The sequence below is a fragment of the Pseudomonas sp. WMBT8 genome (genome assembly GCF_050916005.1).
Classification (GTDB): Bacteria; Pseudomonadota; Gammaproteobacteria; order Pseudomonadales; family Pseudomonadaceae; genus Aquipseudomonas.
The window spans coordinates 1,036,883-1,092,576 of record NZ_CP188096.1 but is presented as its reverse complement, the minus strand read 5'-3'; the positions used below and the strand labels follow the sequence as shown (position 1 = coordinate 1,092,576).

Sequence of the window (55,694 nt, the reverse complement as noted above, 5' to 3'; positions counted from 1 at the left end):
CAGCTCGTGGGTCGACTTATAGGTGATGTAACCCAGGGCGATGATGATAAGTACAGGTACCAGCCACACCGCGATTTCAATCTTGGTGGAGTGCGACCACTTCGGCGCGTAGGTGGCCTTGGTGTTGGACGCGCGGTATTTCCAGGCGAACGCGAAGGTCATCACGATCACCGGCACCACGACCAACAGCATCAGCAAAGTGGCCGTGATGATCAGGTTACGTTGCTCCACGCCGACCTGACCCACAGGGTCGAGCAGCGTCCAGTTGCAGCCTCCCAGCAATAACATGCCGAAAAGCGGCACTATGCCTAGTAATCGGGTGTACCTGTTTTTACTCATCTCACGACCTCTAAAGCAGCTTGCGCAATGCAGTTGGGTTTTGATCGCCAACACTTCACCCTGCCAAGGGTTGGCATTTCTCTTCGATTGAATAAGGGCCTGCCCGGCGCTTCATGCGCTGATCGACACGTCCAGGTCTGGCGGTGAATTCTTATTCGATTTCGTTGGTCAAAGGCCTTGTTACAGACCAATTCCATTTGGTGCGGATAGTTGAAAGGCTGCCGGCACCTGGGGTCGCATGAAGCAATGTTTTCGCCTCTCGACCGCCCTATTTGCTTAGGGTTGAGCAGCACCGGACACTCAGTGCGGGCGATTGTAGTTAGCTAGCGATGTATAAACCATGACTTATAAAGAAATAATTTTTATCGATTCCAGCAATAATCCTGCGCCATTGTTGCAAAGGTTCGGGATCCTATCGCGTTTGATTCTCAACAAAAACCACAAAAAATGCTGTGTTATTGCCTAATGTGTCGCACCTCAAGGCCCCTTTCAGGGTCGCCAAACCCCAGGCAAGCCCGCTAAAAGCAAGGCATTCGCCGATCACCGGAAGTTCTCGAGAGCACGCCGTGCGCGGGGTCGGCCGGGGTGGAAAGTGACAGGCAGCAGCCCCCGACCAATGGTCGATTAAGCGCCCTGGCGCGGGGTGGGAAACGTCCTGCGACGCCCTCAGTGTGACAACGTGTCGCACGTTGCGCGCCGCCAATCTTGTCCAGCGTCACGGTCCTTTCACAAAATCCCCGCACACAAAAACGCCCCGGCCTGCATCAGCAGGACCGGGGCGTTTTGTAGGACGATTTAAGCGCTGTGCTTGCGATTGCGGTAAATGCCCAGGGGCACCAGGATCACCGTCAACACGAACGCCACCAGCGCCCACTGCGCCAGGGACAAGCCCAGCACCGGCGGGTATGGCGTGCTGCAGAAACCATCGACCTGGAAGCCCAGGGGGAAGATCTTCGCCAGGGGCAGGTCATCGACAATCGGCTGCAGCACATCGACGCCGCAACTGATGGCCGGGTAGAACTGGGTGTACACATGATGCCCGGCGGCAGCGACACCGCCGAGGGCGCTGAGCACGACCAGCACTTCAAAGACCGTGACACTGCGTTGGGTACGCATGGCCGCGCCGATAAAGGCAAAGAGCGCAATCAGCAGCAAGGCATAGCGCTGCAGGATGCACAGCGGGCATGGCGCTTCGCCCAGCACTATCTGCATATAGAGTGCGCCACCGATCAGCGCCAGGCAGATGATCCCCAGCAACACCAGGAAGCGCCGCTCCCGCCCCAACCGCATTTCGTCAATCATCCCCGTTTCCCTTTGCCTAATGATGGGTGTGCCAATGGCCGCAAGTTTACACACAGGAGGTGAAAATTTAGCAGTAGGCGTCGGCATCTTAGGCGCAGGCGGGTTAACGACACATTAATGTGGTGGTCTTTCGGGCCTCATCGCGAGCAAGCCCGCTCCCACATTTGAATGTATTCACACATCAAATTGTGGGAGCGGGCTTGCTCGCGAAGACGCCAATACGGTGCTGAAGAGCGGCCGCTTATTCCAGCGCCGCCGCCGGCCCGAAGAACTCATACCGGCTCTGCTTCTCAGGCACACCGAGCTCCTTGAGGTGACGCTTGATCGCACTCATGAAGCCCTTCGGCCCCAGGAAGTAGGCATCCACATCACGCTCCTCAGGTAACCACGCCGCCAGTTGCTCCTGGGTCAGCATGCCGAGCTTGTCCGCCGCCGGGCTGATGCCGTCGTCTTCGGCATAGCAGTAAAAGCGCTGCAATTGCGGATGACGTGCAGCCAGGGCATCGACCCAATCACGAAACGCATGCACGCCGCCATTACGCGCGCAGTGGATAAAGTGCACCGGGCGCTCGGTGGCCAGCGCTGCTTCCAGCATCGGCAGGGTGGGAGTGATGCCCACCCCGCCGCTGATCAGCACCAGGGGCTTGTCGCTGGGCACCAGGGTGAATTCCCCCGATGGCGGGAACAGGTCGATGGTCGCGCCCACATGCATCTGGTCATGCAGGTAGTTGGACACGCGCCCGCCCGCTTCGCGCTTGACACTGATGCGGTACAGGCCCGCGTCGGTGCGCGCCGACAATGAATAGTTGCGGCGCACTTCTTCGCCATCGAGGATCAGCTTCAGGCCGATGTACTGGCCGGGCTCGGCAGCGAGGATCGGGCCGTTGTCCACCGGGGCAAAGTACAGGGAGATGATTTCACTGCTCTCCTCCACACGCTTGACCAGCAAAAACGGGCGCGCCCCACGCCAGCCGCCAACGGCCTGGGCTTTTTCGTCGTAGATCGCGCTTTCTGCGCCGATCAGGATGTCGGCCAACTGACCATAGGCCGCGCCCCACGCGCGCATCACTTCTGGGGTCGCGATTTCGTCACCCAGCACCTCGGAAATCGCCCGCAGCAGGCAATTGCCGACAATCGGGTAGTGCTCCGGGAGGATTTGCAGCGCCACGTGCTTGTTGATGATCTTGGCCACCAGGTCGCCCAACTGGTCCAACTGGTCGATATGCCGCGCGTACATCAACACGCCGTTGGCCAGGGCACGGGGCTGGTCGCCGCTGGCCTGGTGGGCCTGGTTGAACAGCGGGCGCACTTCGGGGTATTCGGACAGCATCATGCGGTAGAAGTGGGTGATCAGGGCTTCGCCACCGCTTTCCAGCAGCGGCACAGTGGACTTGACGATGGCACGGTCTTGAACGCTAAGCATGGGGAGACTCCTGAGCCTTTGGGGCTTCTGAATGATTACCCTGTAGCACTCAGTATTCGTGCCAACTAATAAACCTATATTTATCAGTTAGTTAATTTAGAAGTAGTCAATATGACCTCCTACACTTTATAGTCATTAGGACTACAAGGAGTCATTATGACTGCACACTCCCTGCTCACCACCCTGCTGCCACTGGTGGCTGACCTGTCCCGCGAACTGCCGGAAGGCGAGCGCTACCGACGCCTGCTGCAAGCCATGCGCACCCTGCTGCCCTGCGACGCCGCCGCGCTGTTGCGCCTGGACGGCGAATGGCTGGTGCCGCTGGCCGTGGACGGCCTGAGCCCGGACACCCTGGGCCGACGCTTCAAGATCAGCGAACACCCGCGCTTTGCGGTGCTGCTGAGCAGCCCCGGCCCGACCCGTTTCGATAGCGACAGCGAACTGCCCGACCCCTACGACGGCCTGGTCGATGGCCTGCACGGGCACTTGGAGGTCCACGACTGCATGGGCTGCCCGCTGTTTGTCGATGATCATCCCTGGGGCCTGCTGACCCTGGACGCCCTGGACACCGAACGCTTCGAGCGCGTCGAACTGGACGCCTTGCAGGCCTTCGCCAGCCTCGCCGCCGCCACGGTCAATGTGGCCGAACGCATGGAACACCTGGCCCTGCGTGCCGAGGACGAACACCAGCGCGCGGAAATCTATCGCCAGGCCAGCGGCCAGCAGCACAAGGAAATGATCGGCCAGAGCAAGACCCACAAACGCCTGGTGGAAGAAATCAAACTGGTGGGCGGCAGCGACCTGACCGTGTTGATCACCGGCGAGACCGGGGTTGGCAAGGAACTGGTGGCCCAGGCCATCCACGCGGCCTCGCCCCGCGCCGAGAAACCGCTGATCAGCCTCAATTGCGCCGCCCTCCCGGAAACCCTGGTGGAAAGCGAGCTGTTCGGCCATGTGCGCGGCGCGTTTACCGGCGCGCTGAATGAGCGCCGGGGCAAGTTTGAATTGGCCAATGGCGGCACCCTGTTCCTCGATGAAGTGGGTGAGTTGTCGCTGACGGTCCAGGCCAAGCTGCTGCGGGTCCTGCAAAGCGGGCAGTTGCAGCGGCTCGGTTCGGATAAGGAGCATCAAGTGGACGTGCGCCTGATCGCCGCCACCAACCGCGATCTCGCCGAAGAAGTACGCAACGGCCGCTACCGCGCCGACTTCTATCACCGCTTGAGCGTGTACCCCCTGCAAGTGCCGGCCCTGCGTGAACGCGGGCGCGATGTGTTGCTGCTGGCAGGCTTTTTCCTTGAACAGAACCGCTCGCGCATGGGCCTGGGCAGCCTGCGCCTGACCAGCGATGCCCAGGCGGCGTTATTGGCCTATGGCTGGCCCGGGAATGTACGCGAGCTGGAACACTTGATTGGCCGCAGCGCGCTGAAGGCCCTGGGCAATTGCCGCGAGCGGCCGAAGATCCTCAGCCTCAGTGCCAAGGACCTCGACCTACCCAATGAGTCTGCGCCATTGATCGAAGCGCCCGTGGAACTCGCACCGGTGACCGGCGATCTGCGCCAGGCGACCGCGCACTACCAGAGGCAAGTGATCGGCGCTTGCCTGGAGCGCCACCAGCACAACTGGGCCAGCGCCGCCCGCGAACTGGGCCTGGACCGCGCCAACCTGGGGCGCATGGCCAAGCGCCTGGGCCTGAAGTAACGCGGATCACCCTGTGGGAGCTGGCTTGCCTGCGATAGCGGTGGGTCAGTCAGCATAGGCATTGCTGATTCACCGCTATCGCAGGCAAGCCAGCTCCCACATTAGATCTTCTTACACATTAGGTTTGCTTCGGTTGAAAAAGCGGCCTCACAGCTGCAACCGCCCTGGGCTTACGAAACACCAACACATTCCCCAGCATCACCAGCACCAACCCGGCCAGCGCCGGGGCGGTCCATTGGTAGCCTTCGACCAGCGCCGAGACGTTCAGCGCCACCACCGGGAACAACACTGTGCAATACGCCGCCCGCTCCGGGCCCATGCGGCCGACCAGGGTCAGGTAGGCGGTAAAGCCAATCACCGAACCGGGGATCACCAGGTACAGCAACGAGCCGATGTAGCGGGTGTTCCACTCCATCTCAAATGGAATGCCCTGCACTACGCAGTACAGCGCCAGCATCGACGCGCCATAGGCCATGCCCCAGGCGTTGGTGGTCAACGGCCTGAGCCCGGCTTTCTGTTGCAGGCTCGACAGCATGTTGCCCGCCGAGAAACACAGGGTCCCCAACAGCGCCAGGCCCAGCCCCAACAGCGTCTCGGGGCTGGCGGTGTGCCCGGCAAGTTCGGGCCAGAACAAAAACCCCAGGCCCAGCAAACCAAGGCCACCGCCCAGCAATACATTGCGCGCGATTTTCTGGCCGAAGAACACCCGGGCATTCAGCGCATTCCACAACGTCGCGGTAGAGAACACCACGGCCACCAGGCCGCTGGGGATCCACTGACTGGCCGTGAGGAAGCACATGAAGTTCACGCAAAACAGGCACAAGCCCTGGGCCAGGCAGATCAGGTGCCCACGGCGGTTCATCACCTGCAGTTTGCGGCTGAGCAGCAGCAACACAAACAGCACCAGCGCCGCCAGGCCGAAGCGATAGACGATGGAGACCGGAATCTGCACCACGCCCAACTGCCACTTGAGGGCGATCCAGGTCGTGCCCCAGATCAGCACGGTCAGTAAATACAAAGATAGGTTCATGGCGCACTCCGGTGGTTGAGCCACAGTTTCACCCCGCCTTGCTGCCAGGCACTTGCAGATTCTTGCGCTTTTGTCGGGCCGAGGGATCACAGCGCCGGCCGCCGGGAGTAGGATGCAAGGCGTCGGAGAGAACCCCATGCCTGCACTGGAAAACCTACAAGTCTTCAAAGCCCTGAACAGTTCGCCCAACGCTCGCCTTGAGCTGTGCGCCGAGCTCGGTGACGGCTTGTCTGCGGCTTTGTGGAGCAACCACCACGACTCCCAGGACTACGAAGCGCCCAGCCATCACACCCTGTCCTGCTACGTGGGCGGCGGCACCGAGACATTTCGCCGTGGCCAGCCCGGCACCAAGGGCGGCCCCGATAAATTGTGCATCCTGCCCGCCGAACATCAGTCGGCCTGGGTGATCAACGGCGAGATCCGCCTGGCCCACGTGTACTTCAGCCAAGAGCAATTTGCCCTGGGTTGCATCACCCTGCTGGACCGCGAACCCAGGGCGCTGCAACTGCGCGAAAGCACGTTTTTGGAAGACCCGCAGCAAGCCCGGCGCTTTCACCAACTCATCGGGCTGAACTGGCAGGAACCCGCCGAACGCCTGCTGACCAGTAGCCTGGCCCATGAAATGCTCAGCCACACCCTGCTCAGCCAGGTTGGCCTGCGCGAAGGCTTGCGGCTCAAGGGCGGATTGGCGGCGCATCAACGCCGCCAGTTAGTGGACTACATCGAGCAGCAACTGGCCGAGCCGATCAGCCTGGGGCAACTGGCGGGGCTGTGCGCCTTGTCGGAATACCACTTTGCGCGGATGTTTCGCACAAGCTTTGGCCTGCCGCCCCACCAATATGTGCTGACCCGCCGCCTCGCGCAGGCCCAGGCCCTGTTGCGCAGCGGGTCAATGCCGCTGGGGGAGATTGCCCTGGCATGCGGGTTCTCCAGCGCCAGCCACTTTACCAACCGGTTTCGCCAGGCGATGGGAGCGACACCGGGGGAATATCGGCAGGCGTTCCGACCCTAGTTGCCTTGACACAAAACTAATGTGGGCATGGGATTTTGTGGGAGCGGGCTTGCTCACACATTGTTCAATCGCGGCTTTGCGCCAGGACCACGGCCACTCGATCTTCCAACGCCTTGATCCGACTCCCCTCCACCACATAGTTGTTGGTCAGCATCGAAAACACCAACCGCCGCCCACCCGCATCGGTGATGTAGCCCGTCAACGAAGACACCCCACCCATCGACCCCGTCTTGGCCTGCAGGTTGTTTTGCGCCGCAGTCCCGCGCAGGCGGTAACGCAGGCTGCCGCCACCGAGGCGATCCGGGTTACCGGCGATGGGCAGCGCGTCGTACCAGGCGTTGAACCATGGCTGTTTGCCCATGGCCAGCAACAGGTCGGTGAAGTTCTGCGCCGACACCAGATTACGTCGCGACAAACCCGAGCCATCCACCTGGCTTAATGTTGCCGGGTCCAGGCCCTGGCGCTTGAGAAAGTCAGCCACCGCCGCAACACCGGCCGCCGCCGTGCCGGCATTCGCCTGTTGACGTCCCATGGCCTTGAGCAACGCTTCGGCCATGCTGTTGTTGGACAGTTTGAGCAAGGGCCTGATCAGTTCCTGCAACGGCGCCGACTGGTGCGTCGCCAACACCGTGGCGGTGGCCGGGCTGACACCACCGATCACGCGCCGACCCTGCACGCTGATCCCCTGCTGCGCCAAGGCCTGGGCAAACAGATTGGCCACCAGTTGCGTCGGCTCCCACACGCTGACCCATTGCCGGCTTTGCGTCCCCGGCGTCAGCGTGCCACTGAGGCGCAGCAGGTTGCTGCCATGCTGGCGATTGAGCCCATAGCTGTTGCCCGGACCGCTGAGCGCCAGGTTGCTCAGTTGCACATAATCAGTAGGCGGGCTGAGGGTGACGCCCAGCGGTTGGCCGACCGCCATGGGCGCCTTGGCCGTGACGATCAAGGTGCCCGCATCAAAATCAGCATTGGGCGACACGGTCAGTGCGGAAATCTGCGCGCCGTAATACTTGTCTTCGTCGTCGTGGGCCCAATCCACACCCAGGCGTTCGGCGTCGAACCAGCTGTCATCGAGCACCAGGTCGCCGTCGATCTGCCGGATGCCCTGCGCGGCCAGGTTCGCCGCCAGGGCCTGGTAATCCGCCCACTGGATCGTCGGGTCGCCCAGGCCTCGCAGGTACAGATTGCCCAGCAGGCGCGAGCCTTGTCGGCTACCGGTGCTCAGCAACTGCGTAGAAAACCGATACTGCGGGCCCAGTACATCCATGGCCGCCGCCGTGGTCAGCAGTTTCAGGCTGGAGGCCGGCACCAGCCGCGTGCGGGGGTTGTGCTGGTACAGCGTGCTGCCGCTGCGGGCGTCACGCACCATCAACGAAACGCTGGCCCCGGCCAGGGCCGGATCGGCCAGCAATTGCTCCAGCGCCTGCTCGCCGGTTTTCGAAGGGCTGGCACAGCCACCCAACAACAGGCTTACGCCCACCAGCATGGCGCTGGTGTGTATCCATCGTCCCAACTGCATCAAACCGTCCCGGCAATCCTCAAAAAGCGCAACGCTAGCAGCTCAGGCCGCCAGCGTCATCGCCGAAGGTCAGAACTCCAACGTGCTGGACAACGACACCTGGCGCGCATCGCCCATGGACACAAACAACCGGCTGACGGCCGAGGTGTAGTAGGTGCGGTCAAACAGGTTCTTCACATTGAGCTGGAACTTGACCTTCTGCCCGTCGACCTTGGTGTCATAGGTGGCAAACGCATCGGCCACGGTGTAGCCCGGCAGGTCGAAGCTATTGAGTGCATCGCCGGCCCGCTCGCCGACGTAACGCGCACCGGCACCGACGCGCAGCTGGTCGCCGCCGACGATAGTGCCGAAGTCGTACACGGCTGAAACAGAGCCGGAATTCTTCGCCACGTTTTGCAGGCCTTTGCCTTTGTAGGCCGGGTCCTCGGTGACTTCGGCATCGGTGTAGGCATAGCTGCCGATCAGGCTCCACTGGTCGGTCAACTGCCCGCTCAGGTCCATTTCCAGGCCACGGGAGCGCACCTTGCCGGCGACGCTGTAGATCGAGGTCGCGCCCTCGGTGATCGACACCAGTACGTTGCGTTTGTGGATATCAAACAAGGCCACGTTGGCGGTAATGCGCCCCGGCATATCGAACTTGGCCCCAAGCTCCCAGGACTTGGACTGTTCCGGGGCGATGCTGCCGTCGATCACCATCTTGTTGTCCAGCGGCGCAATGGTGGAGTTGGGTTTGAACGATTCGGTGTAGCTGCCATAAAACGACAGCTCATCGGTGTAGCGGTACACCAGGCCGGCGCGGGGCACCCACTTCTGGCCGTTGCTGTCGGTGTTGGCCGTGAACGGGCGGCCCTTGCCGGCGTACTGGTCGTACGTCTGGAAACGCGCCCCGCCGACCAGGATCCACTGGTCAGTCAGGTGGATGGCGTCCTGGAAAAACACCGAGTCGCTGCGCAGCAGGTCAGTCTGGTTGCTGTCCGGCGCGCTGACGGTGGTGCCCGCCACTTCGCGGCCGTACACCGGGTCGTTGTAGTTGAACACGCTGCGGCTGGCCTGGCGGATCAGGTCGGCGCGGTAGATTTTGCGGTATTCGTCATCCAGGCCAAACACCAGGTCATGGCGCATGCCGGCCACGTCCACCTTGCCTTCGAGGCTGACGGTAGTGAAGCGGTCGGTGGTCAGCGCGCCCTGGGTGCCGTCCATATTGCGCGTCAGCACGCCGTTGGCGTTGACCTTGCTCACGCGCACCTGGCTGGCGTCGTAGGTTTCGCGGTTCCAGCTGTAGCCGAAGTGGGCCTTCCAGTCGTCGTTCAGGTCATGGTCGACCTCAAGGCGATACAGGTCGGAGCGGCCTTCCATATTGTTGAACGGCTCATCCAGGCGGCGCGTGGCGGGGATATCCAGGGGGTGATTGGTCGTGGGGTCGATGGCCGTGCCACGGTCGAACGGCGAGAGAAACTCGCGGTGCTCGTAGGCCAGCAACACCTTGGTGGCGTCGCCGTACCAGGCCAGGGATGGCGCGATCAGGCTTTCGCGGTAAGTGCCGAAATTGCGCCAGTAATCCTCATCTTCGTGGTCGAGAATCAAACGATAAGCCAGGCCGCTGTCGCCAATCGGGCCGGTGGTGTCGAGGTTGCCGCCGCTGCCGTTCTTACCGCTGCCATAGGTCGAGCCGCGCACGGTCAGGGCGGTGGATGGGGTCAGCTCGGGTTTCTTGCTGACGATATTGATCACCCCGCCGGGGTCCTGGATGCCATACAGCAACGACGCCGGGCCCTTGAGCACTTCGACGCGCTCGGCGGTTTCGTTCAGCGCCCGGCCCTGCACCACAGGCATGCCGTCGCGCATGACCGAGCCATTGCGGTTGTCGCCAAAGCCCCGCAGCATCACCGCATCCTGGGTGCTGCCCAAGGTGTTGGCCTGGGTGATGCCGCTGACGTTGGCCAAGGCATCGTCGAGGTTGCGCGGCACTTGGTCGCGCATCACTTGGGCCGGCACCATGTTCACGGTTTGCGGGGTTTCCAGCAGCAGGCCCTGGGAGCGCATGACCGAGCTGGTGGGCGGTGGCTGGTAGCTGGTGGCTTGCTGCTGGTTGACGCCGCTGATGGTGGTGGCGCCAAGATTGACCGCGCCTTCGCTAGGCAGCGGTTCCAGGGCCAGGGTGCGGGCGTCGATCTGGCGGAAGGTCAAGCCGGAGTTACCCAACAGGCGCTGCATGGCCTGGGCGGCGCTCATCCGCCCACTGACGGCCGGGGCGTTGAGGTTGTAGGGAGCTTCGTCGGTGTAGACCACGCTGATGCCGGTCACCCGGCTGAAATCGCTCAGCGCCTGGGGCAACGGCTTGGCCGGCAGTGCAAAACTGAAGACTGCGCTCTGCTCCTGCGCCGCTTGCGCCAGGCTCAGGGGCTGTAATGCCAGGCCGGAAGCGGCCAGAAGGGAGGCTCCCAGCCACTGTTTAACCGAACTGCCTGCCGCCGACTTTGCCCTGGACTTCATACTTGAGAACCCGTGTAGAGAACGCTGTTAATGCGAATTGATCGCAGTTTCAAGCACTACACGAATGGCGCGGGGTTTTACCTCAGGTGAAATTGAAAATAATTTCACCTTCAGCCTTTGTTCTTGTTTTTCGCCCCGCCCTGCCGGGCCTTGAAGCGTGGGTTGGATTTGCAGATCACATAGATCCGCCCCCGGCGCTTGACGATCTGACAGTCGCGATGGCGGTTCTTGGCTTCTTTGAGTGAGGACAGGACTTTCATGGGGTGGCTCCTTGGTAGAGATGTAATAACATATCATAAATGCAAATAAGAATAGTTATCAACCTTTGTTCGGACCATCCCCTAAACCAGCTCCCACAGGAACGCAGCTTCGCGCTCTGGCTCTGCTGTTGCTGTTGCTGTGCTTTTGATCTGGCTTTTGATCTCAGGCGCCCCGTTAAACCACGCTGGCCGCAGGCAGGTATTGCGCAGTGGGCACCCCGGCATGGATGCCGGGGTAGCCGCGACACGGCCATGGATGGCCGATCGCGGCGGGCCCACGGAGCAATACCTGACTGCGGGCATGCCGAGCCTAGGCGAGGCACCGAGTGGTGGGGCGAGGACCTTTTGGTTACTTTTGGGTCCCAAAAGTGACCCGCCGTAAGGGCGGAACCCTAAGTGGCCGTGACCGCAGGAATGGATATGTACACAGAGCGAGTTATGTCGATGCTCATGCTGCGATGGCTCCTGAAGGGTTGCGCAGCTCTTCCAGACGCCATCGCGGGCAAGCCCGCTCCCACAGGGGGTGGCTGGTTTTCAGCGGACGACGATCAACCGCCCCAACACACTGTGCTGCTCAAAACCCAGCACCGCTTGCAATGCGTTGAGCACCGCCTCCGGGTCCTTGCTCGGGAAGCTGCCGCTGACCCGGCGGGCGCCGAGTTCGTCATCAAGCAGCAGGATGCGGCCAGGGTAGTAACGGCCAAGGTCCTTGAGCACATCGGCCAGCGGGGTCTTGTAGTAGTTGAGCCAGCCGTCGCGCCAGCCCAGGCGCGATTCACTGTCCACCGCGTGCCGCTCATCAGCCACACCCTCGGCGTAGGCCACTTGCTGGCCGGCCGTCAGAATCTGCTGAGTACCCTGGGCCGAGGGTGTAACCCCGACCCGCCCCGACAACACCGTCACCTGGGCGCCCGCCGGTTGCAGGCGCACTTCGAACTGCGTGCCCAACACCCGCACTTCGCCACTGCCTGCGTGCACTACAAAGGCTTGCCCGGTGTGGGTCACGCTGAAAAAACCGGCGCCACGTCGCAGTTGAATGTGCCGCTCGCCGTGGCTGAAATCCACGGCAATCGCGCTGTCGGCATCCAGGGTGACTTGGCTTTGATCGGCCAGGGTCACGGTTTTGACCTCACCCGGCGCACTGACGTAATCGGCGCCCAGGTCATCGACCCAGCGCTGTGGCTGCCAACCGGCGCCCATCGACACCATCAGCACCAGGCACGCCGCCATCGCCAGTGCCGCCGACCAGCGGCGCATACGGGAGCGTTTTGCGCCGTCCATGGCCTTGAGGTAACGCTGCAGGGCCAACGCGTCTTCGGCGGCCAGGGTGCGCGCCGGCACTTCGCTCAATTCCCACAGCACCTGGGCCTGGGCATATGCCTCGACGTGGGCCGGGTCGGCGCGCAACCAGTGGCTGAAGGTGGCCTGGTCGCCACTGCTGGGCGCATCGTGCAGCAGGCTGAGCCAGGCCAGGGCGGCCTGTTCCTGGGCGGGCGTCGGGGTGACGTTCACGGTGCTTTCCCTGGCGAGCGTGGCGGATGGGCTTGCCGAAGGCTGGCTTTGCAGGCTTCGAGGGCACGCATCATATGTTTTTCCACGGCACTTTGGGACAGGCCCATGGCCTTGGCGATTTCTGCGTATTTGCGCCCGTGGATGCGGTTGAGCAAAAAGATCTGCCGCGTACGCTCCGGCAAACTGCGCAGCGCCGCTTCGACATGGCGCAGATCGTTGCCCGCTTCCAACGCGGCCTGGGGCTCGGAGCCATGATGATCCTGCTGCTGCGGCAACCAGCCTTCATTGCCGCGCACCCGCGCGCTTTCGCTGCGCAAGTGGTCGATGGCGATATTGCCGGCGCAGCGCAGCAGGTAGGTGCTGAGTTCTTCGACCTGCACCAGGGGTCGGCGCCAGAAACGCAGGAACAAATCCTGCACCAGGTCCGCCGCCGTCGCACGGCAGCCTACGCGGCGGCTGACCAACGCCTCCATCTGTGAGCGCTGGGACAAAAACACCTGTAGGAAATGTGCGCGCCCGCCCGACGATTCAGCGTGAGGGTGATCCTGGGGCTCGGGCGGCGTGGTGATCATCAACGGTGCTCAGAGGGTCGCGAAGGCCGCAACGGGGCTGGCCAGCAGGCCAACGCCCGCGAGGATCAAGGCCAGCCTTGGCCGATACGGCAACAGCAACACCAGCAACAGCCCACTGAGCATCAGCACCGCACACCAGTCCACCAGGCCCCGGCTCCAGCCGGCCAGGTGCACCGCCGGCCAGATCGACAGCCCCAACAGCAGCCAGCCACCCACGCGCAACCCCAGGCGCCGCCGTGGCGAAGGTTTGCTGTGCAGCAACTCGCCATGGTGACGGTCCAGGGACAGGCACAGCGCAACAAAGCCTGCGTAGCACAGCAACAAGGCCAACAACATCAGTGCACCTCGCCTTTGAGGGTCAGTGGGCGGGCCCGCTCGGCACGGGGTTGGGCGGCGCTGCGGTGCTGCATCTTCCAGGCGGCCCAGGCCAGGAACAGGCCGCTGCCCAGGCAGGTCAGGTCAAAGCCGGCCATGGCCCAATCACCCTTGGCCAGCGACACGCCCAGGTGCTGGGAAGTGGTCAGCGCATTGAGCAGCGGCACCGCCATAAACAGTACGGCGCCCAGGCCCAGTTGCTCGACCCAGGCGCGGCGGCCACGGCGCAGCATGGCGTGCAGCAAGGTCAGGCCCCAGGCGATAAAGAAGCTCTGCACCTCCCAGTCCGAACGTTCGGCGAAGCTCGCCGGCAGCAGGCGGTTGGCCCAGAAAAACACAGCAATGGCGATGACCAGCCCGGACATGCTGGCAAGGTTCAACACCTCCACCAGGCGCAACTCAAACGGCATCACCCCGGTTTTGGCATGCTTGAGCTGACGCTTACCCAGCCAGATCACCAGGCCGGTGCCAATCATCGCCGTGCCCGCCAGGCCGCAGATAAAGTACAACCACCGCAGCACCGGGCCGGCGAAGTGACCCATGTGCAGGCCGTAGAAACTGCCGCTGATTGCCATCGGCAGCGACTGCTCGGCACTGACCCGCAGCAATTCGCCGGTGCTGCCATTAAAGGACACGGTGCTGCCGAAATCATGCACCACCCGGTCAGAGCCGGCGCGGGAGACGTTGACCGAGGCATTCACATCGCCAGGGTTGTTCACCGCCAGCCGCCCCACATGACCACCGCCCCACTGCGCCCGGGCCTGCTCCACCAGCGGCGCCAAAGGCAGCAGCTTGCCCGGCTGGCCGAGGGCCGGGGCGTTGTCGGTGGCCGGGAACAACTCATTGAAAAACCCACGGGTGTCGCCGTCATAAGACGCGAGGATGCTGGCAGGCATGACCATGGTCATGAAAATCACCAAGCTGCTGTAGGTGATCATCAGGTGGAACGGCAACACCAGCACGCCCACCGCGTTGTGCCCATCGAGCCAGGAGCGCTGGCCCTTGCGCGGTCGGAAGGTGAAGAAGTCCTTGAAGATTTTCTTGTGGGTGATGATCCCCGTGATCAGCGCGACGAACATCACCATCGCCGCGATGGTCGACAACCAGCGGCCCCACGGATGAGGCATCTGCAACTGGAAGTGGAACCGGTAGAAGAACTCGCCGCCCATGGTTTCCCGGGCCTGGAGTTGTTCGCCGGAGACCGGGTCGAGCATTTTCTCGATGAAATTGCCGCGCCGGCCAGGGTCGATCTTGTCTTGCCACATCACCGATAAACCAGGGTCGCGGCTGTTGGGCAAGCCGATAAACCAACGGGCCGCCGTGGGTGCGTGCTGCTCCAGGTAGCTTTGCGCCACGGCCACGCTGCGCGCATCGTCCACCGCATGGGCTGGCACTTCGGGCTGCATCCAGTGGGTGATTTCACCCTTGAAGTAAGACAGGGTGCCGGTGAGGAAAATCGCGAACAGCAACCAGCCGAAAATCAACCCGGCCCAGGTGTGCAACCAGGCCATGGCCTGACGGAAACCCTCTTTCATGGGCGTGCCATCCAATAGGCCAGGCCAGCCAGGGTGGCCAGTATCGCGCAGGGCACCAGCACGCCAAACCAGGCGCGGGCCGCACTGCGGCAGGCAAAGCACCAGATCACCGCCAGCAGGTAGAACACAAAGGAACTGAGCATGCCGCTGACCACCGCATCGGCGCGGGAGATTGGCAGCCAGAAGGTCAGGCACACGCTGGCCAGGGACGCCAGCACATAGCCGCCGACAACAGCCGCCAGCAGCCGCGACGTCACACCGAGCCGGTAGGAAAGAGGAAGTGATGCTTTGCTTTTCATGCCAGTGGCGCCTGGTTCGTCAGGGGCGAGAGTCTAATGATAAATATTCTCATAAGCAAAAGAGAACGGATGAAGCGGGCACCAAAAACAGAGGTGGGACTTGTGTGGGAGCTGGCTTGCCTGCGATGCAGCCACCTCGGTGTGTCTGGCAGAACAAAATGATGCTATCGCAGGCAAGCCAGCTCCCACACAAGCCAGCCCACAGGGTTCTGTGGCGATAAAAGCGGCTATCGGTCTTATGCTGATTGCCGAATGCCACCCGCCCAACCTACAATGCGAACAATTCTCGTTATCTAAAGCATGCTGATGCTGCCGGAGTGTTCGCGTTGCGGCCGTCCAATACCGTCGAAGTCCTGTATCACGACCATCACCACTGGCTGACCGGCTGGTTGCGACGCAAGCTCGGCTGCCCGCACAGCGCCGCCGACCTGGCCCAGGACACGTTTATCCGGGTGTTGACCGCCCGCGAAACCCCGACGCTGATCGAGCCCCGCGCCTTCCTCACCACCATCGCCAAGCGCGTGTTGTTCAACCATTACCGCCGCCAGGACCTGGAGCGCGCCTACCTCGACGCCTTGGCGCAAATGCCGGAACTTGCGGCACCATCGGAAGAAGAGCGGGCGATCATCCTGCAAACCCTGATGGAACTCGACCAGTTGCTCGACGGTTTGCCCGTGCCGGTCAAGCGCGCCTTCCTGCTGGCCCAGCTCGACGGCCTGACCTACGGGCAAATCGCTGCCGAACTTGGGATCTCCATCGCCACCGTCAAACGACATTTGAATAAAGCCGCCATGCGCTGCTATTTCGCCCTATGAACCGCGCCGCGAACTTCTCGACCCAGGTCGCCGAACAGGCGGTGCAGTGGCTGATGCAAATGCAGCAAGGCCCGCTCAACCCGCGCCAGCAGGCAAACTGGCAGCGCTGGCTGGATGCCCACAGCGAGCATCAACGGGCGTGGGAGCATATACAGCGGGTCAACCAGCGCTTGCGCGGAATGCCCTCGCCCCTGGCCCACGCGGCGCTGAACGCCCCGCAATCGAACAGTCGGCGCCAGGCGCTGAAGCTGTTGCTGATTCTCGGCGCCGGTTCGGCAGCGACCTGGGGCTTGCGCCAGCAGCACTTGATCGCGCCATTGACCGCCGACTACCGCAGCCCCTTCGGCCAGCGGCGCAAGGTCCAACTGGCCGACGGCAGCCACCTGCAACTCAACACCGCCAGTGCGGTGGATGTGCAATTCGATGGCCCACAGCGCCTGATCCGCCTGCTCGAAGGCGAGATACTGCTGCGCGCCAGCACCCCGTTGCAGATCATCACCGGCCAGGGCATCGTCACCGCCCGGGCAGCGCAGGTGAATGTGCGCCAGTTCAACGATCACACCCAGGTCGCCGTGCTGGATGGCCAGGTCGAGATTGCACCCAGGTCCTACAGCGGCTTACCGCTGACCCTGGAAAAATCCCACCAGGCCAACCTCACCCGCAAAGGCTGGGATACGCCGCGCCTCACTGATGCCAACACCGGGGCCTGGGCCGACGGCATGCTGGTGGCGTCGCACATGCGCCTGGCAGATTTCCTCGAGGAGCTGAGCCGTTATCGCCGGGGCCAATTGCAGTGTGATCCGCAAGTGGCCAACCTGCTGATTTCCGGCAGCTACCCGCTGGACGACAGCGAACGCATCCTCGACCTGCTGCAAATCAGCCTGCCGGTCAAAATTCGGCGTTTTACCCGCTATTGGGTCAGTGTCGAAGCCCGCGCCTGAATTATTTTCGCCACCCGTGAGCCGTTTTCCGTACCTCGCGTGACAGAGAGGGAAAGCCACCCTGATTCCCACCTCTGAGGAACGTTCTTCATGCCCCAGCAACCGACTCGCCTGACGCCACTTGCCCGTACGCTGCGCCACTTGCTGCTGGGCGCCAGCCTCAGTTTCAGCGCCCTGCCCTACGCCATGGCGGCCGAGGCCAAGCCTTATCACATCGCCCCGGCGTCCCTGGAGGCGGCGCTGAATCAGTTTGGCCGCGAGGCCGGCGTGCTGATTTCGTTTGGTTCCGAAGTGACCGCCGGCGCGCAAAGCCAGGGCCTGCAGGGCAACTACACCACCTTGCAAGGTTTGAACGCATTGCTCAAGGGCACCGGCCTGCAAGCCCGCGCCGAAGGTAACAATGCCTACAGCCTGCAACCACTGAACGCGCCGGCCACCCTGGAGCTGGGCACCTCCAATGTGGTGGGCGACTGGCTCGGCGACGCGGCGCAAACCAACGTCTTCGAACACCCCGGCGCCCGTGATGTGATCCGCCGCGAAGAATTCGAGCGCCAGGGCGCAACCCAGGCCCGTGACGTGCTCAATCGTATTCCCGGGGTCAACGCGCCGGAAAACAACGGCACCGGCAGCCACGACATGGCGCTGAACTTCGGTATTCGCGGGCTCAACCCACGCCTGGCGTCGCGCTCGACGGTATTGATGGACGGCATTCCGGTGCCTTTCGCGCCGTATGGCCAGCCGCAGTTGTCGTTCGCGCCGGTCAGCATGGGCAACATGGATGCAGTGGACGTGGTACGCGGCGGTGGCGCAGTGCGTTACGGGCCGCAGAACGTCGGCGGCGTGGTCAACTTCGTGACCCGGGCAATTCCTGATGCACCGACGGTCAAGGGCGGCCTGCAGACCGAGACCAGCCCGTCTTCCAGCCACGATGGCTTCAAGACCACCGGCAACCTGCTGGCCGGCGGCACCGCCGACAATGGCCTGGGCGGCGCGCTGCTGTATTCCGGCACCCGCGGCGGCGACTGGCGCGAACACAGCGACACACAAATCGACGACCTGATCCTCAAGGGCAATTACCAACTGGACGAAGCCAACAGCTTCAATGCCATGGCCCAGTACTACGAAGGTCAGGCCGATATGCCCGGTGGCTTGAGCACTGCGGCCTACAAGGCCGACCCGTATCAGTCCACCCGCCCCTACGACAAATTCTGGGGCCGCCGTACGATGTTTAACGTGGGCTATCGCTACCAGGAAGATCGCCGGGAATTCACCGTCAACAGCTTCTTTACCAAGACCCTGCGCAGCGGCTATCTGGACCAGGGCAGCTTCCTTTCGCTGTCACCGCGCGAGTATTGGGTACGCGGCCTGGAAACCCGCCTGGCCCAAGGCTTCGACCTCGGCCCGACCAGCCACGAGGTTGGCGTGGGTTACCGCTACATCAACGAGGCCGGGCACGAATTGCGCTACCGCACGCCGATCAGCGCCAACCAGCAACTGCCCAATACCGACAGCCGCAACGACCGCGACACCCGCGGCGGCACCGAAGCCAACGCATTCTTTATCGACGACCGCATCGATATCGGCAAGTGGACCGTAACCCCTGGCATCCGCTACGAGATGATCAAGTCCCAGCAAACCAACAACCTGACCGACGTCAAATACAAGGGTGACTACAACACCGCCCTGCCGGCGTTGAACGTGCTGTATCACCTGACCGACGACTGGAACCTGTACGCCAACACCGAAGGCTCCTTCGGCAGCGTGCAGTACAGCCAGATGCCCAACCGTGTGAGCAGCGGCGCGGTCAAGCCGGAAAAGGCCCGCACCTGGGAAGTCGGCACCCGCTACGACAATGGCGCGCTGCGCGCGGAAATCGGTGCGTTCCTGATCAACTTCGACAACCAGTATGAAAGCAACCAGACCAACGACTCGGTGATCGCCCGGGGTGAAACCCGGCACCAGGGCATCGAATCCAGCCTCAACTACGCCCTCGACGGCTTGAGCCCCGCGCTGGCCGGCTTTGATGTGTACGCAAGCTACGCCTATGTCGATGCAACCATCCGCGAAGACGGCCCGAACAAAGGCAACCGCGTGCCCTTCTCGTCCAAGCACAAAGGCACCCTGGGCGTGGGCTACACCGAGGGCCAATGGAAGTTGAACCTGGACAGCACCTACCAGAGCAGCCAGTTCGCCGACAACGCCAACACCCAGGCCGAAAGCGTGGATGGCAGCAATGGGCACATCCCCGGCTACATGCTGTTCAGCAGCCGCGCGGCGTACGACTTCGGCCCGCAGTTGTCGGATTTGAATGTGGCGGTGGGGGTAAAGAACATCTTCAACACCCAGTACTTCACCCGTTCGTTTGACGATAACAACAAGGGCAAATACGTGGGTGAGCCGCGCACGGTGTATGTGCAGACCTCGGTCGCGTTCTGACGAATAGCCTGAATACACTCTTGGCTTATGTGGGAGCTGGCTTGCCTGCAATGGCGGTGGGTCAGTTGCAACTTCAGTAAATGGCAGATCGCCATCGCAGGCAAGCCAGCTCCCACATTTGATATATATTCGCCACAAAAAAACGGGCCTGCATCTGCAGGCCCGTTTTGTATGGGGTTGAAAAACATTCAGCAATCAGCTGTTAAGCGCAGCCTGTTCGTTTTCCAGGAATTCCTCTTCAAGCCCGGCTTCATCGACTTGGTTGTTGGGCGTGCGTTTCTCTGCACGCGGCTTGCCTTGCAATCTGCCGAACAGATGCTCCAGCGCGTTATCCAGCTTGGTGGCCGCCCCGTCGATGGCTTGTTCCAGGGTGTCGGCTTTATGGATGACCGAAATCGGTTGATGACCCTTTGGCCGCGCTTCCAGGCGGCAACTTAAATCGTGTGGGCCCGGCTTGTCGCCGTTCTCATCCTTCAAAAAGACTTCGATGCGGGTCAAGTCTTCTTCATAAAGTTCGAGCGTGCTCTCAATGGTAGTACGTACCCACTCCTCCAGTCGGATGCTGCTTTCAATATGGTTATCGCTGTTGACTAGGATTTGCATAGTGTTTCCCTTATTTCAGCTAGCTCGCCAGAGGTCACAACTGCAACACCGATGCGGTGAAACCATGACCTCTTGATTACACAATTGAGCACCTGAGGGAACAATTCAACCCCTATTCAAAGATAAATCCTACATTACAAATTAAGTCTGACAATCGCCCAAAGCGCTGTTATGGTCGGGAGTTGGGTACACCCGCCCACCCGGGCAAATCCTCACAATTGCCCCTCTCCCAAGGGGTGCAATCCGCGAAAAATCCCCGCCTCTTCCACCAGCCAGTCATGCACCGCACGCACGCCGGGATGGTTCAGCGCGCCTGGCGCATACAACAGCACGTAGCGCTTGTGATTCGGCACCGCGAGCCCGAACGGCACGATCAGGGTGCCGCGCTCCAATTCGTCATTGAGCAGGGTGCGCCGGGCAATCGCCACGCCCATGCCGGCAATGGCGGCCTCGATGGTCAGGTGGTTGCGGTTGAAGGTATGCCCGCGCCGCACGTCGGCGTCGTGATAGCCGATAGCATTCAGGTAAAACTCCCACTCGGCGTACTCATAACTCCCACGCCAGGCTGTGATGTCGTGCAACAGCGGGAAGTGGGCCAGGTCGGCCGGGCCGTGCAACGGCGGCCGTCCGCGCAGCAGGCTCGGCGCGCACACCGGGAATATCTGCTCATCGAGCAAGGCTGTGGATAACAAACCCGGATAGCTGCCGTCGTTAAGGTCGATGGCCAGGTCGAAGTCGCCTTCGTGCAGGGCAATGCTGCTGTCTTCGGCCACCAGGCGCAGTTGGATATCCGGGAAACGCTGCTGTAAACGCGGCAGGCGCGGTGTCAGCCATTTACCGAGAAATGACGGAATCGAGCGCAGGCGCAAGGTGCCGCTGATCATCCCCGCATCCAGGCGCTGCAACTCGGCATCGATGCTGCCGTAGGCCTCACTCACCGTAATCGCCAACCGCTGCCCCTCGGCACTCAGCTCCACGCCACGCGCCCGGCGATGAAACAGGCGAAAGCCCAGGCGTTCTTCCAATTGGCGAATCTGCTGGCTGACCGCCCCCGGCGTGATGTGCAGTTCTTCGGCGCAACGCGTGAAGGACAAATGCCGTGCGGCGCAGGCAAATACGTGCAACCAGACATAGGTCTGGGCATGAAGAGGGCGAGCCATAGAGTTTAGTCCTGCTAAAGGGTGTCTTAGGATAATTCGTTGGTCAGTGCCGATCTAGAGGCTCAGTATCGCGCCACTTCCGCTTGTCCTACAAAACATGGCAGCGATTCCTACTCCATTGCTTGTAAGGCTTTAGCATGGCTATCAGCGTTTTTGATCTATTCAAGGTGGGCATTGGCCCGTCGAGCTCCCATACCGTCGGCCCCATGCGGGCAGCGGCAACCTTCGCCCAGGCCCTCACCGACCAACAGTTGCTGGAGCAAACCCAGCGCGTGGAAGTGCGCCTGTACGGTTCACTGTCGGCTACCGGCGTAGGCCATGCCACCGACCGTGCCTGCGTAATGGGGTTGATGGGAGAATGGCCCGATCGAGTGGCCCCTACCTCCATCGGGCCGCGCATCCAGCAGTTGCGCGAATCTGGCCGCTTGTTGCTTGCCGGCACCCAAGAAATCTCCTTCAACTGGCAGCACGATCTCCTGCTGCTGGAGGAAAGCCTGCCCTACCACCCCAACGCCATGTCCCTGCATGCCTACGGCGAAAGCGGCCTGCTGAGCGAACAGACCTACTACTCGGTGGGCGGTGGTTTCATTATCGAGGCTGCGGAAGCCGAGTCGGGTATTGCTCCCACCAGCGATGTAGAACTGCCCTACGACTTTTCCAGCGCCGTCGAACTGCTGGCCCTGTGCAACAAGCATGGCCTGCGTGTTTCTGAATTGATGATGGCCAACGAACGCGCGTGGCGCAGCGACGAAGAAATCCGTAGCGGCCTGCTGCATATCTGGTCGGTGATGCGCGAGTGCGTCGAGCAAGGCCTGCGCGATGAAGGCATCTTGCCCGGCGGTTTGGATGTGCCGCGCCGCGCCGCCAAGCTGCACCGCAGCCTGCTGGAAATCGGCAAACCGAATGTGATCACCTCGACCTTGTCGGCCATGGAATGGGTCAACCTGTTCGCCCTTGCGGTCAACGAAGAAAACGCCGCCGGTGGGCGCATGGTCACCGCACCGACCAACGGCGCGGCCGGGATCATCCCTGCAGTGCTGCACTACTACATGAAGTTCAATGCCGACGCGTCCGACGACGATGTAGTCAACTTCTTCCTGGCCGCAGCCGCCGTCGGCATCCTGTGTAAGAAAAACGCCTCGATCTCCGGTGCCGAAGTCGGCTGCCAGGGTGAAGTCGGCTCGGCCTGTGCCATGGCCGCCGCTGGCCTGGCGGATATCCTTGGCGCCACCCCCGAGCAACTGGAAAACGCCGCCGAAATCGGCCTGGAGCACAACCTTGGCCTGACCTGCGACCCCGTGGGCGGCCTGGTCCAGGTGCCCTGTATCGAGCGCAACGCCATTGCCGCCGTCAAAGCCATCAACGCCACGCAAATGGCCCTGCGCGGCGATGGCAAGCACTTCATTTCCCTCGACCGGGTGATCCGCACCATGCGCGATACCGGCGCCGATATGCATGACAAATACAAAGAAACTTCACGGGGCGGCCTGGCGGTCAGCTGGGTGGAGTGCTGAGGAGCACGCCTACCCGCCCCATACGTGAGCCCGCGCAAAAATAATAACGAGGCAATAACGATGACCGATGTACGTACACCTGCTGCCGAAAATCCCGCTTCTACCACACAAACCGTAACGAGCGGCTGGAGCAAACACGACACCACCTGGATGCTGGGCCTCTACGGCACCGCCATCGGTGCTGGCACCCTGTTCCTGCCGATCAACGCCGGGGTCGGCGGCTTCTGGCCGCTGATCGTGCTGGCGCTGCTGGCCTTCCCCATGACTTTCTTCGCCCACCGTGGGCTGACGCGCTTTGTGCTGTCAGGCAAATCCGGCGACATCACTGACGTAGTGGAAGAACATTTCGGCGTCGGTGCCGGCAAGCTGATCACCCTGCTGTACTTCTTCGCCATCTTCCCGATCCTGCTGGTGTACAGCGTCGCGCTGACCAACACCCTCGGCAGCTTCATGGAACACCAACTGCAAATGACCCCACCGCCACGGGCGATCCTGTCCCTGGTGCTGATCCTCGGTCTGATGGCCATTGTGCGGTGCGGCCAGGGCGTGATCGTCAAGGCCATGAGCGTGCTGGTCTACCCGTTCGTCGCCGCCTTGCTGCTGCTGGCGCTGAGCCTGATCCCCAACTGGAACGGCGCGTTCTTCGCCTCGGCCAGCGAGGGCATGCCCCTGCCGGTGTTCTTCAAGACACTGTGGCTGGCGATCCCGGTGATGGTGTTTTCGTTTAACCACTCGCCGATCATCTCGGCCTTCGCCGTGGACCAGAAACGCGTGTACGGCGCCCAAGCCGAACGCAAGAGCAGCGGCATCCTGGCCATGGCCCACGGCATGATGGTGCTGACGGTGATGTTCTTCTGCTTCAGTTGCGTGCTGGCACTGTCGCCCGCCGACCTCGCCGCCGCCAAGGCGCAGAACATTTCGATCCTGTCCTACCTGGCCAACCACTTCCAAACCCCGGTTATTGCCTACGCCGCGCCATTGATCGCGCTGGTGGCCATCACCAAATCCTTCCTCGGCCACTACATCGGCGCCAGCGAAGGCTTCCAGGGCCTGATCGTCAAATCCCTGCGTGGCCGCAACCGCACCCTGTCGGCGCGCTGGCTGGAACGCTGCACCGCGGTGTTCATGATCCTCAGCTGCTGGGCCGTGGCCACGTTCAACCCAAGCATCCTGGGCATGATCGAAACCCTCGGCGGGCCGATCATTGCGTGTTTGCTGTTCCTGATGCCGATGTACGCAATCCGGCGCGTGCCATCTTTGCGCCAGTATTCGGGCCAGGTGTCGAATGTGTTTGTGGTGTTGGTGGGGCTGATTGCGCTGTCTGCGGTCATTTTCTCGCTGGTGCCCTGAAACAGCCCACTGCAAAGATCAACCTGTGGGAGTGGGCTTGCCCGCGATAGCGCTGCATCAGTCACGCAATGGTTGGCTGATCCACCGCAATCACAGGCAAGCCCGCTCCCACAGGGACAACTCGTTGTCAGAAAGATAGCTGTACGGCACGGCCCTTGCTGTACACCCCATGAAGGAAAACGGAGCTTGCGACCGGTGGTCAGGCAACACGAACCAATCGCCATACCGGTCGTCAATCAGTGCATGTTCTTATCAGGCGGTAACGCACCATGGACAATCCTTTTCAGCTGATCACCGACACGTTCACCCCCCAATACCGGGTCAACCTGAGCATCCAGCGCCTGGACGGCAGCATCATGCTGACCCTCTCCGACGACAGCGGCGTAGTTGCCAAACGCATGATCAGCGCCGAACAGCGCAACGACCCACAACGGCTCAAACGCCTGGTGCAAAGCGTGCAATTTGGCATTGCCATTGAACAGGGGCACAGCGCCATGGAGATTTTGGCAGTGATGACCGACAGCGACAGTCACAAGCTGTTGCAGCGCCCGCCGAGCCCCCGGCCGCCAATCACGGCCGGGCTCTGACTCAGGAGTCGGACTTTTCCTTGACTGATGGGTAACGCGACGAGGCAAAACGCACCACCAGGATGGCGAACGCCAACAACAGAATCCCGCCACACAAGTAAATGATGCCCAAGTCCGGGGCGTTGTGGTGGGACACGTCGCCGATCAGCAGGCGGGTCAATGCGGTGATCGCCACGTACAGCAGGAAGCGGATCGGCATGTGGTTGGTCTTGAAATAGATCCCCACCATGGCGCCCAGCTCCAGGTAGATAAACAGCAGCAGGATGTCATCAACGCTGATGCCGCCTTTTTGCAACATGTCGATAAAGGTCATTATTGCCGCATAAGCGGTGATTGCACCGATACCAAAAAGCGCGAGGTAGTGAAACGCCTCCACCGCCAGATTGCCCAGGGAATCTGCATTCGCGTGCAGGCTTTTGCGCACTTTGTCGGCCCACTTCATTTCTGTCATTGCTCACCACCACTGTTTAAAAAATAGCCAACTATTTGCCACTGCCTAAGCCATGCTTCGACTCGCGGGGGATAATGCCCGTTTGGCATGACGATTTCTCTGCATGCAGAAAGAAGGCCAGAGATTGCAGAATGAGATGATGGTGGAATGACATGAGACACTTACTCTTGCCTTTTGGGGTTTGCGACTGCGGCACTGACATCTGACAAACCCCATTTCCCAACTACATTAAAAAGCTGCTACCCAAACCCCCTGGATTGGCTTATCCTTTTAGCTGTATATAAATACAGTAGTCGCAATAGACAACTATCGTGAAGGCATGTGAGGTGGTGAATGGCCGTCGAAGTGGTATACCGCAGCAGCCGAGATCTGGAGCGTTTGTTCATGGATAAAGCCGAAGCTGACCGTCATGACAAGATGCTTGAACTCGCTGAGTTGCTGGCAGAAGTGTTGCAAAAAGCCGTGCCGTCCCTGAGCGAGCAGCAGGTGGAGGAAGCCGGGATCTACATGGCGAAGAATCGCGATGTGTTTGCCAAGGCGTTCAAGAGCCAGCCGGATGCGTTGTCCGAGTTGCTGAACCCGGCGGCGGAATAAAGCCCGAATTGAACAGGCCCTGGATCGTTGATTCAGGGCCTTTTTAATAAGGGCTAGGCGTACAGCAGGCGCTCGGCCAGTTCATCGGCCACTCGGGCGGGTGAGCGTTTTTCGGCTTGAGCGTGGCCGAAAATTTCGGTCAGGCGTGTGCCGATGTTGGACAGGTGCGCGGTGATGGTCGCCAGGTCCGCGCCACTGTGCTTGAGGGCGACGTAGATCAGGCCGCCGGAGTTGATCACATAGTCCGGTGCGTAGAGGATGCCGCGCGCTTCCAATTGGTCGGCCACTTGCAGGTGGGTCAGCTGTGCGCTGGCGGAACCGGCCACGGCGGCGCAGCGCAGTTGGGCGACGCTCTGGCGGTTGAGGACGGCGCCCAGGCCGCACGGCGCGAGAATGTCGCATGGGGTACTGAGTAAGGCGTCGTTGGCAATCGGGTGGGCGCCCAGTTGCTCCATGGCCAGTTGCACTTTGCCAGGGTCAATATCGCTCACCAGCAATTCGGCGCCAGCGGCGTGCAGTTGTTCGGCCAGGGCGTAGCCGACGTTGCCCAGGCCCTGGATTGCCACACGCAGGCCTTCCAGGTTGTCGCTGCCCAGGCGGGCCATGGCGGCGGTGCGGATGCCGGCGAATACGCCCATGGCCGCATGGGGAGACGGATCGCCGGCGGCGGTGGTGCTGGTGACAAAGCGCGTGTGCTGGGCGATGCAGTCCATGTCTGCCACGGAGGTGCCGCTGTCGATGGCGGTGATGTAGCGGCCATCGAGTTGCTCGATGCACCGGCCGAAGGCTTCGAACAACGCGGCGCGGCTTTCCACATGGGCCGGGCGGATGATTACAGCGTTACCGCCGCCCACCGGCAAGCCGGCCAGCGCGGCTTTGTAGCTCATGCCTCGGGCCAGGCGCGCGGCGTCGGCCACGGCGCTTTCGTCGTCGGGGTAGGCCAGGTAGCGACAGCCGCCCAGGGCCGGCCCCAGGCGACTGCTGTGAATGGCAATGACCGCCTTCAACCCGCTCACCGGGTCAACGCTCAGGTGCAGGGATTCAAGGCGGGTGCTGTGCATGAGAGCAAACATCGTCAAGCTCCCGAATCACTTCTTGTAGTCGCCAAGTATAGGCCGCCGGTAAAAGATTGCCGGAGCACGCGGGAATAAGCCGACCGCAATTTCAGGCTTTGTGACATAAACAAGTAGGCTGGTTCTCAAGAAGCTGGACGAAAGTTCTCGGCAAGGCTAAAACGAGACATCCGACGGAGAATGCAATGAATCCCCGCCAAGCCTTTTTCGACTGCCTGCACCGCTCGCCTGCGGCGCTGTTTGAAGCCGCCTTATGGATCGCTGCCGAGCACGACCCCGCCGTGGAGCCACGGGCGATCCTGGCTGACTTCGCGGTGCTGCAACAGCAGGTAAGCCTCGGCATGCCGCTGCTGCCGGCCGATGAGCTGGGCCAACCGTTGCTGCGGATACTGAACGACCTGGGGTTCGCCCAGGATGACTTCACCCCCTTGCGCCCCGCCGCCGCGCTGTTGGACAAGGTGTTGCAGCGCCGCCGCGGACAGCCTCTGGCCCTGGGTCTGATTGCCCTGGAGTTGGCGCGGCGCCTGGAGATCCCGATGGTCGGGGTCAACTTCCCCGGGCACTTCCTGCTACGGGTAAGCGGTGCCGATCATTTGCTCGACCCCTGTGGCGGGCGGCGGCTGTACCCCAACGACTGCCGCGAATTGCTGCAACGCCAGTACGGCCCCAATCTCAAGCTGCAAGCCGAGCACCTGCGCAGCGCCGAGCCACGGCTGATCCTGCAACGGCTGTCGCGCAACCTGCGGCAACTGCACCTGGCCAATGACAATCACCTCGCGGCGCTGATCGACGCCGAGCGCGTGCTGGAACTGGGCGATGCCAGCGCCGCCGACTATCTGGCGCGGGCCAGTCTGTACAAGCACCTGGATTGCCCGAATGCCGAGCGCTTCGATCTTGAGCACGCGCTGTTGCTCAGTGAAGACCCGGTGCAGCGGCTGCGTCTGACGGAACGGCTGGGGCATTTGCCGCCTGGGGCGGTGGTGCATTAAAGGGGGCGACCGGTGAACCGCGTCGCCCTCATCGCCGCCTCGCCGGGGTTCGACAGCTCCTACAAATAAGGGGGTTGCCCTTCAGGATTCAAGCGGGTGCTGGAGGATCTCAACCGGCGCCTTGGGCTCGGGGGAGCGCACCTGAATGATCAGCAGCGCGGCGATCACCGCTGGAAACGCGCAGAAGAAGAAAATCTGCTGCACCGGTACATGCATCGCCAGCAACATGCTGCCAAACAGCGGCCCGAGGATCGAACCAAACCGCCCGACACCCAGCGCCCAGCCCGTGCCCGTCGCACGTACATGGGCCGGGTAAAAGTTGCTGGCAAACGCATTGAGGGTCAACTGGCCACCGATGATGCAAAAGCCCGCCGCAAACACAAACGCCACCAGGTAACGCGGGTTGTCGTGATTGAGCCCCAGCAGAATCGTGCACACCGCCGCGGCCGCCAACACACCGGAGAGCAGGCGGACCTTGCTTTTCAGGCGATCAGCGAACCACGCCATGCCAATCGCGCCCAACGTGCCGGCGAACAGGAACATCGAGGTCACCAGGTTGGCTTTGTTCAAGGCCATGCCACTTTCCAGCAGCAGTGACGGCAACCAACTGATCATGAAATACAGCAGGATCAGGCTGACGAAAAAGGTCGACCAGATCAGCAGCGTTGGCCGGGCATAGCCATTGCGAAACAACTCCACCACCGTCAGTTTGCTGCCCTGCTCCTGGCGATTCTGTTCTTCGCTGGCCGCCGGCGCCTGCCAACCAGGCAGCATGCGCGCCGTGACTTTCTGCAGGCGCGCATAGGGCGGCGCATCGCGCAACAAACGTGGCAAGGATTCAGGCAGCAGCCATACCAGGAAGGGAAACAGCAGCAACGGCGTCACACCACCGGCGAGGAACACCGCCTGCCAGCCGAAACTGTCGATAAAACCCGCCGCGACAAAACCACCCGCCGCGCCACCGAACGAGAAACCACAGGCCGCCAGCGTCACCATCAACGTGCGCATACGCGGTGGCGAATATTCCGACATCAAGGCCATGGCACTGGGCATCGCGCCACCCATGCCAATGCCGCAAATAAAGCGTGCGGCCATCAGCGTGTTCAGGGAATTGGCGAATACCATCAGCACCGTGAGGCTGGCGTAGATCAGTACGCAGGCGAGCAGGATGCGGCGCACGCCGAAGCGGTCCGCCAGGGGCGTCACGGCCAGGGAACCTAAGGTCAGCCCCAGCAGGTTGGCACTGAACACCGGGCCGAAGGCGGCTTTTTCCAGGCCCCAGTCCTGGGCCAGGGCCGGGACGACGTAGCCCAACACTTGGGCATCGTAACCATCGGTGACCAGCAACAATGCCAACAACAGGAGAATCAACCACTGGTAGCGCGACACCGGACGGGCGTCGAGTGCCGCGCGAAAGCTGGCAATCTGATTGTGCATCGCAAGGTACCTGTTTTTTTTATTGGATATCCGCCTGTAGGAGCTGGCTTGCCGGCGATGGCGGTGTATCAGGTGAAGCGCCATCGACGGCAAGCCGGCTCCTGCAGGGGTTAGGGGGTGTCAGGTTGGTTGGAGGGATGGGCCTGGATAAATGCAGGATGTTTGGCAGCCAAGGCTGCGACGCGCAGGATTCGTGGGTAGCCATCCAGTGCCACCTTGAAGCGCTCTGCCGCGTACAACTGCGGGATCAGAAACGCATCCGCCAGCCCTGGCTGGTCGCCAAGGCAGTAACCCTGCTCGCCGATCAATTGCTCCACGGCGCCCAGGCCCTGGCTGATCCAGTGCCCGATCCACTCCAGCAATTGCGCCTCGTCATGCCCCCACTGGCGCAACAGGTTCTGGGTGCTGGAGTTGTGCAACGGGTGAATGTCACAGCCGATGATCGAGGCCACCGCGCGCTCATGGGCGCGGGCTGCCAGGTCCTTGGCGAGCAGCGGCACCTGTGGATAACGTTCATCCAGGTACTCGATGATCGCCGGCGACTGGATCAACAGTTCGCCCTCGTCGGTACGCAAGGCCGGGACACGGCCCTGGGGGTTGATCGCCAGGTATTCGGGCTGGCGGTTGGCGCCGCCCTTGGGCACCAGCAGGTTGACCGGCAGCGCGGTGAAGTCCAGGCCCTTGAGCGCCAGAGCGATGCGCACCCGGTAGGACGATGTGGAACGGTAGTAGGTATAGAGTTCCATCCCCTCGCCCCCTTAGCGCGCGGCGACCACGGTGCCACGGCATTCACCGAAACCGATGGAGGCAAATCCATCACGCGTGCAGCGGGCGCGCAGGATGATTTCGTCGCCGTCTTCAAGGAACTTGCGCACTTCGCCGGAGGCCAGCTCGATCGGCTTTTTGCCGCCTTCGGTGATTTCCAGCAGGCTGCCGAACTGCCCCGCTTCCGGGCCCGACAAGGTGCCCGAACCAAACAGGTCGCCGGCCTGCAACTGGCAGCCGTTGACGCTGTGGTGCGCGACCATTTGCGCCACGGTCCAGTACATGTGTTGGGTGTTGCTCAGGGTCAGGCGATGGGCCGCCAGGTTCTGCTCGCGCATCGCGGCGGTGGTCAGCAGCACTTCCAGTTCGATATCAAAGCCGCCAGCGGCCTGATCACGGGTGTCTAGCAGGTACGGCAGCGGTTGTGGATCGCCAGCCGGGCGTGCGGGCTGGGCCTTGCGGAACGGCTCCAGGGCTTCAGCCGTGACCACCCAGGGCGAGACGCTGGTGATAAAGCTTTTCGACAGGAACGGCCCCAGCGGCTGGTACTCCCAGGCCTGGATATCGCGGGCCGACCAGTCGTTGAGCAGGCAGAAGCCAGCGATGTGCTCGGCGGCATCGCCAATGGCAATCGAGTCGCCCATGGCATTGCCCTGGCCGATCCAGATGCCCAGCTCCAGTTCGTAGTCCAGGCGTGCGCACGGGCCGAAGGTCGGTTCGGTCTGGCCGGCTGGCAGGGTCTGGCCCTTGGGCCGGCGCACCTCGGTGCCGGACGGGCGGATCGTCGACGCGCGGCCGTGGTAACCAATTGGCACGTACTTGTAGTTGGGCAACAAGGGGTTGTCCGGGCGGAACAGTTTGCCGACGTTCTGCGCGTGCTCGATGCCGACGTAGAAGTCGGTGTAATCGTTGATTTTCGCTGGCAGGTGCATCTGGCAATCAGCCGCCAATGGCAACACTTGGGCACCCAGGGCTTGCAGCTTGGCTTGCTGGCTGCTGCCCTCGGCGAGCAGTTCCAGCAGGCGTTCGCGCAGTGCCACCCGTGGGCCACGGCCCAGTTCGAAGAAGGCGTTCAGTTGGCCGTCCGCCATGGCATCGATGGCGCGGCGCGCTTCACCGTCAAACAGGTCACGGGCCGCTTGCAGATCAAGAATATGCTCGCCAATCGCCACGCCACTGCGCGGTGCCGAACCGTTGAGGCTGAAGATGCCCAGGGGCAGGTTCTGCAAGGGGAAATCCGGGTGACCGTTGGCCGAGGCCACCCAACTACGGGTGAGAGTGGACTGAGTCATGGTTTATCTCCGATTCGGGTTGAAGGTTGCCGGCAGCGTGGCCCAGCAAGCGTCGTAAGTGTTTTGCAGTTGCGGGCAGTCCAGGGCGAAGCGGGTCGGGCGCAGCACCTGGCTGGTCTCGAACATGAAGGCCATGGTGTTATCGATTTTGTGCGGCGCCAGGTCCACGGCGATGGCCTTGGTGCAGGTCTCGCCATCCGGGCCGTGGGCGCTCATGCAACTGTGCAGCGACGCGCCGCCGGGCAGGAAACCTTCTGCCTTGGCGTCGTAGGCGCCCTGGATCAGGCCCATGTATTCGTTCATCAGGTTGCGGTGGAACCACGGTGGCCGGAAGGTGTTTTCGGCCACCATCCAGCGCGGCGGGAAGATCACGAAGTCGAGATTGGCCAGGCCGTGGACGCTGGTAGGCGAGGTCAACACGGTAAAGATCGACGGATCCGGGTGATCGAAACTTACTGTGCCGATAGTGTTGAAGCGGCGCAGGTCATATTTGTACGGCACGTTATTGCCGTGCCAGGCCACCACGTTCAGCGGCGAGTGATCGAGGGTGCAGCCCCACAGCTCGCCGAGGAACTTCTGCACCAGCGGCGTGGGCCGTGAAAGGTCTTCGTAGTGGGCGACCGGGGTCAGGAAGTCCCGGGGGTTGGCCAGGCCATTGCTGCCAATCGGCCCCAGGTCCGGCAGGCGCAGCGGCGCGCCGTGGTTTTCGGCGACGTAGCCGCGAGCCTGGGCATCCAGCAGTTCGATGCGAAATTTCAGGCCCCGTGGCAGCACGACGATTTCCAGCGGCTCGACCTCCAGCACCCCAAGTTCAGTAGCGATGCGCAGGCGGCCTTGCTCGGGAACGATCAACAGTTCGCCGTCGGCGTTGAAGAACACCCGCTCCATGGAGCAGTTGGCACGGTAGTGATAGATGCTGATGCCGGAGGGTTTCTCGGCGCCGGCGTTGGCCACCATGCCGACCAGGCCGTCGATAAAGTCGGTGGGTTCTGCAGGTACATCCAACGGGTTCCAGCGCAGGCGGTTGGGCGTCACCTCGCCCAGCGGGCCACCGGCCAGTTGTCGTTCCAGCTTAATGAATGCCGGGTGATTGGCCGACGGTTGGATGCGATACATCCAGGTACGCCGGGCTTCGCTGCGCACCATGGTGAAGGCGGTGCCGGAGAACAGTTCGGTGTACAGCCCGTAGGGCGCTTTTTGCGGGGAGTTCTGGCCGACCGGCAGTGCACCTGGCAAGGCTTCGCTGGCGAATTCATTGCCAAAGCCCGATTGGTAATCGAGGGTCATGGATCGTCCTCAGTAAGGAAGTTGTTTTTATCGTAATCCAGTTACGCATAACGTAATTTGCTCCGTATCGACCGTCAAGCTATAAAGACCGCCATTCGTCTTTCGGACACACGCTCTCCATGGAAAAGCCCCCCGCCCCCCGCGACACCGGTAAACAGAAAGTCCGCTCGGCCGAAGTCGGCACCGACATCCTCAAGGCCCTGGCCGAACTGTCGCCGGCCACGTCCCTGTCGCGCCTGGCCGAACATGTGCAGATGCCCGCGAGCAAGGTCCACCGCTATTTGCAGGCGTTGATTGCCTCGGGGTTTGCCGAACAGAACACGGCCACCAACCATTACGGCCTGGGCCGCGAAGCCTTGCGCGTGGGGTTGGCGGCGCTGGGTAGCATGGACGTGCTGAAAGTCGCCACCCTGCCCCTGGCGCAGCTGCGCGACGAGTTGAATGAAACCTGCTTTCTCGCGGTGTGGGGCAACCACGGCGCAACGGTGGTGCATATCGAGCCGGCGGTACGCGCGGTCACGGTGGTGACGCAACTGGGGTCGGTGCTGCCGCTGCTCAGCTCATCCACGGGCCTGGTGTTCAGCGCCTTTTTGCCAGAGCGCGAAACCGTCGACCTGCGCACGCAGGAGATCCAGGCCGGCACCGCCCATGCGCTGGCGGACGACCAGGCGTATGGGCAGGCCTGTGCGCAGATTCGCCAGCGGGGCCTGCACTTTGTGCATGGCTTGCTGATGCCCGGGGTCGATGCGCTGTCGGCGCCGGTCTTTAATGCCATGGGCCAGGTGGTGGCGGTGATGACGGTGGTGGGGCCGACATCGTTGTTCCATGCCGATGAAGATGGACCGGCGGCCCGGCAGTTGCTGGCGGCGAGCCAGGCTGTGAGTTGGCGGATGGGTTATCAACCCTGATCCACCCATACTGAATGCGCACAGGCCAATGTGGGAGCTGGCTTGCCTGCGATGGCGGTGGGTCAGTTGATACATTCTGCGACTGATACACCGTCATCGCAGGCAAGCCAGCTCCCACAGTTGGTGTGTGGTGTGTGCAAAGTCCTGTGCCCAGCCGAGATCCCCTGTGGGAGCGGGCTTGCCCGCGATGGCGGTGGGTCAGTTGAAACATTCTGCGACTGATACACCGTCATCGCAGGCAAGCCAGCTCCCACAGTTGGTGTGTGGTGTGTGCAAAGTCCTGTGCCCAGCCGAGATCCCCTGTGGGAGCGGGCTTGCCCGCGATGGCGGTGGGTCAGGTGATACATTCTGCGACTGATACACCGTCATCGCAGGCAAGCCAGCTCCCACAGTTGATGTGTGGTGTGTGCAAAGTCCTGTGCCCAGCCAAGATCCCCTGTGGGAGCGGGCTTGCCCGCGATGGCGGTGGGTCAGGTGATACATTCTGCGACTGATACACCGTCATCGCAGGCAAGCCAGCTCCCACAGTTGGTGTGTGGTGTGTGCAAAGTCCTGTGCCCAGCCGAGATCCCCTGTGGGAGCGGGCTTGCCCGCGATGGCGGTGGGTCATGTGAGGATATGTTGACTGGCCTACCGCTATCGCAGCGATGCGGCGACCCGACAAGCCAGCTCCCACCTGTTGATCGGCATTGCTGGGAGTAATCAGGCCATCAGGCCCAGGGTCTTGGCCTTGGCCACGGCCTGGGTGCGCCGCTCCACCCCCAACTTGCTGTGAATCCGCCGCGCGTGGGTCTTCACCGTGTGCAGCGAGATAAACAACAAGTCGGCAATTTCCAGGTTGGAGTTACCCAGCGCGATCAGTTGCAGCACCTCCAGTTCCCGTTGGCTCAACGGGTTTTCCCCTGGCGCCGCCACTGCATCCTGAGGTTCAAGCCCCAGTTCACTGAGCAACCCCGGCTGGCGCAGACGCAGTTCGCGCACCGCCTGTTGCACCTGGCAGCGCGCCGCCAGGGCCAGCCCGGTTTGCAGCGAACGCACCGCGTTCGCGCGCTCGCCCAGTTGCCAGGCCACCTCGCCCAACACCAGGTGCAACTCCACTTCCAGGCACTGCATGCCACGCTCGCGGGCCGTATCGAGCAAGGCCGTGAGCCGCTGGATGGGTTGCTCGGCCCGGCGCAGCTTGACCTGGGCCAGCACCAGCAAGTATTCCAGCCGGGGGATCAGCTCCAGGGTCGCCGGCGGTGCCTGTTTCGCCTGCGGGCCATGATAGTGGCGCAGCACCCGGCTGACGGCCTCCAGGGTCAGTTCGGCGCGCCCCTGCTGCAACCAGAAGTGCCCACTGAGCAACAGCAACACCGCCCGGTACACCGTGTCGGGCACCTGCCGGCGCTGCATCAGGCGCTCGGCGTCGCGCAACTGGATAAACGCCTGGGCGTAGTCGCCACGGTTGGCCGCCAGCATCGCCAACCCAAGGAAGCCGTACAGCACGCGCTTATCCTGGCTATGCAGGCACATGCCCAGGCCGGCTTCGAGGCAGTCGGTGGCCAGCGCGTCATGCCCCTGGCGCAGTGCCAGGTGCCCACGGCGCAAGGCAATCCGGCCCATCAGCGGCCCGGCCTTGAGGCGCTGCTGCACCAGCATGGCCTGCACGCCTTCCAACAGGCTCTGGGCCCGGTACGGTGCGCCCCGCTGTTCCAGCAGTTGCGCGTGATCAAGCTCCAGCACCGCTTCCAGCAGCAACGAACCATGGGCCCGCGCCAGGCACAGCGCCTCGCGATTGAGTGCCTGGGCCACGTCCAGTTCGCCGCGCAACAGCGCTTGCTGGGTCAGCCCGGACAGGCACATCAGGCGCGACGTCCAGGCGCTGTCCGGCAAGTCATTCAATGCCTCCAGAAAATGCCCACGCGCAGGCACCGCTTCCCCCCCAAGGTGCAATAACCAACCCCACTGCGCCTGCCAGCGCGCCAGCAGATGGCGTTGCAGCGCGGCGGTGGGTTGCGGGGTGAAGCGCGCCAGTTGATCGATGCATTGCGCGGCCTGGTCGAAACGCCCGGCAAACAGCAAGGCCGCCGTGACCAGCCCCACCAGTTGCGCCGAGCCGAGCATCAACTCGTCGCCATGTTGCTCATGCAGGCGCAACAACAGCACGGCGTTTTGCTGGCGGAACAAGTCTTCAAAGCTGAAGTGCTCCAACAGGCTGACCGCCACTTCGTACTCTTCAGCCAGCAGCGCCTGCTCAAACGCCGCCTGCCAGTCCTGGGCTGCGGTAAACCATTGGCAGGCGCGCCGGTGCCAGGAACGCCGGGCCGGCCAGGGTTCGTCGCGCAGTAACTGGGCCAGGGGCGCGAAAACCTGCAGCCACTCCGGCGAATCTTCCCAGGGCTCGATAAACGCGCCGAGGGCCTGGAGCTCGCGCAGGTAGTCGGCGCCATCGCCAAACCCGAACAGGTGTTCGCACAGCCCCGGGTTGAAACGCGGCAGGTGCGCCAACACGCGCCAGGCCTCCTCCAACTCTTCGGGCAAGGTGCTGAACAGTTCGTGTTGCAGGTAATCGAGCAAGGTCTGGGAGCGCCCATGCCAGGCACCGCTGTCGGGATGGCTGTCGCCTTCGAGCAGGGCGATACGCACGCCGGCGCACCAGCCGGCGCTGAACTGTAGGACTTTATCGGCAGCCTGCCCGCCCGCGGCGTGATGCTCGAGCAGTTGCTGGACCTCGCGCTGATCGAACGCCAACTCGGTGCCGCCGCACTCCCACAACTCATCATCGAGCAACAGCCGTGGCCAATTGCAGGCCGGCCGGCGCCGCGCGCCCAGCCACCAGACCAAGGCCGGGCTGCTGGCCGCCAGCACCCGATCGAGCAAGGCATCCAATGCGGGCGCCGCCACCCGGCAATAGTCATCGAGAAACAGCCAGGCCGGCGCTTGCCAGCGGCTCAGGTCGAGCAACAAGCTGGCTTGATCGACAAACACCAGGCCCAGGCTTTGGGCCAGGCGCTGACAGAAATCCAGCGGGTCCAGGGCCGCACCGTTGAGGGGCAGCCAATACACTTGGCAACTCGCCGGGGCCTGCAGGGCGCATTCGGCCAACAAGGCACTCTTGCCACTACCGGCCGGCGCGCACAGCAACCGGACCCGCGCCTCGGCCCCCAGCAACGGCTCGGCCAGGCGTGGGCGCAGCAAATGGTGGGAAGACAGACGTGGCATGAATCCAGGGCGATCCAGGCGACGGGTCATGGCGGTCATTACAACGTCCCTTTTTTATTGTTATGCGGCGTGCGGTCTACCGTAGTCCTGTCAATGGGCGTTGTTGAAGAAGTATTCAGCGGGCTGATTGCCGGGCATAAAAAAGCCGGGCTTCATTTGAGCCCGGCACAGGGTTGGCAGGTTAAAACCCGAGCCTATGTGGGAGCTGGCTTGCCTGCGATGGCGGTGGGTCAGGTTGATGGGTTTTGCCTGGTCCACCGCCATCGCAGGCAAGCCAGCTCCCACAGTGATTGGCTTTACAACCTCAGGTCAGCGTACTCCCGAGGCGCGCAGGGCCGATGGGGTGTAGTCCGCCGCCTTGGCGTTGAAGCCGAATACAAAGCTGCTCTTCTCTTCGTTCTTCATGCCCAGGGCGATGTAGCGGCCGGCGATGATGTCGTACAGGGTCTCGACGGTGTAGGCCGGGGTCTGGTGGTTGTAGTAGAACTGCGCATGACCTTCGGCAACGCGCCACAGTTGGCCGCGGCCGTCATAGTGATCCACCAGCGCCACTTGCCAGCTGTCTTCGTCGATGTACATGTGGCGCTTGGCGTAGATGTGCCGCTCGCTTGGTTTCACCGTGCCCACCACTTCCCAGACCCGGTGCAGCTCGTAGCGGGTCAGGTCCTGGTTGATGTGGCCGGCCTTGATGATGTCGTCATATTTAAGGGACGGCGAATCGAGCTTGTAGGCGTTGTAGGGAATGTACATTTCCTTCTTGCCCACCAGTTTCCAGTCGTAGCGGTCTGGCGCGCCGGAGAACATGTCGAAGTTATCCGAGGTGCGCAGGCCGTCGGACGCAGTGCCCGGCCCGTCGTAGGCCACTTGCGGTGCACGGCGCACGCGGCGTTGGCCGGCGTTGTAGATCCATGCCAGGCGCGGTTCTTTCACCTGGTCGAGGGTTTCGTGTACCAGCAGCACGTTACCCGCCAGGCGGGCGGGCGCGGTGACCGACTGCTTGAAGAAGGTCAGCACGTTGGCGCCCTTGGCCGGGTCCATGTCCGGGATCAGTTGTGGCACTGCCACTTCTTCTTCAAAGCGGATCGGCGTGTAGCTGCCGTTGGTCTGCGGTGTGGCCTGGGTGATGATGCGTCGCAGGTTGCCGCCGTGATAGCGAGTGATGTGGTTCCACAACACCTCGACGCCATTTTTCGGGATCGGGAAGGCGTAGTAGCGGTTGCCGGTGAAATTCTCCAGGCCGTTGCCGTCGTTGATCGACTTGACGTTGAGCGCGCTGCGCTTGATCGACTCGTAGATATCGTCGGGCAGGTTGACCGTGCGGTGGGTGGTGTAGACCGGGATTTTGTAGGTCTCTGGGTAGCGCTTGAACATCGCCACCTGGCCGTCCGACAGTTTGTCCTTGTACTTGTCGACCGTGGCCGCGGTGATCACGAACAGCGGTTTTTCATTGGCAAACGGGTCGGCCAAAAAGCCCTTGCTGTCCACCGCGCCGGCGTTTTTCGGGATGCCACCGGTCCAGGCCGGGATCGAGCCATCGGCGTTACCGGCTTTCTCGGCGCCCACTGGGGTCAAGGTCGTACCGAGCTTGGCTGCTTCTTGCGGTGACACGGCGGCCATCACGTTGGCGGCCACCAGGCTGAGGGCCAGTACACCGCACTGCAAAATCATCTTACGCATGGTTGTTGTCCTTGTTCTTTTTTAGCCGAATCAGAAGTTCACGCCAAAGCTGAGGGCGAGGAAGTCACGGTCGGTCAGGGTGTTGTAGTCACCGCCAAAAAAGTCGGTGTAGCTCAGGCTCGCGGTGTAGGTGTTGCGGTAGTCCGCATCGACCCCGACGCTGAGCGCCTTGGCCCCTTCGTTGAACAGGCCATTGGGGCCGTAACCCTTGACGTCATGGGACCAGGACAGGTTGGGCTTGAAGTTGATCCCGGCGATCACGTTGTTGTAGTCCAGGATCGCCCGGGCGCGATAACCCCAGGAAGTCGCCGTGACGAAGCCGTCGGTATCACCGCCAAAACCGTATTGGCCGTAGACCGAATCACGGCCGTAGCGCAGCTTGGTTTTGTTCTCCAGCCCGCCCACCCGCACGATGGCCGCCTCGCCCACTACGGTCAGGCGTTCAGCGCCCAGCACCTGGTCGAAAAACTGGGTCATGGTGGTTTGGAACTGGGTGATTTCCTTGCGCCGGTAGCCGGTGTTGTCAGCGCCGAATGAGCTCTTGATCGGCGACACGGTGTTACCGGCAATCGGGTTGACCAGGGCCAGGGTCAGGTCGGTGGTGTTGAGTTGCACCGGGGCGTTGGGGCGGTAGCTGATTTCCCCGGTCCAGGCGGTGCCGGTGGGCAGGGTCGTGGAAAAGCTGGCGCCGTACAGGCGGATGTCTTCCGGGTAATCCAGGTAGTACTGGCCGCGTCCGAGCATCACGCTCTGCGCCAGGCCGGCGCCGCTGCCGGGGGCAATGCCGTTGGCGGTATTGATGATATTGCCGATGGTCGCAAGGTTAGTGTTGGCCGTGAGGGTGCCCACGGTCGGCGTGCGGCTGTGGTAGTTCATGAAGTACAGGCCGTACTCGGTGTCATCGCCGAGCCAGCGCAAGGCCATGCCGAACTGCCCGGAATCCCGTGCATCACGGTCGGCAGCGCGGCGCACGATCACCCCTTCGTTGGTCACGCCAAAGCCTTGGCCGAACGCAGCGGCCACAGGTTGCAGCGGGCGAATCGCCGGGCTGCCGACCGTGTAGTTATTGGTGCAGCCATCGGCCGCCACGTCGCCACCAAAGAAGGTGCCGCAGTTATCCAGTACGGTCTGGTCCCATTCCAACTGGTAGAAGCCTTCCACGGTCAGTTGGTTGGTCAGGCCCTGGGAGGCGAACAGCATGTTCACCGGGATCAGGCCTTCCTTGATCTCGGCGCCAGGCCGGCGGAAGGCCGAGACGTCGACGGGGTTGATGCTGTTGATGGAGTTGCCGATGAAGGTACTTTCGCCCCAACTGACCACCTGCTTGCCGGCACGCACGGTGCCCGGCAGGTCGCCCAGGGAATAGTTGTGATAGACGAAGGCATCGAGGATCTGTGCACCGCTGGATTTGGAGCCTTCCTTGCGGTTGTGGTCGCTGATCGGCTTGAACTCGCGGTCTTCGTCCTTGAGTTCGAAGTCGTACCAGTACTTGCCCCGTACAAACACCCCGGTATCGCCGTACTTGAGCTCCAGGTCGTGCAGGCCCTTGAAGATTTTCGAGTAGGTTTCGCCCTTCTTGAAGTTCAGCCGCCCGTCATCCCCGGTGGAAGCCTGGCCACTGCCGCCGTTGACCGTGCCCACCAGCTTGCGGTCGGCATCGCGCATGCCCCAGCTGGCACCCACCGACAGCGACGAATCGAACTGCCCCTCGATCTCGCCGATATTGAATGAAACAGCCTGCGCCTGAACGCAGCAACCCAAAGCAACCGCAGCGGCCAGCGCCTGTGGCCTGAAGATGGCGCGCATTGTTGTTTTTGTCATGCGTCTTCCCCGGTGGTGTGACAGAAGGCCCCACCCTACTGCCCGCCATCAGGAGCGATAAGCGCACCAAGGAGGTATTCGTTGTGTCGCTCCAAAGGATTAACGCAGGCTCTAGCGTGGGTATTGGCGGGGCTATCGACGCAGTGGATGGAGCGCCATCAAGAGAATGGATACCCCGCCCGTCAGGCGCGCCACTGTTGTTGTTTTGGTAACAGTCCTTGTCCTGAATCAGTGTTTTTCATTCTGTTACAACGGACTATTCTTACCGGGCTTTCAAGGCGAACCGCCTGCTTCACGAAAGCCAATTTTTGACGGATTGAAGCGTATTTTCAGTCTGTTACCGGTGTTCACTGACGTTGATTTGTAGCTCCTTGATCCAACGTCTTACTTCGGCCGCTGCTTATGCAGCGGCCTTTTTTATGCCTGAAACAAAGCGGGGCGCCATAAGCGCCCCGCAGGATTTACTGTTTTTCAGGTAACGATCACAGGCTGTATTTCTGCAGGTTGTCCATCATCTCTTTCAAGGCTTCAATGTTGTCCTTGGGATGGGCCGCCCCTTCAAAGTCGCAGATCTGCTGCCAGTGCGCCGCCACATCCTCTGGCGAGAAGCCCGCCTCGGGGTCAAACCCGACGCCCAGGCTGCGTTCCCAGCGGGTCTTGCCGATCCAGCCGCCGCCCACTTCAAACAGCCCAGAAGTTTCCTGGCACGCCTCGCTGCCCAGGTACACCACCAGCGGGCTGACCAGTTCAGGCTTGAGCCTTTCGAACACCTGCGGCGGGATCAGGCCTTCGGTCATGCGCGTGCCGCCGGTAGGTGCGATGGCATTGACCAGGATGTTGTGCTTGCGCCCCTCCAGCGCCAGGGTGCGGGTCAGGCCATACAGGCCGAGCTTGGCCATGCCGTAGTTGGACTGGCCGAAGTTGCCGTAGATGCCCGACGTGGAGGCGGTGAAAATCACCCGGCCGTAGCCTTGCTCGCGCAGATGCGGCCAGGCGGCGCGGGTGACTTTGTAGGCACCTTCGACATGCACGCGGTACACCAGGTCCCAGTCGCTGTCCTCCATTTTGTGGAAGGTTTTGTCACGCAGGATCCCGGCGTTGTTCACCACCACGTCGATGCGGCCAAACACCTCGAGGGCGTGTTGCACGATCTTTTCGCCGTCGGTCACCGAATCGTGGTTGGCCTCGGCAATCCCGCCGGCCTCACGGATCTCGGCCACCACACGGTCGGCCGCCGAAGCGTTGGCGCCTTCGCCCTGAGTCGAGCCGCCAAGGTCGTTGACCAGCACCTTGGCCCCGTGCCTGGCGAACAGCAGCGCATGGGCACGCCCCAAGCCACCCCCGGCACCGGTGACGATCACGACTTTATCTTGGAACTGCACAGACTCACTCATAGGGAACTCCAGCGAAGACAGTGGACGATGGGTTGAGTGTCAGGCACGGGGCTTGTGGTCACAATAAATACGGGCGGGGGTGAATGGTGCGCAATAAGGCACGGGGATGATCGGCTCGTATAGGAGCTGGCTTGTGTGGGAGCTGGCTTGCCTGCGATTGCATCACCGCAATACAACTGATTTACCGAGGTGTACCCATCGCAGGCAAGCCAGCTCCCACACAAGCCAGTTCCCATAGCGAGTCTTTGCTGGCCTCGATACCCTCGCGAAACGCCAGGTAATGCTTGAGCACCTGCACCGGCGCTTCAATCTGCGGGTAGTGGCCGATGTTGGCCAGTAACACCGTGTCGGCATCCGGTATCAGCTCGCGGTAGCGCGCGACCATATGCGCGCCGGAGATCGGGTCGACTTCGCCATCGATCACCCGCAACGGCACTTCGCCGCGCTGCATCGCCGCCACCCAGCGCTCGCGTTGACGGCGGCGCTGGGGGATGTAGGCGATGAGTTTGTGCAGGATCCGTGGGCCATCGTTGTTTTCGATCAGGCTCCAGAAGTCATCCAGGGCACTTTCGCTGGGGCGGGTGTCGGGGCCGAAGATCTGCTTGAAGCTGTCGGCCAGGGCATTGCGCCCGAATGCGCGGCCGATCATCCAACCCAACGGGCTGAGCAACAGTTTTTGCACCAGCGCCGCGCGGTGGGTCTCGGGGAACAGCCCACCATTGAGAAACACACAACTGGCCAGCTGGAACCGCCCCTCATAGTGCCGGGCGAGCAGTTCCTGGGCCACGCTGTCGCCGTAGTCATGGGCCATGACATGCACCGGCTGTTGAATCCGCAGATGGGCCAGCAGCGCCTGTTGCAGGTCGGCCTGTTCCAGCAGGCAATAGGTGTGGTCCAGGGGCTTGGCCGAGTCGCCAAAGCCGAGCATGTCGCAGGCAATCACCAGGTTGCGCTGGGCCAGCGGCTGCCAGAGGTAATGCCAGTCCCAACTGGCGCTGGGGAAACCGTGGATCAGCAGCAAGGGCTCGCCCTGCCCGGCCACCCAGTAACGGATGGTCTGCCCGCGAAAGACAAAACTCTGCCCGCGCTTGCGCCAGGCGCTCAGGGGGATCTCGGCCAGTGGCATCAGAGTCGGTATCCAGGGTCTTGTTGATCAAGCTTGCGCAGCAGCGCCGGCCAGGCCAGCGCGCCGCCCATGCCTTGGGCGCTCTTGGTCACACCGGCAATCATCGCCTTGGCCCCCGCCAGAATCTGCGGCTCGATGGCGATCAATTCGGCCCCGCCGTTTTGCGCCAGCACCTGGATATCGCAGGCGCGCTGGAAGGTGAACATCATCAGGAAGGTATCGGCAATGGTCGCGCCGCAGGTCAGCAGGCCATGGTTGTGCAGCATCAAAAAATTGCTCGGCCCCAGGTCGGCTTGCAAGCGGGCCTTTTCCTCGTGGTTCAGCGCCACCCCTTCGTAGGCGTGATAGGCCAGGCTCGAGAGCACGAACAGCGATTGCTGGCTGATGGGCAGCACGCCCTGCTTCTGCGCCGATACGGCCACGCCCGCCGCCGTGTGGGTGTGCAGCACGCAGACCACGTCGTGGCGTACTTCGTGTACCGCGCTGTGGATGGTATAGCCGGCCGGGTTGATCTCGTAGGGGCTGTCCATCAGCTTGTTGCCGGCCTGGTCGACCTTGACCAGGCTGGAGGCGGTGATTTCGTGGAACATCAGCCCGAACGGGTTGATCAGGAAGTCTTCGGTGCCCGGCACCTTGGCCGAGATATGGGTGAAAATCAGATCATCCCAGCCATGCATGGCCACCAGGCGATAGCAGGCGGCCAGGTCGATCCGTGCCTGCCATTCGGCGGCGCTGACCTGGTCTTTTACACTCTGTGTCGATGGAACGGGGGCTAGGCTCACGGCAAGGACCTCGACGCTGACGCTGTGGTGTTCTTATTATTTTTGGGCTGAAGGGCCAGTCTAGTCAGACCACAGGCCTGCCGTAGTTGCGTTGGCAGCCAGCTTGATGACCGAGCGAGTCAACCGTGAGGATAGTTCGGATTCGTACAATGTGGTGTCAGAGAAGCGACGCCAGTAAAGGTGCGGCAAACAGGTTGAGCAAGCCCGTCAGGACCATCACCAGCCCGGCCACCGAGCCTTCTTCGCCGCCCACTTCGTGGGCACGGCTGACGCCCGCTCCGTGGGCGCCCACCCCAAACAACGCGCCCCGCGCCAAGGCACTGCGCAGCGGCAGCCACTTGAGCAGGACCCCGCCGAGCATGGCGCCGAACACACCGGTGAACATCACAAACACCGCCGTTAGCTCCGGTACGCCGCCCAGATCGTGGGCCAGGGGCATGGCAAAGGGGGTGGTGATCGAGCGTGGCACCAACGACATCGTCACCGCGCTGTCCAGGGCCAGCGCCTTGGCCAAGCCAAAGGAGGTGCCAATGGACGCGGCGCTGCCGGCCAGCATCCCCAGGAGCAACGCCGACCAGTGCCGCATCAACAATTGGCGCTGCTGCCAGATCGGGATGGCGAATGCCACCGTGACCGGGCCCAGTACCAGCATCAGCCAATGGGTGTCGGTGGCGTACTCGGCATAGGCGGTGTTCAGCGGTACGGCCACCGCCAGTAGCAGCGCGGGCACCAAAATCAGCGGTGACAGCAGGTAGCGCCCGGTGCGCCGGTAGATCCAGCGGCTGAAACCATAGGCCAGCAGGGTCAGGGCCAGCCAGAACAGCGGCATCAGTTCAAGCTTCATGGCGCAGCTTCCAGCGGCAGACCAGTTCGACGGTAAACGCCGTGACCAGCATCACCATCAGGGTACTGAGGGCGATCACCAGCATGATCCGCCAGCCGTCATGGCGCAGCAGGCCACCGTAATCGAGCAGGCTCATCAGCGCCGGGATAAAAAACAACAGCATTTCTGCCATCAGCATGCCAGCGCCCAATTGCAGGGCCGCCGGCTTGATCAGGCCGCTGGCGAACACCAGCAACAGCAGGCCCAGGCCAATCACTCCGCCGGGGATCGGCCAGGCCAGCCATACGGCCAGTTGGCAGCCCAGCAGGTAGATCGCCAGCAATACCAGCAGCTCAACCAGCAGCCGGCCCAGGTGTTTGAAGGTGAAACGTTTAGTCGACATGGGTTCCTCGCAGGCCCTCATTTTAAAGAGCCCTCTGGCATCCCCAAAGCGAATTGTTAGACTGCAAGCCATTCCAAACTGGAATTGGTGCAATGGAATTCAAACAGCTGCGCAGTTTTATCGAAGTGGTGCACCGTGGCGGTTTTACCCAGGCCGGGAAAACCCTGCATATCAGCCAGTCCGCCGTGAGCAAGCAAGTGGCGCAACTGGAACAGAGCCTCGGTACCCCCCTGCTCGACCGCATCGGTTCGCACGTGCGCCTGACCGCCGCCGGGCAGGTGGTGCTGCAACGGGCCGAAGCCATGTTGCGCTTGCAGACCGAGCTGGTGAGTGAGCTGGACGACCTGAATCAAATGACCCGTGGCGAGTTGCGCATGGGCCTGCCGCAACTGGGGGGCGATATGCTGTTTGCCGGGCTGTTTGCCGAATATCGCCGGCGCTACCCCAATGTCAGCATCCAATTACTTGAAGGCGGCAGCCGCAATATTGAGCAGGCCATTCTCGCGGGTGAGTTGGACGTCGGCGGCAGCCTGTTGCCCACCGATCCGGCGTTTGCCTGGCAAGCCTTCTGCGATGAGCCGCTGGATGCGCTGCTGCCCGTGGACCACCCGTTGGCACAGCGGGCCCAGATTGGCCTGGAGGAATTGGCCGACACGCCGTTCTTGATGTACCAGCGCAGCTTTGTGCTCAATGACCGGCTGCTCCAGGCCTGCCAGCAACTGGGCTTCACGCCACGGGAAAGTGGGCGCAGCGGCCAGGCGGATTTTCTCGTCGCCCTGGTGGCCGCAGGCCAGGGCGTAGTGCTGCTGCCCAGTGTGGTCGCGCGCGGCCTGGAGCGCCCCGGTGTGGTGCGCCTGACACTCAGGGCGCCCGATTTCCTACGCTGGGACATCGCCTTTATCTGGCGCAAAGGCGCCTATCTGTCGAAAGCCGCCCAGGCCTGGCTCGCGCTTTTGCGCGAGTACCCGATCAGCCGCGCAGTGCCGTGACCAGCTCCGCCAGCCAAGGCTCGGCATCCGCTTCCGGGGTGACGCTTTCGCTGGCATCCAGGCGCAGCATCGGCAGCACTTCACGCACGCCCAACTCGCCAAACAGCTCGCGCATCTGCTCGCCGCCGCCACAGAAGGTGTCGCCGTAGCTGGCGTCGCCCAGGCCGATCACCGCACCTGGCAAACCGCGCCAGGCGGCGGGCAGTTGGTCGCGGATCGTCGAATACAGCGGCATCAGGTTGTCCGGCAGTTCGCCCATGCCGGTGGTGGAAGTGACGGCCAGAAAGGCGTCCGGGGCGAAGGCCTGCACGTCGGCCAGGGTCGCCCGCGGGTTATGCCAGGCCTGGAAACCGGCTGCGTTGAGGATACCCATGGCGTGGCGGGCAACTTCTTCTGCCGTGCCATAGACCGAGCCGGAAAGGATGGCGACTTTCATCAATCTGATCCTGTAGTTGAGTGAAAACCTGGGATATTAACAGCTGGCAGCCGGCTCGGTTGCCCTACACTAAGAAATCCACAAACACGCTATGGATCGTTCAATGATCAACGCTAAGCTGATGCAGATGGTGGTCAATGCTTCCAACGACGGGATTGTCGTGGCGGAACGGGAAGGCAAGGACAAGCCGCTGATTTACGTGAACCCGGCCTTCGAACGCATGACCGGCTATAACCTGGACGACATCCTTTATCAGGATTGCCGCTTCCTGCAGTCAGGCGACCGTGACCAGCCAGCGCTGATGGCCATTCGCGAAGCCCTGGACAGTGGCGGAGCCTGCCGGGAAATCCTGCGCAATTACCGCAAGGACGGCACGCACTTCTGGAATGAGCTGTCATTATCGACGGTTTATAACCAGGCGGATGGGCAGACTTACTTCGTCGGCGTGCAGAAAGACGTCACGGTTCAGGTCAAGGCCCAGCAGCGTGTTGCCCAGCTGGAAGCCCAGGTGGCGCAGCTTACAGCCGAGTTGGCCGCGCTCCGGGCGACGAGCGGATCTAACAAACTTTAGAAAATACGGTCTTTAGGGTGATAATCCGTTTAATCACGCATTTCCTTGAGCCACATCAATGCAACGCGACGCGCTTTTGACGCAGGACGAACTGGACTTCATCCAGAACATGCACCACAACCCACAACTGAATGTGCGGGATGTGTCGTCGAGCCTGACGGTCAATGGCGGCGCGCAGATCCGCGATCTGCTCACACGCCTCGCGGCCCATGAGCAGGTGACGATCCAGGCGCAGTTCGATAACCAGCAAATGACCTTTCCTCTGCAACTGGTGGAAGACGAGTTCCATGCGCTGCACTTGCGCCTTGGGGTGCCGAGCATTTTCGAAGACGGGCCGATGATCCGGCCGTGGCGCCTGGTGCTCGAAGAGCCGGTGGCCCTGGAGAATGTCAGGGGCCAGCCTGGTTCACTGTGGGTGCATGAAGTGTCGTTCAAGGGCCTGCTGGTGCAGTCCCGGGGCCGTAGCAAACCACCCAGGACGTTCTCGATGTGGTTCAGCCCCTCTGGCTACGAGCGAATTGCGGTGCGTGGCACCCTGGAACGCGAGACCGCGCGCGGGCTGTTTGCCTACCGCTTGAACCAGGGCGATCTGGATGAAACCGAGCGCCTGCGCCAGTTCATCCTGCAACAGCATCGCCTGGCCCACCCTGAAGTGCATGCCTGATCTCAGGTATCCAGGGTTCCACTGATAAACTGCTGCAAGCGCCGCTGCATCAACCTTCCTTCACTGCCCAGGCAACCGATAACGCTACCGGCCAGTTGCTGCTGGGCCATGTCCGAGGCATCACCGGCCAGCAGCAGCGGACAGTCCAGGGTCAAGGCCAGGCGCCCCAGGCGCTTGGGTAGTTCGTGGGTTGGCGCGCGATTGGAGAACAGCACCAGGGCCTGCGGGCGGATCTTCTCGCAGATCAGCGTCAACTCATCCAGGGGCTGGCCGACGCTCAGCACATGCACCACCCGTTCATCACCACCGAGCATGAGCCCGGCCACCAGCAGTTCCAGTTCGCGGCACTCACCGGCAATCGCCGCCAGCAATACCTGCGGCGTGCGGCCAGCGCGGGCCAGTTGCAGGCGCTGGGAGATCCGCGCACGCAGGAAGCTGTCGAAAAACAGCCATTCGCTGGCTTGGCCGAAACGTCCCTGATGGCGCAATAACTGGTGCCAAAGGGGCATCAGGATGTCCTGGAACACCACCGCAGCGGGGTACGCAGCAAAGACCTGGCCGTACAGGCGCTCCAGCTGCAGCTCATCAAACGCACCGATGGCAGTTTGCATCTGCTGCTGCCACTGGGCCCATTCATGATGGTCGCTGCCTTCCTGCAGGTGGTGCAGTGATGACGATTGCCCATCGTCCCGAGCGAGAATCTTGCCGACTTTGCTGACCGCCACACCACGCTCGATCCAATCCAGAATGCGATGAACGGTCTCGATGTCCTTCTGCGTGTACAGGCGATGCCCACTTTCGGTGCGCACCGGCTGGATCAACCCATAACGGCGCTCCCACGCGCGCAGGGTGACCGGATTGATACCTGTCAATCTTGAGACTTCACGAATCGGGAACAACTCATCGCCAGTGCGTAGGGCACCTTGCTCAAGACCGGGGGATGGAGCTGTGATTACAGACATCAAAGGACCGAAGATTGGCACGTAGTTGGATCCCATTTAACGCTTTTATACCTGTCTTTTTCAAGGGATCTGCCCAGCCGTCCAATGCCGCTGGCGTATTTCGTCAAATCAGGAATAATCCTTGCCTGTTTTTTTGCGTCGCCACCCTACCCTGCGGCTTCGCCTGGGACGCCACCTACCCGGTGCAACGCGCCCACACATTCGGAGATACACAATGTCTACCCAACCCGTCACCTTGATGGTTGCACGCCGTGCTGCCCAAGGCCGTTATCAAGACATGATGAGCTGGCTGCGCGAAGGCGAGCAATTGGCCACGGACTTCCCCGGCTACCTGGGTTCAGGCGTACTTGCCCCGCCTGCCGATGGCGGCGAATTCCAGATCATCTTCCGCTTCGCCGACGAGCAGACCCTGCATGCCTGGGAGTTCTCGGCCTCGCGCAGCGCCTGGCTGGGCCGTGGCAGCGAATTGTTCGCCAACCCCATGGAGCATCGGGTCAGCGGCATGGAGGGCTGGTTTGGTGCCGTGGGCCAGCGTCCGCCGCGCTGGAAACAGGCCGTGGCGATCTGGCTGGCGTTTTTCCCGGTTTCACTGCTGTTCAACTTTGGCCTTGAGCCGTTGCTCGCCGAGTTGGGCATGTTCAGCCGCGTGCTGGTCAGCACCCTGGCCCTGACGCCGTTGATGGTCTATCTGTTCATTCCGCTGTCGACCCATTTGCTGGCGGGCTGGCTCAATCCTGCCCCGCCGCGGGTAAAACCTGCCGAAGCGGCCGTTTGAGCCGATCCGCAACAGGCCGGTCGCTGGTATAGTTTTAGCTTGCCCGCGACCCGAGCCTCCCATGACCTCTTCCGCCCCGATCCTGATTACCGGCGCCGGCCAACGTGTCGGCCTGCATTGCGCCCAGCGCCTGCTGGACGCACAGCAACCGGTGATCTTCAGCTATCGCAGTGAACGTCCAGGCGTGCAGGCCCTGCGCGAGCGCGGGGCGATTGGCGTGTTTGCCGACTTCTCGTCCGAGGCCGGTATCCTGGCGTTCATCAGCGAACTCAAGACCCATACCGACAGCCTGCGGGCGATCATCCACAATGCCTCGACCTGGGCCCCAGAAACACCCGGTGACGAGGCCAACGCCTTTATCGATATGTTCAGCGTGCACATGCTTGCGCCGTACCTGATCAACCTGCATTGTGCTGAGTTGTTGCGGCGCTCGACGCCGGCCGACATTGTGCACATCAGCGACGACGTGACCCGCAAGGGCAGCCGCCAGCATATTGCCTACTGTGCCACCAAGGCCGGGCTCGACAGCCTGACCCTGTCCTTCGCCGCCCAATACGCGCCCCGGATCAAGGTCAATGGCATCGCGCCAGCGATGGTGATGTTCAACGACGGCGACGACGCAGCTTATCGTGCCAAGGTCCTGGCCAAGTCGGCACTGGGTATCGAACCCGGGCCCGAGGTGATTTACCAGAGCGTGCGTTACCTGCTGGACAACCCTTATGTGACCGGCACCACCCTGACCGTCAATGGCGGGCGGCATGTCAAGTAAACCCGAACACCAGCGGCCTGGGGTTCCTGCAACTGATTGGACGGAGCAAGTAGCAATGCCACAACTTCAACCAGGTATGGCGCGCATCCGGGTCAAGGACCTGTGTCTGCGTACCTTTATTGGCATCAACGAGGAAGAGATCCTCAACAAGCAGGATGTGTTGATCAACCTGACCATCCTGTATGCCGCACAAGACGCCGTGCGCGACAACGATATCGACCACGCCTTGAACTACCGCACCATCACCAAGGCCATCATCGCCCACGTCGAAGGCAACCGCTTCGCCCTGCTCGAACGCCTGACCCAGGAGTTGCTGGACCTGGTGATGAGCAACGAGTCGGTGCTGTACGCCGAAGTCGAAGTCGACAAGCCCCATGCGCTGCGCTTTGCCGAGTCGGTGTCGATCACCCTGGCAGCCAGCCGTTAACCCCCCTGAATCTGTGTGAATCCCATGACCGACCAACAACGCCTGGAACTCGAAGCCGCCGCCTTCCGCCGGCTGGTAGCGCACCTGGACAGCCGCAAGGATGTGCAGAACATCGACCTGATGAACCTCGCCGGTTTCTGCCGCAACTGCCTGTCCAAGTGGTACAAAGCCGAGGCTGACGAACGCCAGATCGAGGTCAGCCTCGATGACGCCCGCGAAGTGGTGTACGGCATGCCGTACGCCGAGTGGAAAGCCCAATACCAGCAAGAAGCTAGCGCCGAACAACAAGCGGCGTTTGCCAAAGGAAAACCCCATGACTGACCTGAACACCCTGCGCACCCGCCTCGACAGCGGCGAACACCTCTTTGCCGACACCCTGGCCTTTATCGCCGCCGGCTACGACTACCAGCCACAAGCCTTCACCAATGGCAGCGTAGAAAACGCCGCCGGGCAGAACGAAGGCTCGTGCAAGACCCTGGGCCTGGCGCTGCTGGAAGGGTTGAGCGACCAGCAGGCCTTGCTGGCGTTTGGCGAGCATTATCGTTCGGTGCTGGCGACACCTGAGGGCACAGATCACGCCAATATCCGCGCGCTGATCGAGCATGGGTTGGCGGGAGTGAAGTTTGTCCAGCCGCCTTTGACCCGCCGCTGATCCAGCTTGCAAACCCGGTCAATGTGGGAGCCGGGCTTGCCCGCGATGGCGGTGGTGGCTGTCACACCGCCATCGCAGGCAAGCCAGCGCCCACATTGATTGGATTGCCAAATTGAGATTGCGCTGTTCGTCCAGTTACACACAAAAAAACCGGCCTTTTGGCCGGTTTTTTTATGGCAACGGTTTAGAAAGAAGCGTCTTTCAAGCCGTCGAGGTAACGCTCGGCATCCAGGGCCGCCATGCAACCGGCGCCGGCCGAGGTGATGGCCTGGCGGTAGACATGGTCAGCCACGTCGCCAGCGGCAAAGATACCTTCGATGTTGGTTGCAGTGGCATTGCCTTCACGGCCGCCCTGCACCACCAGGTAACCATCTTTGGCGGTCAGCTTGCCTTCGAACAGGGAGGTGTTCGGGGTGTGGCCGATGGCGATGAACACGCCGTCGACTTTCAGCTCGTCGAAGCTGCCGTCGTTGTTTTTCAAGCGCGCACCGGTCACGCCCATGTTGTCGCCCAGGACTTCATCCAGGGTGGCGTTGAGCTTGAGGATGATCTTGCCTTCGGCAACCCGCGCGTGCAGCTTGTCGATCAGGATCTTCTCGGCGCGGAAAGTTTCGCGGCGGTGAACCAGGGTCACGGTGCTGGCGATGTTGGCCAGGTACAGCGCCTCTTCCACTGCGGTGTTACCACCACCGACCACAGCCACCGGCTTGTTGCGGTAGAAGAAACCGTCGCAGGTCGCGCAGGCGGAAACGCCCTTGCCCATGAACGCTTCTTCCGATGGCAGGCCCAGGTAGCGGGCGCTGGCGCCAGTGGCGATGATCAGCGCGTCACAGGTGTAGACGCCGCTGTCGCCGGTCAGGCTGTAGGGCTTTTTCGAGAAATCCACGGCATTGATATGGTCGAAGACGATTTCGGTCTCGAAACGCTCGGCGTGTTCTTTCATGCGCTCCATCAACACCGGGCCGGTCAGGCCGTGGACGTCGCCCGGCCAGTTGTCGACTTCAGTGGTGGTGGTCAACTGACCACCCGCCTGCATGCCGGTGATCAGCAACGGCTTGAGGTTGGCCCGGGCCGCGTAGACCGCAGCGCTGTAACCGGCAGGGCCGGAACCGAGAATAATCACTCGCGAATGACGGGTATCAGACATGACTCACTCCTATCGACCGCCCGGACTACAGGGCGGCTGGAATAAAAAAGGACCGCGAAGCACTTGGGGAAGGCTTGAACTCGCAGGCCCTGAAAATAATGGGTGCAGCGTATAGAGGGGGGCAAGATTAAGGAAATACGGATTAACAATCCAGCTCATAGGCGGTCTCTATTCCGTGGCACCTATTAATCAACATGTTTGTTACCGTTAATGTCGGCTTGCTGACCGTGCTTTCACCGTATCGGCAAAGCCGGTAAGGTCGGCGCGTTCGCCCTTTTGCCCGGAGTTATCCATGCCCGCCCCCGTTCTGTCAGGCCCACAATACCTGCGTGAAGGCCTGAAACTGGTCTTGAGCCCAGGCCTGCGCCTGTTCGTCCTGCTGCCCCTGGCGATCAACCTGATACTGTTCGTCGGATTGATCTATTTTGCTGGCCATCAGTTCAGCCTGTGGGTCGACACCTTGATGCCGACGCTGCCCAGTTGGCTGAGTTTCCTCAGCTACATCCTGTGGCCGCTGTTCGTGCTGCTGGTGGCGTTTATGGTGTTTTTCAGCTTCACCATGCTCGCCAATATCATCGCCGCACCCTTCAACGGTTTCCTCGCGGAAAAAGTCGAAGTGGTGGTGCGCGGCACCGATGACTTCCCCGCCTTCAGCTGGGCCGAGCTGTTTGCCATGGTCCCGCGCACCCTGGCCCGGGAAATGCGCAAACTGGGCTACTTCCTGCCCCGGGCCATCGGCCTGTTTATCCTGTCGTTCATCCCGGTGGTCAACCTGATTGCCGCACCGCTGTGGCTGCTGTTCGGGGTGTGGATGATGGCGATCCAATACATCGACTACCCGGCCGACAACCACAAGCTGGGCTGGAACGAAATGCTCGACTGGCTGCGCCAGAAGCGCTGGCAGAGCATGAGCTTTGGCGGGATCGTCTACCTGGTGCTGCTGGTGCCGGTAGTCAACCTGCTGATGATGCCAGCAGCGGTGGCCGGGGCGACGTTGTTCTGGGTGCGTGAGCAAGGCGCCGAAACGATGCTGGCGAAAAATCCCTAGGCTGTTCGATTGACCTGGATCATGGCGATTTGCCCATACAGAGCACATGGTTATTAAAACTATAAGCCTGTGGGGAGCGCACCATGTACAGACCGTTGATGCTGATGTTCGGATTGATGTTGGGCGGTGAGGCCTGGGGGGCCGCCGCCGCCAATGAGCCCATATTGCCGGTACAACCGGCGAAGATCACCGATGCCGACAAGGTCGAACTGGGCAAGCAATTGTTCTTCGACCCACGCTTGTCCAAGTCCGGCTTCATTTCCTGCAACTCGTGCCACAACCTGAGCATGGGCGGCAGCGACAATCTGCCCACCTCCATCGGGCACAACTGGCACCAGGGGCCGATCAACTCACCGACGGTGCTCAACTCGAGCATGAGCGTCGCGCAGTTCTGGGACGGACGCGCGGCGACCCTGCAGGAGCAGGCCGGCGGCCCGATCGCCAACCCCGGTGAGATGGGCTTTACCCATGACCTGGCGGTGGACGTGCTGCGCTCGATCCCCCAGTACCAGGCCGCGTTCAAGAAAGTGTATGGCGATGACGGCATCAAGTTCGACGATGTGACCAACGCCATCGCGGCCTTCGAAGAAACCCTGGTCACCCCCAACGCCCCATTCGACCGCTGGCTGCTGGGCGACAAAAAAGCCATCAGCGCCACGGCTGCCCAGGGCTACCAGCTGTTCAAGAACATCGGCTGCGTGGCCTGCCACAACGGCGAGGCGGTCGGTGGCAGCACCTTCCAGAAAATGGGCATGGTCGAACCCTACGCCACCAAGAACCCGGCCCAGGGCGTGGCCGGCCTGACCGGCAAGGATCAGGACCGGATGATGTTCAAGGTGCCAACCTTGCGTAACGTCGCCCTGACCTACCCCTACTTCCACGACGGTGCCTATTGGAACCTGAGCGAAGCGGTGGACGTCATGGCCCGCCTGCAATTGGGCCGCAAGTTGAGCACCGATGAGGTCAGCCAGATTGTCGCGTTCCTCGACACCCTGACCGGCGACCAGCCGGACTTCAAGCTGCCGATCCTGCCGCCGTCCTCGGCCAAGACCCCGCGTCCTACGCCGTTCAACTAAGCCAATGCCGGGCCCTGTCGTCATAAATCCGTCATTGCGATGACACAATGGCGACATGGCCCGCGCCGACACTGGCTGCATGACGACAGCCTTCCTGAACATCACCCTGATTACCGAAACCTTCCCACCGGAAATCAACGGCGTGGCCAACACCCTTGGCCGCCTGTGTGATGGCCTGCGCGCGCGTGGGCATCAGGTGGAGTTGGTGCGCCCGCGCCAGGGTGGCGACTTGAGTCGCATCAGTGACGACGGCCTGCTGCTGTGTCGCGGCTGGCCTTTGCCGGGCTATCCCGGCCTGCAATGGGGCCAGTCCTCGATGCACAAGCTGCTGCGGCGCTGGAAACGCCAGCGCCCGGACGTGCTGTACATTGCCACCGAGGGCCCGCTGGGCTTGTCCGCCTTGCGTGCGGCACGGCGCCTGGGGATCAGCGTGGTCAGCGGTTTCCATACCAACTTCCAGCAGTATTCCAGCCAATACGGCCTGGGCATGCTCAGCCGCTTCCTGACCCATTACCTGCGCTGGTTCCACAACCGCTCCACCCTGACCCTGGTGCCCAGCGTCAGCCAGCGCCTGGAGCTGGAGCGCCGCCACTTCGAGCGCCTGGACCTACTGTCACGCGGCGTCGACAGCCAATTGTTCCACCCGGCCAGGCGTGACAATGGCTTGCGTGAGCAATGGGGCCTGGGTAATGAAGATATTGCCGTCCTGCATGTCGGACGCCTGGCACCGGAAAAAAACCTCGGTTTGCTCAAACGTTGCTTCGAGGCGTTGCAGGCGACTTATCCACAGCGTCGCTTGAAGCTGATCGTGGTCGGCGACGGGCCGCAGCGCGAAGCCCTGGCGAAGACCCTCCCGGCAGCAGCGTTCTGCGGCACGCAACGCGGCGAGGAGCTGGCCCGGCACTATGCGTCCGGGGATTTGTTTCTATTCCCCAGCCTCACCGAGACCTTTGGCAACGTGGTCCTGGAAGCCATGGCATCGGGCCTGGGTGTGGTGGCCTACGACCAGGCGGCCGCCACCCAGCATATCCGCCACGGCTACAGCGGTGCCGTGGCGATGCCGGGGGATGAGGATGCGTTCTGCGATGCCGCCAGTTGGTTGCTGGAAGAGCCGGAGAGTTTACGCCGCGTGCGCCTGAATGCGCGCCAGCATGCCAGTCGCCAGGGCTGGCCGGCGATTATTGAGCGGTTTGAACATCAACTGCGCGGGGCGTGTGGCGAGGACTTGCTGGAGACGGGCAGCTCGAAGCTGACCTGACGAGCCCTATCGCGGGCAAGCCCGCTCCCACAGGTTGCTTGCATTCCAATGTGGGAGCGGGCTTGCCCGCGATAGAGCCCGTCAATTCCCCCCTTAAACCAGGGTAGTCAACGCCTCAC

At 62.1% G+C, this 55,694-nt stretch carries 54 protein-coding genes and 1 pseudogene (2 of these 55 running past the window's edge); 23 read left to right on the top strand and 32 right to left on the bottom strand.

What is annotated here, in order from left to right:
• On the bottom strand, positions 1-339 hold the beginning of the coding sequence (gene cyoA / locus ACO77H_RS04715; RefSeq protein WP_029300208.1) for a ubiquinol oxidase subunit II. The gene continues 600 nt to the left of window position 1, outside the view; 339 of the gene's 939 nt are visible here — the first part of the coding sequence; its start codon is at positions 337-339; its stop codon lies off the left edge, out of view.
• A gap of 27 nt (positions 340-366) precedes the next feature.
• Here cyoA and ACO77H_RS04710 point away from each other — a divergent pair.
• A pseudogene (locus ACO77H_RS04710) lies at positions 367-581 on the top strand (hypothetical protein).
• 553 nt (positions 582-1,134) lie between these two features.
• Here ACO77H_RS04710 and ACO77H_RS04705 read toward each other — a convergent pair.
• Positions 1,135-1,641 carry a disulfide bond formation protein B gene (locus ACO77H_RS04705; RefSeq protein ID WP_170042997.1) on the bottom strand — a complete coding sequence of 169 codons (507 nt, stop codon included), beginning with the start codon at positions 1,639-1,641 and terminating at the stop codon, positions 1,135-1,137.
• A 241-nt stretch (positions 1,642-1,882) separates the two neighbouring features.
• Positions 1,883-3,064, bottom strand: coding sequence for an NO-inducible flavohemoprotein (gene hmpA, locus ACO77H_RS04700; RefSeq protein WP_432755075.1), 1,182 nt, complete (start codon positions 3,062-3,064; stop codon positions 1,883-1,885).
• Positions 3,065-3,220: 156 nt separating this feature from the next.
• Here hmpA and norR point away from each other — a divergent pair, with 156 nt between their 5' ends.
• Positions 3,221-4,762 (top strand): nitric oxide reductase transcriptional regulator NorR, encoded by a 1,542-nt coding sequence (norR, locus tag ACO77H_RS04695; protein WP_169954929.1) that lies wholly within the window; start codon positions 3,221-3,223, stop codon positions 4,760-4,762.
• 118 nt (positions 4,763-4,880) lie between these two features.
• On the opposite strand, the gene ACO77H_RS04690 is transcribed toward norR, so the two are convergent.
• Positions 4,881-5,792: a DMT family transporter gene (locus ACO77H_RS04690; RefSeq protein WP_432755074.1), complete on the bottom strand. Its 912-nt coding sequence runs from the start codon at positions 5,790-5,792 to the stop codon at positions 4,881-4,883.
• A 136-nt stretch (positions 5,793-5,928) separates the two neighbouring features.
• Here ACO77H_RS04690 and ACO77H_RS04685 point away from each other — a divergent pair, with 136 nt between their 5' ends.
• Complete coding sequence (locus ACO77H_RS04685; RefSeq protein ID WP_432755073.1) at positions 5,929-6,804, top strand: helix-turn-helix domain-containing protein; 876 nt, start codon at positions 5,929-5,931, stop codon at positions 6,802-6,804.
• A 64-nt stretch (positions 6,805-6,868) separates the two neighbouring features.
• Here the strand turns inward: ACO77H_RS04685 and dacB are convergent, their stop codons facing one another.
• From dacB to ACO77H_RS04645, 8 genes are all read right to left on the bottom strand, one after another.
• On the bottom strand, positions 6,869-8,323 hold the full coding sequence (dacB, locus tag ACO77H_RS04680) for a D-alanyl-D-alanine carboxypeptidase/D-alanyl-D-alanine endopeptidase (protein ID WP_432755072.1): 1,455 nt from the start codon (positions 8,321-8,323) through the stop codon (positions 6,869-6,871).
• A 69-nt stretch (positions 8,324-8,392) separates the two neighbouring features.
• Positions 8,393-10,816 (bottom strand): TonB-dependent siderophore receptor, encoded by a 2,424-nt coding sequence (locus ACO77H_RS04675; protein WP_432755071.1) that lies wholly within the window; start codon positions 10,814-10,816, stop codon positions 8,393-8,395.
• A gap of 110 nt (positions 10,817-10,926) precedes the next feature.
• The gene (ykgO, locus tag ACO77H_RS04670; protein ID WP_020297337.1) at positions 10,927-11,076 is read right to left on the bottom strand and encodes a type B 50S ribosomal protein L36; all 150 of its coding nucleotides are present in this window, start codon (positions 11,074-11,076) and stop codon (positions 10,927-10,929) included.
• Between the two features lie 534 nt (positions 11,077-11,610).
• Entirely contained in the window at positions 11,611-12,588 is a 978-nt protein-coding gene (locus ACO77H_RS04665; RefSeq protein ID WP_170058265.1) for a FecR domain-containing protein, read from the bottom strand.
• The gene (locus ACO77H_RS04660; protein WP_432755070.1) at positions 12,585-13,163 is read right to left on the bottom strand and encodes an RNA polymerase sigma factor; all 579 of its coding nucleotides are present in this window, start codon (positions 13,161-13,163) and stop codon (positions 12,585-12,587) included. The genes ACO77H_RS04665 and ACO77H_RS04660 overlap by 4 nt, the downstream gene beginning before the upstream one ends.
• 6 nt (positions 13,164-13,169) lie before the next feature.
• Positions 13,170-13,496, bottom strand: a complete 327-nt coding sequence (locus ACO77H_RS04655; RefSeq protein ID WP_170043004.1) for a DUF3325 domain-containing protein — start codon at positions 13,494-13,496, stop codon at positions 13,170-13,172.
• Positions 13,496-15,070: a PepSY-associated TM helix domain-containing protein gene (locus ACO77H_RS04650; protein WP_432755069.1), complete on the bottom strand. Its 1,575-nt coding sequence runs from the start codon at positions 15,068-15,070 to the stop codon at positions 13,496-13,498. Before ACO77H_RS04650 ends, ACO77H_RS04655 begins: the two co-directional genes overlap by 1 nt.
• Positions 15,067-15,369 (bottom strand): DUF3649 domain-containing protein, encoded by a 303-nt coding sequence (locus tag ACO77H_RS04645; protein WP_169954920.1) that lies wholly within the window; start codon positions 15,367-15,369, stop codon positions 15,067-15,069. Before ACO77H_RS04645 ends, ACO77H_RS04650 begins: the two co-directional genes overlap by 4 nt.
• A gap of 326 nt (positions 15,370-15,695) precedes the next feature.
• Here ACO77H_RS04645 and ACO77H_RS04640 point away from each other — a divergent pair, with 326 nt between their 5' ends.
• The 3 genes from ACO77H_RS04640 to fecA all read left to right on the top strand — a co-directional run bounded on the left by ACO77H_RS04640 (position 15,696) and on the right by fecA (position 19,561).
• Positions 15,696-16,184: a sigma-70 family RNA polymerase sigma factor gene (locus tag ACO77H_RS04640; protein ID WP_169954919.1), complete on the top strand. Its 489-nt coding sequence runs from the start codon at positions 15,696-15,698 to the stop codon at positions 16,182-16,184.
• Positions 16,181-17,125 (top strand): FecR domain-containing protein, encoded by a 945-nt coding sequence (locus ACO77H_RS04635; protein ID WP_432755068.1) that lies wholly within the window; start codon positions 16,181-16,183, stop codon positions 17,123-17,125. The genes ACO77H_RS04640 and ACO77H_RS04635 overlap by 4 nt, the downstream gene beginning before the upstream one ends.
• A gap of 90 nt (positions 17,126-17,215) precedes the next feature.
• Complete coding sequence (gene fecA / locus ACO77H_RS04630; protein WP_432755067.1) at positions 17,216-19,561, top strand: TonB-dependent Fe(3+) dicitrate receptor FecA; 2,346 nt, start codon at positions 17,216-17,218, stop codon at positions 19,559-19,561.
• Positions 19,562-19,756: 195 nt separating this feature from the next.
• On the opposite strand, the gene ACO77H_RS04625 is transcribed toward fecA, so the two are convergent.
• Both ACO77H_RS04625 and ACO77H_RS04620 read right to left on the bottom strand, forming a co-directional pair.
• Entirely contained in the window at positions 19,757-20,164 is a 408-nt protein-coding gene (locus tag ACO77H_RS04625; RefSeq protein ID WP_432755066.1) for an HPF/RaiA family ribosome-associated protein, read from the bottom strand.
• 212 nt (positions 20,165-20,376) lie between these two features.
• A complete protein-coding gene (locus tag ACO77H_RS04620; protein ID WP_032857665.1) occupies positions 20,377-21,324 on the bottom strand; it encodes a LysR substrate-binding domain-containing protein in 948 nt (315 codons plus the stop codon).
• Between the two features lie 137 nt (positions 21,325-21,461).
• Between ACO77H_RS04620 and ACO77H_RS04615 the strand changes: the two genes are divergently transcribed.
• The 3 genes from ACO77H_RS04615 to ACO77H_RS04605 all read left to right on the top strand — a co-directional run bounded on the left by ACO77H_RS04615 (position 21,462) and on the right by ACO77H_RS04605 (position 24,775).
• Positions 21,462-22,838 (top strand): L-serine ammonia-lyase, encoded by a 1,377-nt coding sequence (locus tag ACO77H_RS04615; protein WP_432755065.1) that lies wholly within the window; start codon positions 21,462-21,464, stop codon positions 22,836-22,838.
• A gap of 60 nt (positions 22,839-22,898) precedes the next feature.
• Positions 22,899-24,188, top strand: coding sequence for a serine/threonine transporter (locus ACO77H_RS04610; protein WP_432755064.1), 1,290 nt, complete (start codon positions 22,899-22,901; stop codon positions 24,186-24,188).
• A 269-nt stretch (positions 24,189-24,457) separates the two neighbouring features.
• Entirely contained in the window at positions 24,458-24,775 is a 318-nt protein-coding gene (locus ACO77H_RS04605; protein ID WP_432755063.1) for a DUF3509 domain-containing protein, read from the top strand.
• 1 nt (position 24,776) lies between these two features.
• Here ACO77H_RS04605 and ACO77H_RS04600 read toward each other — a convergent pair whose 3' ends face one another.
• A complete protein-coding gene (locus ACO77H_RS04600; protein ID WP_169954913.1) occupies positions 24,777-25,226 on the bottom strand; it encodes a phosphate-starvation-inducible protein PsiE in 450 nt (149 codons plus the stop codon).
• A 333-nt stretch (positions 25,227-25,559) separates the two neighbouring features.
• On the opposite strand from ACO77H_RS04600, the gene ACO77H_RS04595 reads away from it, so the two are divergent.
• Entirely contained in the window at positions 25,560-25,820 is a 261-nt protein-coding gene (locus ACO77H_RS04595) for a YebG family protein (RefSeq protein WP_003188807.1), read from the top strand.
• A 53-nt stretch (positions 25,821-25,873) separates the two neighbouring features.
• Here ACO77H_RS04595 and ACO77H_RS04590 read toward each other — a convergent pair whose 3' ends face one another.
• Positions 25,874-26,893: a Leu/Phe/Val dehydrogenase gene (locus tag ACO77H_RS04590; protein WP_170058559.1), complete on the bottom strand. Its 1,020-nt coding sequence runs from the start codon at positions 26,891-26,893 to the stop codon at positions 25,874-25,876.
• A gap of 185 nt (positions 26,894-27,078) precedes the next feature.
• On the opposite strand from ACO77H_RS04590, the gene ACO77H_RS04585 reads away from it, so the two are divergent.
• The gene (locus ACO77H_RS04585) at positions 27,079-27,882 is read left to right on the top strand and encodes a SirB1 family protein (protein ID WP_169954911.1); all 804 of its coding nucleotides are present in this window, start codon (positions 27,079-27,081) and stop codon (positions 27,880-27,882) included.
• An 81-nt stretch (positions 27,883-27,963) separates the two neighbouring features.
• Here ACO77H_RS04585 and ACO77H_RS04580 read toward each other — a convergent pair whose 3' ends face one another.
• The 4 genes from ACO77H_RS04580 to hmgA form a co-directional block, all read right to left on the bottom strand.
• Entirely contained in the window at positions 27,964-29,319 is a 1,356-nt protein-coding gene (locus ACO77H_RS04580; RefSeq protein ID WP_432755062.1) for an MFS transporter, read from the bottom strand.
• 110 nt (positions 29,320-29,429) lie between these two features.
• Positions 29,430-30,065, bottom strand: a complete 636-nt coding sequence (maiA, locus tag ACO77H_RS04575) for a maleylacetoacetate isomerase (RefSeq protein ID WP_432755061.1) — start codon at positions 30,063-30,065, stop codon at positions 29,430-29,432.
• A 12-nt stretch (positions 30,066-30,077) separates the two neighbouring features.
• Entirely contained in the window at positions 30,078-31,376 is a 1,299-nt protein-coding gene (gene fahA, locus ACO77H_RS04570; RefSeq protein ID WP_432755060.1) for a fumarylacetoacetase, read from the bottom strand.
• A 3-nt stretch (positions 31,377-31,379) separates the two neighbouring features.
• Positions 31,380-32,663 (bottom strand): homogentisate 1,2-dioxygenase, encoded by a 1,284-nt coding sequence (gene hmgA, locus ACO77H_RS04565; protein WP_169954907.1) that lies wholly within the window; start codon positions 32,661-32,663, stop codon positions 31,380-31,382.
• A 119-nt stretch (positions 32,664-32,782) separates the two neighbouring features.
• Here hmgA and ACO77H_RS04560 point away from each other — a divergent pair, with 119 nt between their 5' ends.
• Positions 32,783-33,571: an IclR family transcriptional regulator gene (locus ACO77H_RS04560; protein ID WP_170043015.1), complete on the top strand. Its 789-nt coding sequence runs from the start codon at positions 32,783-32,785 to the stop codon at positions 33,569-33,571.
• A gap of 702 nt (positions 33,572-34,273) precedes the next feature.
• Here the strand turns inward: ACO77H_RS04560 and ACO77H_RS04555 are convergent.
• The 8 genes from ACO77H_RS04555 to ACO77H_RS04520 all read right to left on the bottom strand — a co-directional run bounded on the left by ACO77H_RS04555 (position 34,274) and on the right by ACO77H_RS04520 (position 44,801).
• Positions 34,274-36,814, bottom strand: a complete 2,541-nt coding sequence (locus ACO77H_RS04555) for a LuxR C-terminal-related transcriptional regulator (protein WP_432755059.1) — start codon at positions 36,812-36,814, stop codon at positions 34,274-34,276.
• 270 nt (positions 36,815-37,084) lie between these two features.
• Complete coding sequence (locus tag ACO77H_RS04550) at positions 37,085-38,452, bottom strand: DUF1329 domain-containing protein (protein ID WP_169954904.1); 1,368 nt, start codon at positions 38,450-38,452, stop codon at positions 37,085-37,087.
• 30 nt (positions 38,453-38,482) lie between these two features.
• Positions 38,483-40,273, bottom strand: a complete 1,791-nt coding sequence (locus ACO77H_RS04545; protein ID WP_169954903.1) for a DUF1302 domain-containing protein — start codon at positions 40,271-40,273, stop codon at positions 38,483-38,485.
• Positions 40,274-40,755: 482 nt separating this feature from the next.
• On the bottom strand, positions 40,756-41,667 hold the full coding sequence (locus ACO77H_RS04540) for an SDR family oxidoreductase (RefSeq protein WP_169954902.1): 912 nt from the start codon (positions 41,665-41,667) through the stop codon (positions 40,756-40,758).
• A 181-nt stretch (positions 41,668-41,848) separates the two neighbouring features.
• Entirely contained in the window at positions 41,849-42,793 is a 945-nt protein-coding gene (locus tag ACO77H_RS04535; RefSeq protein ID WP_172313448.1) for an alpha/beta fold hydrolase, read from the bottom strand.
• Positions 42,793-43,575, bottom strand: coding sequence for a class II aldolase/adducin family protein (locus ACO77H_RS04530; protein ID WP_170058564.1), 783 nt, complete (start codon positions 43,573-43,575; stop codon positions 42,793-42,795). The genes ACO77H_RS04535 and ACO77H_RS04530 overlap by 1 nt, the downstream gene beginning before the upstream one ends.
• Before the next feature lie 157 nt (positions 43,576-43,732).
• Entirely contained in the window at positions 43,733-44,419 is a 687-nt protein-coding gene (locus ACO77H_RS04525) for an LrgB family protein (RefSeq protein WP_169954899.1), read from the bottom strand.
• Positions 44,409-44,801, bottom strand: coding sequence for a CidA/LrgA family protein (locus tag ACO77H_RS04520; RefSeq protein ID WP_169954898.1), 393 nt, complete (start codon positions 44,799-44,801; stop codon positions 44,409-44,411). The genes ACO77H_RS04525 and ACO77H_RS04520 overlap by 11 nt, the downstream gene beginning before the upstream one ends.
• A 92-nt stretch (positions 44,802-44,893) precedes the next feature.
• Between ACO77H_RS04520 and ACO77H_RS04515 the strand changes: the two genes are divergently transcribed.
• Positions 44,894-45,790, top strand: a complete 897-nt coding sequence (locus tag ACO77H_RS04515) for a LysR family transcriptional regulator (RefSeq protein ID WP_170058565.1) — start codon at positions 44,894-44,896, stop codon at positions 45,788-45,790.
• Here the strand turns inward: ACO77H_RS04515 and ACO77H_RS04510 are convergent.
• Positions 45,771-46,226 carry a flavodoxin gene (locus ACO77H_RS04510; RefSeq protein ID WP_169954896.1) on the bottom strand — a complete coding sequence of 152 codons (456 nt, stop codon included), beginning with the start codon at positions 46,224-46,226 and terminating at the stop codon, positions 45,771-45,773. The genes ACO77H_RS04515 and ACO77H_RS04510 overlap by 20 nt on opposite strands.
• Before the next feature lie 103 nt (positions 46,227-46,329).
• On the opposite strand from ACO77H_RS04510, the gene ACO77H_RS04505 reads away from it, so the two are divergent.
• Together ACO77H_RS04505 and ACO77H_RS04500 are read left to right on the top strand one after the other, a co-directional pair.
• Positions 46,330-46,797: a PAS domain-containing protein gene (locus tag ACO77H_RS04505; RefSeq protein ID WP_169954895.1), complete on the top strand. Its 468-nt coding sequence runs from the start codon at positions 46,330-46,332 to the stop codon at positions 46,795-46,797.
• A 58-nt stretch (positions 46,798-46,855) separates the two neighbouring features.
• The gene (locus tag ACO77H_RS04500; protein ID WP_432755058.1) at positions 46,856-47,461 is read left to right on the top strand and encodes a hypothetical protein; all 606 of its coding nucleotides are present in this window, start codon (positions 46,856-46,858) and stop codon (positions 47,459-47,461) included.
• Positions 47,462-47,463: 2 nt separating this feature from the next.
• Here the strand turns inward: ACO77H_RS04500 and ACO77H_RS04495 are convergent, their stop codons facing one another.
• Positions 47,464-48,423 (bottom strand): MerR family transcriptional regulator, encoded by a 960-nt coding sequence (locus ACO77H_RS04495; RefSeq protein WP_432755057.1) that lies wholly within the window; start codon positions 48,421-48,423, stop codon positions 47,464-47,466.
• Positions 48,424-48,637: 214 nt separating this feature from the next.
• Between ACO77H_RS04495 and ACO77H_RS04490 the strand changes: the two genes are divergently transcribed.
• The 5 genes from ACO77H_RS04490 (at position 48,638) to ACO77H_RS04470 (ending at position 51,046) form a co-directional block, all read left to right on the top strand.
• Positions 48,638-49,198 carry an antibiotic biosynthesis monooxygenase gene (locus ACO77H_RS04490; protein WP_169954892.1) on the top strand — a complete coding sequence of 187 codons (561 nt, stop codon included), beginning with the start codon at positions 48,638-48,640 and terminating at the stop codon, positions 49,196-49,198.
• 61 nt (positions 49,199-49,259) lie between these two features.
• Positions 49,260-49,967, top strand: coding sequence for a dihydromonapterin reductase (gene folM / locus ACO77H_RS04485; RefSeq protein ID WP_432755056.1), 708 nt, complete (start codon positions 49,260-49,262; stop codon positions 49,965-49,967).
• A 55-nt stretch (positions 49,968-50,022) separates the two neighbouring features.
• Positions 50,023-50,394: a dihydroneopterin triphosphate 2'-epimerase gene (gene folX / locus ACO77H_RS04480; RefSeq protein WP_057437798.1), complete on the top strand. Its 372-nt coding sequence runs from the start codon at positions 50,023-50,025 to the stop codon at positions 50,392-50,394.
• A 24-nt stretch (positions 50,395-50,418) separates the two neighbouring features.
• A complete protein-coding gene (locus ACO77H_RS04475) occupies positions 50,419-50,715 on the top strand; it encodes a DUF1244 domain-containing protein (RefSeq protein ID WP_057437796.1) in 297 nt (98 codons plus the stop codon).
• Entirely contained in the window at positions 50,708-51,046 is a 339-nt protein-coding gene (locus ACO77H_RS04470) for a HopJ type III effector protein (protein ID WP_170058567.1), read from the top strand. The genes ACO77H_RS04475 and ACO77H_RS04470 overlap by 8 nt, the downstream gene beginning before the upstream one ends.
• 184 nt (positions 51,047-51,230) lie before the next feature.
• Here ACO77H_RS04470 and trxB read toward each other — a convergent pair whose 3' ends face one another.
• Positions 51,231-52,193, bottom strand: a complete 963-nt coding sequence (trxB, locus tag ACO77H_RS04465) for a thioredoxin-disulfide reductase (protein ID WP_169954889.1) — start codon at positions 52,191-52,193, stop codon at positions 51,231-51,233.
• A 292-nt stretch (positions 52,194-52,485) separates the two neighbouring features.
• Here trxB and cysZ point away from each other — a divergent pair, with 292 nt between their 5' ends.
• From cysZ to ACO77H_RS04450, 3 genes are all read left to right on the top strand, one after another.
• Complete coding sequence (cysZ, locus tag ACO77H_RS04460) at positions 52,486-53,241, top strand: sulfate transporter CysZ (protein ID WP_432755055.1); 756 nt, start codon at positions 52,486-52,488, stop codon at positions 53,239-53,241.
• Positions 53,242-53,324: 83 nt separating this feature from the next.
• On the top strand, positions 53,325-54,317 hold the full coding sequence (locus ACO77H_RS04455; protein WP_170058568.1) for a cytochrome-c peroxidase: 993 nt from the start codon (positions 53,325-53,327) through the stop codon (positions 54,315-54,317).
• A 55-nt stretch (positions 54,318-54,372) separates the two neighbouring features.
• On the top strand, positions 54,373-55,575 hold the full coding sequence (locus tag ACO77H_RS04450; protein WP_169954886.1) for a glycosyltransferase family 4 protein: 1,203 nt from the start codon (positions 54,373-54,375) through the stop codon (positions 55,573-55,575).
• Between the two features lie 93 nt (positions 55,576-55,668).
• Here ACO77H_RS04450 and ACO77H_RS04445 read toward each other — a convergent pair whose 3' ends face one another.
• Positions 55,669-55,694 carry the 3' portion of an NADH:flavin oxidoreductase gene (locus ACO77H_RS04445; RefSeq protein WP_170043025.1) on the bottom strand. 1,078 nt of this gene lie beyond the right edge of the window, so the window shows 26 of its 1,104 coding nt (coding positions 1,079-1,104); its start codon lies beyond the right edge, outside the window; the stop codon is at positions 55,669-55,671.

What these genes read in the sequence shown, in the direction of transcription:
- ACO77H_RS04555 (WP_432755059.1), bottom strand. Translation starts at nt 36,814, where the DNA reads ATGACCGCCATGACCCGTCGCCTGGATCGCCCTGGATTCATGCCACGT.
- ACO77H_RS04475 (WP_057437796.1), top strand. Translation starts at nt 50,419, where the DNA reads ATGACCGACCAACAACGCCTGGAACTCGAAGCCGCCGCCTTCCGCCGG.
- ACO77H_RS04500 (WP_432755058.1), top strand. Translation starts at nt 46,856, where the DNA reads ATGCAACGCGACGCGCTTTTGACGCAGGACGAACTGGACTTCATCCAG.
- ACO77H_RS04625 (WP_432755066.1), bottom strand. Translation starts at nt 20,164, where the DNA reads ATGCAAATCCTAGTCAACAGCGATAACCATATTGAAAGCAGCATCCGA.
- ACO77H_RS04595 (WP_003188807.1), top strand. Translation starts at nt 25,560, where the DNA reads ATGGCCGTCGAAGTGGTATACCGCAGCAGCCGAGATCTGGAGCGTTTG.
- maiA (WP_432755061.1), bottom strand. Translation starts at nt 30,065, where the DNA reads ATGGAACTCTATACCTACTACCGTTCCACATCGTCCTACCGGGTGCGC.
- ACO77H_RS04455 (WP_170058568.1), top strand. Translation starts at nt 53,325, where the DNA reads ATGTACAGACCGTTGATGCTGATGTTCGGATTGATGTTGGGCGGTGAG.
- ACO77H_RS04590 (WP_170058559.1), bottom strand. Translation starts at nt 26,893, where the DNA reads ATGTTTGCTCTCATGCACAGCACCCGCCTTGAATCCCTGCACCTGAGC.
- hmgA (WP_169954907.1), bottom strand. Translation starts at nt 32,663, where the DNA reads ATGACCCTCGATTACCAATCGGGCTTTGGCAATGAATTCGCCAGCGAA.
- ACO77H_RS04580 (WP_432755062.1), bottom strand. Translation starts at nt 29,319, where the DNA reads ATGCACAATCAGATTGCCAGCTTTCGCGCGGCACTCGACGCCCGTCCG.
- hmpA (WP_432755075.1), bottom strand. Translation starts at nt 3,064, where the DNA reads ATGCTTAGCGTTCAAGACCGTGCCATCGTCAAGTCCACTGTGCCGCTG.
- cysZ (WP_432755055.1), top strand. Translation starts at nt 52,486, where the DNA reads ATGCCCGCCCCCGTTCTGTCAGGCCCACAATACCTGCGTGAAGGCCTG.
- trxB (WP_169954889.1), bottom strand. Translation starts at nt 52,193, where the DNA reads ATGTCTGATACCCGTCATTCGCGAGTGATTATTCTCGGTTCCGGCCCT.
- ACO77H_RS04620 (WP_032857665.1), bottom strand. Translation starts at nt 21,324, where the DNA reads ATGGCTCGCCCTCTTCATGCCCAGACCTATGTCTGGTTGCACGTATTT.
- ACO77H_RS04520 (WP_169954898.1), bottom strand. Translation starts at nt 44,801, where the DNA reads ATGTCGACTAAACGTTTCACCTTCAAACACCTGGGCCGGCTGCTGGTT.
- ACO77H_RS04545 (WP_169954903.1), bottom strand. Translation starts at nt 40,273, where the DNA reads ATGACAAAAACAACAATGCGCGCCATCTTCAGGCCACAGGCGCTGGCC.
- ACO77H_RS04705 (WP_170042997.1), bottom strand. Translation starts at nt 1,641, where the DNA reads ATGATTGACGAAATGCGGTTGGGGCGGGAGCGGCGCTTCCTGGTGTTG.
- ACO77H_RS04610 (WP_432755064.1), top strand. Translation starts at nt 22,899, where the DNA reads ATGACCGATGTACGTACACCTGCTGCCGAAAATCCCGCTTCTACCACA.
- fecA (WP_432755067.1), top strand. Translation starts at nt 17,216, where the DNA reads ATGCCCCAGCAACCGACTCGCCTGACGCCACTTGCCCGTACGCTGCGC.
- ACO77H_RS04470 (WP_170058567.1), top strand. Translation starts at nt 50,708, where the DNA reads ATGACTGACCTGAACACCCTGCGCACCCGCCTCGACAGCGGCGAACAC.
- ACO77H_RS04490 (WP_169954892.1), top strand. Translation starts at nt 48,638, where the DNA reads ATGTCTACCCAACCCGTCACCTTGATGGTTGCACGCCGTGCTGCCCAA.
- ACO77H_RS04540 (WP_169954902.1), bottom strand. Translation starts at nt 41,667, where the DNA reads ATGAGTGAGTCTGTGCAGTTCCAAGATAAAGTCGTGATCGTCACCGGT.
- ACO77H_RS04605 (WP_432755063.1), top strand. Translation starts at nt 24,458, where the DNA reads ATGGACAATCCTTTTCAGCTGATCACCGACACGTTCACCCCCCAATAC.
- ACO77H_RS04535 (WP_172313448.1), bottom strand. Translation starts at nt 42,793, where the DNA reads ATGCCACTGGCCGAGATCCCCCTGAGCGCCTGGCGCAAGCGCGGGCAG.
- ACO77H_RS04690 (WP_432755074.1), bottom strand. Translation starts at nt 5,792, where the DNA reads ATGAACCTATCTTTGTATTTACTGACCGTGCTGATCTGGGGCACGACC.
- ACO77H_RS04645 (WP_169954920.1), bottom strand. Translation starts at nt 15,369, where the DNA reads ATGAAAAGCAAAGCATCACTTCCTCTTTCCTACCGGCTCGGTGTGACG.
- ACO77H_RS04495 (WP_432755057.1), bottom strand. Translation starts at nt 48,423, where the DNA reads ATGTCTGTAATCACAGCTCCATCCCCCGGTCTTGAGCAAGGTGCCCTA.
- ACO77H_RS04515 (WP_170058565.1), top strand. Translation starts at nt 44,894, where the DNA reads ATGGAATTCAAACAGCTGCGCAGTTTTATCGAAGTGGTGCACCGTGGC.
- norR (WP_169954929.1), top strand. Translation starts at nt 3,221, where the DNA reads ATGACTGCACACTCCCTGCTCACCACCCTGCTGCCACTGGTGGCTGAC.
- ACO77H_RS04685 (WP_432755073.1), top strand. Translation starts at nt 5,929, where the DNA reads ATGCCTGCACTGGAAAACCTACAAGTCTTCAAAGCCCTGAACAGTTCG.
- ACO77H_RS04600 (WP_169954913.1), bottom strand. Translation starts at nt 25,226, where the DNA reads ATGACAGAAATGAAGTGGGCCGACAAAGTGCGCAAAAGCCTGCACGCG.
- ACO77H_RS04525 (WP_169954899.1), bottom strand. Translation starts at nt 44,419, where the DNA reads ATGAAGCTTGAACTGATGCCGCTGTTCTGGCTGGCCCTGACCCTGCTG.
- dacB (WP_432755072.1), bottom strand. Translation starts at nt 8,323, where the DNA reads ATGCAGTTGGGACGATGGATACACACCAGCGCCATGCTGGTGGGCGTA.
- ykgO (WP_020297337.1), bottom strand. Translation starts at nt 11,076, where the DNA reads ATGAAAGTCCTGTCCTCACTCAAAGAAGCCAAGAACCGCCATCGCGAC.
- folX (WP_057437798.1), top strand. Translation starts at nt 50,023, where the DNA reads ATGCCACAACTTCAACCAGGTATGGCGCGCATCCGGGTCAAGGACCTG.
- ACO77H_RS04450 (WP_169954886.1), top strand. Translation starts at nt 54,373, where the DNA reads ATGGCCCGCGCCGACACTGGCTGCATGACGACAGCCTTCCTGAACATC.
- ACO77H_RS04675 (WP_432755071.1), bottom strand. Translation starts at nt 10,816, where the DNA reads ATGAAGTCCAGGGCAAAGTCGGCGGCAGGCAGTTCGGTTAAACAGTGG.
- ACO77H_RS04550 (WP_169954904.1), bottom strand. Translation starts at nt 38,452, where the DNA reads ATGCGTAAGATGATTTTGCAGTGCGGTGTACTGGCCCTCAGCCTGGTG.
- ACO77H_RS04635 (WP_432755068.1), top strand. Translation starts at nt 16,181, where the DNA reads ATGAACCGCGCCGCGAACTTCTCGACCCAGGTCGCCGAACAGGCGGTG.
- folM (WP_432755056.1), top strand. Translation starts at nt 49,260, where the DNA reads ATGACCTCTTCCGCCCCGATCCTGATTACCGGCGCCGGCCAACGTGTC.
- ACO77H_RS04560 (WP_170043015.1), top strand. Translation starts at nt 32,783, where the DNA reads ATGGAAAAGCCCCCCGCCCCCCGCGACACCGGTAAACAGAAAGTCCGC.
- ACO77H_RS04585 (WP_169954911.1), top strand. Translation starts at nt 27,079, where the DNA reads ATGAATCCCCGCCAAGCCTTTTTCGACTGCCTGCACCGCTCGCCTGCG.
- ACO77H_RS04655 (WP_170043004.1), bottom strand. Translation starts at nt 13,496, where the DNA reads ATGTTGTTGGCCTTGTTGCTGTGCTACGCAGGCTTTGTTGCGCTGTGC.
- ACO77H_RS04615 (WP_432755065.1), top strand. Translation starts at nt 21,462, where the DNA reads ATGGCTATCAGCGTTTTTGATCTATTCAAGGTGGGCATTGGCCCGTCG.
- ACO77H_RS04650 (WP_432755069.1), bottom strand. Translation starts at nt 15,070, where the DNA reads ATGAAAGAGGGTTTCCGTCAGGCCATGGCCTGGTTGCACACCTGGGCC.
- fahA (WP_432755060.1), bottom strand. Translation starts at nt 31,376, where the DNA reads ATGACTCAGTCCACTCTCACCCGTAGTTGGGTGGCCTCGGCCAACGGT.
- ACO77H_RS04505 (WP_169954895.1), top strand. Translation starts at nt 46,330, where the DNA reads ATGATCAACGCTAAGCTGATGCAGATGGTGGTCAATGCTTCCAACGAC.
- ACO77H_RS04510 (WP_169954896.1), bottom strand. Translation starts at nt 46,226, where the DNA reads ATGAAAGTCGCCATCCTTTCCGGCTCGGTCTATGGCACGGCAGAAGAA.